Source organism: Virgibacillus halodenitrificans (assembly GCF_001878675.1).
GTDB lineage: Bacteria > Bacillota > Bacilli > Bacillales > Amphibacillaceae > Virgibacillus_Q > Virgibacillus_Q halodenitrificans.
The window spans coordinates 57,672-115,342 of sequence record NZ_CP017962.1 but is presented as its reverse complement, the minus strand read 5'-3'; the positions used below and the strand labels follow the sequence as shown (position 1 = coordinate 115,342).

General features: G+C 40.7%; 44 protein-coding genes, 10 tRNA genes and 6 rRNA genes (2 of these 60 cut by a window edge). 2 read left to right on the top strand and 58 right to left on the bottom strand.

What is annotated here, in order from left to right; translation table 11 throughout:
* From BME96_RS00590 to spoIIE, 34 genes are all read right to left on the bottom strand, one after another.
* A protein-coding gene (locus tag BME96_RS00590; protein WP_060681874.1) for a protein-arginine kinase McsB crosses the window boundary here: on the bottom strand, positions 1-430 show its beginning. The gene continues 635 nt to the left of window position 1, outside the view; only the first 430 of its 1,065 coding nucleotides appear in the window; it begins with the start codon at positions 428-430; the stop codon falls past the left edge of the window.
* Positions 427-975: a protein-arginine kinase activator protein McsA gene (locus tag BME96_RS00585; RefSeq protein WP_019378982.1), complete on the bottom strand. Its 549-nt coding sequence runs from the start codon at positions 973-975 to the stop codon at positions 427-429. The genes BME96_RS00590 and BME96_RS00585 overlap by 4 nt, the downstream gene beginning before the upstream one ends.
* A 13-nt stretch (positions 976-988) precedes the next feature.
* Positions 989-1,456 carry a CtsR family transcriptional regulator gene (locus tag BME96_RS00580; RefSeq protein ID WP_019378981.1) on the bottom strand — a complete coding sequence of 156 codons (468 nt, stop codon included), beginning with the start codon at positions 1,454-1,456 and terminating at the stop codon, positions 989-991.
* Positions 1,457-1,649: 193 nt separating this feature from the next.
* Complete coding sequence (locus BME96_RS00575; RefSeq protein ID WP_071648022.1) at positions 1,650-2,303, bottom strand: MgtC/SapB family protein; 654 nt, start codon at positions 2,301-2,303, stop codon at positions 1,650-1,652.
* 310 nt (positions 2,304-2,613) lie between these two features.
* A 5S ribosomal RNA gene (gene rrf / locus BME96_RS00570) occupies positions 2,614-2,729 on the bottom strand.
* A 122-nt stretch (positions 2,730-2,851) separates the two neighbouring features.
* Positions 2,852-5,767, bottom strand: a 23S ribosomal RNA gene (locus BME96_RS00565).
* A gap of 335 nt (positions 5,768-6,102) precedes the next feature.
* Positions 6,103-7,668 (bottom strand): 16S ribosomal RNA (locus tag BME96_RS00560).
* 151 nt (positions 7,669-7,819) lie between these two features.
* Positions 7,820-7,895 (bottom strand) — tRNA-Ala (locus BME96_RS00555).
* A gap of 9 nt (positions 7,896-7,904) precedes the next feature.
* Positions 7,905-7,981 (bottom strand) — tRNA-Pro (locus BME96_RS00550).
* A gap of 5 nt (positions 7,982-7,986) precedes the next feature.
* A tRNA-Arg gene (locus BME96_RS00545) sits at positions 7,987-8,063 on the bottom strand.
* Between the two features lie 4 nt (positions 8,064-8,067).
* A tRNA-Leu gene (locus tag BME96_RS00540) sits at positions 8,068-8,155 on the bottom strand.
* 7 nt (positions 8,156-8,162) lie between these two features.
* A tRNA-Gly gene (locus tag BME96_RS00535) sits at positions 8,163-8,237 on the bottom strand.
* Between the two features lie 13 nt (positions 8,238-8,250).
* Positions 8,251-8,335 (bottom strand) — tRNA-Leu (locus BME96_RS00530).
* Positions 8,336-8,338: 3 nt separating this feature from the next.
* A tRNA-Lys gene (locus tag BME96_RS00525) sits at positions 8,339-8,414 on the bottom strand.
* Positions 8,415-8,466: 52 nt separating this feature from the next.
* Positions 8,467-8,542: transfer RNA gene (locus BME96_RS00520), tRNA-Thr, on the bottom strand.
* A gap of 5 nt (positions 8,543-8,547) precedes the next feature.
* Positions 8,548-8,623 (bottom strand) — tRNA-Val (locus BME96_RS00515).
* Between the two features lie 35 nt (positions 8,624-8,658).
* Positions 8,659-8,774, bottom strand: a 5S ribosomal RNA gene (gene rrf / locus BME96_RS00510).
* Between the two features lie 122 nt (positions 8,775-8,896).
* Positions 8,897-11,812 (bottom strand): 23S ribosomal RNA (locus BME96_RS00505).
* Positions 11,813-12,147: 335 nt separating this feature from the next.
* A 16S ribosomal RNA gene (locus BME96_RS00500) occupies positions 12,148-13,713 on the bottom strand.
* Together the 16S, 23S and 5S rRNA genes with 9 tRNA genes alongside form the textbook arrangement of a ribosomal RNA operon.
* Before the next feature lie 501 nt (positions 13,714-14,214).
* Positions 14,215-15,699 carry a lysine--tRNA ligase gene (gene lysS / locus BME96_RS00495; protein ID WP_172675329.1) on the bottom strand — a complete coding sequence of 495 codons (1,485 nt, stop codon included), beginning with the start codon at positions 15,697-15,699 and terminating at the stop codon, positions 14,215-14,217.
* Positions 15,700-16,187: 488 nt separating this feature from the next.
* Positions 16,188-16,415, bottom strand: a complete 228-nt coding sequence (locus BME96_RS00490) for a helix-turn-helix domain-containing protein (protein WP_019379278.1) — start codon at positions 16,413-16,415, stop codon at positions 16,188-16,190.
* Positions 16,385-16,897, bottom strand: coding sequence for a 2-amino-4-hydroxy-6-hydroxymethyldihydropteridine diphosphokinase (gene folK / locus BME96_RS00485; RefSeq protein WP_071648021.1), 513 nt, complete (start codon positions 16,895-16,897; stop codon positions 16,385-16,387). Before folK ends, BME96_RS00490 begins: the two co-directional genes overlap by 31 nt.
* Positions 16,894-17,259 (bottom strand): dihydroneopterin aldolase, encoded by a 366-nt coding sequence (folB, locus tag BME96_RS00480; RefSeq protein ID WP_071648020.1) that lies wholly within the window; start codon positions 17,257-17,259, stop codon positions 16,894-16,896. Before folB ends, folK begins: the two co-directional genes overlap by 4 nt.
* A complete protein-coding gene (gene folP / locus BME96_RS00475; protein ID WP_071648019.1) occupies positions 17,252-18,088 on the bottom strand; it encodes a dihydropteroate synthase in 837 nt (278 codons plus the stop codon). The genes folB and folP overlap by 8 nt, the downstream gene beginning before the upstream one ends.
* A 229-nt stretch (positions 18,089-18,317) precedes the next feature.
* Positions 18,318-19,247, bottom strand: coding sequence for a cysteine synthase A (cysK, locus tag BME96_RS00470; RefSeq protein WP_019379282.1), 930 nt, complete (start codon positions 19,245-19,247; stop codon positions 18,318-18,320).
* A gap of 103 nt (positions 19,248-19,350) precedes the next feature.
* Positions 19,351-20,253 carry a peptidylprolyl isomerase gene (locus BME96_RS00465; protein WP_071648018.1) on the bottom strand — a complete coding sequence of 301 codons (903 nt, stop codon included), beginning with the start codon at positions 20,251-20,253 and terminating at the stop codon, positions 19,351-19,353.
* Between the two features lie 33 nt (positions 20,254-20,286).
* Positions 20,287-21,159: an Hsp33 family molecular chaperone HslO gene (hslO, locus tag BME96_RS00460; protein WP_071648017.1), complete on the bottom strand. Its 873-nt coding sequence runs from the start codon at positions 21,157-21,159 to the stop codon at positions 20,287-20,289.
* A gap of 16 nt (positions 21,160-21,175) precedes the next feature.
* Positions 21,176-21,946 (bottom strand): type III pantothenate kinase, encoded by a 771-nt coding sequence (locus tag BME96_RS00455; protein WP_060681962.1) that lies wholly within the window; start codon positions 21,944-21,946, stop codon positions 21,176-21,178.
* A gap of 746 nt (positions 21,947-22,692) precedes the next feature.
* Complete coding sequence (gene ftsH, locus BME96_RS00450) at positions 22,693-24,729, bottom strand: ATP-dependent zinc metalloprotease FtsH (RefSeq protein WP_019376350.1); 2,037 nt, start codon at positions 24,727-24,729, stop codon at positions 22,693-22,695.
* Positions 24,730-24,911: 182 nt separating this feature from the next.
* Positions 24,912-25,454, bottom strand: coding sequence for a hypoxanthine phosphoribosyltransferase (hpt, locus tag BME96_RS00445; RefSeq protein WP_019376351.1), 543 nt, complete (start codon positions 25,452-25,454; stop codon positions 24,912-24,914).
* A gap of 17 nt (positions 25,455-25,471) precedes the next feature.
* Positions 25,472-26,860 (bottom strand): tRNA lysidine(34) synthetase TilS, encoded by a 1,389-nt coding sequence (gene tilS, locus BME96_RS00440; protein ID WP_071648016.1) that lies wholly within the window; start codon positions 26,858-26,860, stop codon positions 25,472-25,474.
* Positions 26,861-26,915: 55 nt separating this feature from the next.
* The gene (locus tag BME96_RS00435; protein ID WP_071648015.1) at positions 26,916-27,857 is read right to left on the bottom strand and encodes a protein kinase domain-containing protein; all 942 of its coding nucleotides are present in this window, start codon (positions 27,855-27,857) and stop codon (positions 26,916-26,918) included.
* Positions 27,826-28,557 carry a VWA domain-containing protein gene (locus tag BME96_RS00430; RefSeq protein WP_019376354.1) on the bottom strand — a complete coding sequence of 244 codons (732 nt, stop codon included), beginning with the start codon at positions 28,555-28,557 and terminating at the stop codon, positions 27,826-27,828. The genes BME96_RS00435 and BME96_RS00430 overlap by 32 nt, the downstream gene beginning before the upstream one ends.
* A gap of 176 nt (positions 28,558-28,733) precedes the next feature.
* Positions 28,734-31,187 (bottom strand): stage II sporulation protein E, encoded by a 2,454-nt coding sequence (spoIIE, locus tag BME96_RS00425; RefSeq protein ID WP_019376355.1) that lies wholly within the window; start codon positions 31,185-31,187, stop codon positions 28,734-28,736.
* A gap of 339 nt (positions 31,188-31,526) precedes the next feature.
* Here spoIIE and BME96_RS00420 point away from each other — a divergent pair.
* Positions 31,527-31,600 (top strand) — tRNA-Met (locus tag BME96_RS00420).
* A 980-nt stretch (positions 31,601-32,580) separates the two neighbouring features.
* On the opposite strand, the gene BME96_RS00415 is transcribed toward BME96_RS00420, so the two are convergent.
* The 4 genes from BME96_RS00415 to yabP all read right to left on the bottom strand — a co-directional run bounded on the left by BME96_RS00415 (position 32,581) and on the right by yabP (position 34,381).
* The gene (locus tag BME96_RS00415; protein ID WP_019376356.1) at positions 32,581-32,967 is read right to left on the bottom strand and encodes a S1 domain-containing RNA-binding protein; all 387 of its coding nucleotides are present in this window, start codon (positions 32,965-32,967) and stop codon (positions 32,581-32,583) included.
* 127 nt (positions 32,968-33,094) lie between these two features.
* Positions 33,095-33,475, bottom strand: coding sequence for an FtsB family cell division protein (locus BME96_RS00410; RefSeq protein WP_019376357.1), 381 nt, complete (start codon positions 33,473-33,475; stop codon positions 33,095-33,097).
* 4 nt (positions 33,476-33,479) lie between these two features.
* Positions 33,480-34,079, bottom strand: a complete 600-nt coding sequence (yabQ, locus tag BME96_RS00405; protein ID WP_071648014.1) for a spore cortex biosynthesis protein YabQ — start codon at positions 34,077-34,079, stop codon at positions 33,480-33,482.
* The gene (gene yabP, locus BME96_RS00400; protein WP_019376359.1) at positions 34,076-34,381 is read right to left on the bottom strand and encodes a sporulation protein YabP; all 306 of its coding nucleotides are present in this window, start codon (positions 34,379-34,381) and stop codon (positions 34,076-34,078) included. The genes yabQ and yabP overlap by 4 nt, the downstream gene beginning before the upstream one ends.
* Before the next feature lie 184 nt (positions 34,382-34,565).
* On the opposite strand from yabP, the gene htpG reads away from it, so the two are divergent.
* On the top strand, positions 34,566-36,446 hold the full coding sequence (gene htpG, locus BME96_RS00395; protein WP_071648013.1) for a molecular chaperone HtpG: 1,881 nt from the start codon (positions 34,566-34,568) through the stop codon (positions 36,444-36,446).
* A 330-nt stretch (positions 36,447-36,776) separates the two neighbouring features.
* On the opposite strand, the gene BME96_RS00390 is transcribed toward htpG, so the two are convergent.
* From BME96_RS00390 to BME96_RS00290, 20 genes are all read right to left on the bottom strand, one after another.
* Positions 36,777-37,037: an RNA-binding S4 domain-containing protein gene (locus BME96_RS00390; protein ID WP_060681017.1), complete on the bottom strand. Its 261-nt coding sequence runs from the start codon at positions 37,035-37,037 to the stop codon at positions 36,777-36,779.
* Between the two features lie 6 nt (positions 37,038-37,043).
* Positions 37,044-38,489: a bifunctional methyltransferase/pyrophosphohydrolase YabN gene (yabN, locus tag BME96_RS00385; RefSeq protein WP_071648012.1), complete on the bottom strand. Its 1,446-nt coding sequence runs from the start codon at positions 38,487-38,489 to the stop codon at positions 37,044-37,046.
* A 7-nt stretch (positions 38,490-38,496) separates the two neighbouring features.
* Positions 38,497-40,074: a putative polysaccharide biosynthesis protein gene (locus BME96_RS00380; protein WP_071648011.1), complete on the bottom strand. Its 1,578-nt coding sequence runs from the start codon at positions 40,072-40,074 to the stop codon at positions 38,497-38,499.
* 283 nt (positions 40,075-40,357) lie between these two features.
* Positions 40,358-40,894, bottom strand: coding sequence for a stage V sporulation protein T (gene spoVT / locus BME96_RS00375; protein WP_019376364.1), 537 nt, complete (start codon positions 40,892-40,894; stop codon positions 40,358-40,360).
* A gap of 216 nt (positions 40,895-41,110) precedes the next feature.
* Positions 41,111-44,635 carry a transcription-repair coupling factor gene (mfd, locus tag BME96_RS00370; protein ID WP_071648010.1) on the bottom strand — a complete coding sequence of 1,175 codons (3,525 nt, stop codon included), beginning with the start codon at positions 44,633-44,635 and terminating at the stop codon, positions 41,111-41,113.
* A gap of 79 nt (positions 44,636-44,714) precedes the next feature.
* Positions 44,715-44,945 (bottom strand): anti-sigma-F factor Fin, encoded by a 231-nt coding sequence (locus BME96_RS00365; RefSeq protein ID WP_019376366.1) that lies wholly within the window; start codon positions 44,943-44,945, stop codon positions 44,715-44,717.
* Positions 44,946-45,056: 111 nt separating this feature from the next.
* On the bottom strand, positions 45,057-45,617 hold the full coding sequence (pth, locus tag BME96_RS00360; RefSeq protein WP_019376367.1) for an aminoacyl-tRNA hydrolase: 561 nt from the start codon (positions 45,615-45,617) through the stop codon (positions 45,057-45,059).
* Between the two features lie 75 nt (positions 45,618-45,692).
* Entirely contained in the window at positions 45,693-46,322 is a 630-nt protein-coding gene (locus tag BME96_RS00355; protein ID WP_019376368.1) for a 50S ribosomal protein L25/general stress protein Ctc, read from the bottom strand.
* Between the two features lie 129 nt (positions 46,323-46,451).
* The gene (locus BME96_RS00350) at positions 46,452-47,405 is read right to left on the bottom strand and encodes a ribose-phosphate diphosphokinase (protein ID WP_071648009.1); all 954 of its coding nucleotides are present in this window, start codon (positions 47,403-47,405) and stop codon (positions 46,452-46,454) included.
* 14 nt (positions 47,406-47,419) lie between these two features.
* Positions 47,420-48,799 carry a bifunctional UDP-N-acetylglucosamine diphosphorylase/glucosamine-1-phosphate N-acetyltransferase GlmU gene (glmU, locus tag BME96_RS00345; protein WP_071648008.1) on the bottom strand — a complete coding sequence of 460 codons (1,380 nt, stop codon included), beginning with the start codon at positions 48,797-48,799 and terminating at the stop codon, positions 47,420-47,422.
* Positions 48,800-48,993: 194 nt separating this feature from the next.
* On the bottom strand, positions 48,994-49,296 hold the full coding sequence (spoVG, locus tag BME96_RS00340) for a septation regulator SpoVG (protein WP_019376371.1): 303 nt from the start codon (positions 49,294-49,296) through the stop codon (positions 48,994-48,996).
* 532 nt (positions 49,297-49,828) lie between these two features.
* Positions 49,829-50,641, bottom strand: a complete 813-nt coding sequence (purR, locus tag BME96_RS00335) for a pur operon repressor (RefSeq protein ID WP_019376372.1) — start codon at positions 50,639-50,641, stop codon at positions 49,829-49,831.
* Positions 50,642-50,706: 65 nt separating this feature from the next.
* Entirely contained in the window at positions 50,707-51,558 is an 852-nt protein-coding gene (gene ispE / locus BME96_RS00330) for a 4-(cytidine 5'-diphospho)-2-C-methyl-D-erythritol kinase (protein ID WP_071648007.1), read from the bottom strand.
* Positions 51,559-51,729: 171 nt separating this feature from the next.
* Positions 51,730-51,915, bottom strand: a complete 186-nt coding sequence (locus BME96_RS00325) for a small, acid-soluble spore protein, alpha/beta type (RefSeq protein ID WP_019376374.1) — start codon at positions 51,913-51,915, stop codon at positions 51,730-51,732.
* A gap of 274 nt (positions 51,916-52,189) precedes the next feature.
* Positions 52,190-52,456, bottom strand: a complete 267-nt coding sequence (veg, locus tag BME96_RS00320) for a biofilm formation stimulator Veg (protein ID WP_019376375.1) — start codon at positions 52,454-52,456, stop codon at positions 52,190-52,192.
* A 217-nt stretch (positions 52,457-52,673) separates the two neighbouring features.
* Positions 52,674-53,546 (bottom strand): sporulation peptidase YabG, encoded by an 873-nt coding sequence (yabG, locus tag BME96_RS00315; protein ID WP_019376376.1) that lies wholly within the window; start codon positions 53,544-53,546, stop codon positions 52,674-52,676.
* A 218-nt stretch (positions 53,547-53,764) separates the two neighbouring features.
* Entirely contained in the window at positions 53,765-54,643 is an 879-nt protein-coding gene (rsmA, locus tag BME96_RS00310; protein WP_071648006.1) for a 16S rRNA (adenine(1518)-N(6)/adenine(1519)-N(6))-dimethyltransferase RsmA, read from the bottom strand.
* Complete coding sequence (rnmV, locus tag BME96_RS00305; protein ID WP_019376378.1) at positions 54,636-55,205, bottom strand: ribonuclease M5; 570 nt, start codon at positions 55,203-55,205, stop codon at positions 54,636-54,638. Before rnmV ends, rsmA begins: the two co-directional genes overlap by 8 nt.
* Before the next feature lie 828 nt (positions 55,206-56,033).
* Positions 56,034-57,287 carry a resuscitation-promoting factor gene (locus BME96_RS00295; protein WP_071648004.1) on the bottom strand — a complete coding sequence of 418 codons (1,254 nt, stop codon included), beginning with the start codon at positions 57,285-57,287 and terminating at the stop codon, positions 56,034-56,036.
* 279 nt (positions 57,288-57,566) lie between these two features.
* A protein-coding gene (locus BME96_RS00290; protein ID WP_019376380.1) for a TatD family hydrolase crosses the window boundary here: on the bottom strand, positions 57,567-57,671 show its end. Its footprint extends 666 nt past the window's final position; 105 of the gene's 771 nt are visible here — the last part of the coding sequence; its start codon lies beyond the right edge, outside the window; it ends in the stop codon at positions 57,567-57,569.

Genomic DNA, 57,671 nt, shown 5'->3' with positions numbered 1-57,671 from the left:
AGGATTTTTCTAATGCTTTATTTAACTGAAACCCAGGTAAATAAAACTGAATTCGAATATGATCCTCTTCGTTAATCATGACAGATACCTGCTCGTTTTCTGAAATCAGCGCAGCTGCAGTATCCGCATGCTTGACTAAATGAGGACTTATTAAATGTTTCTCAACTAAAACCTGACGCTCTACTGCTGATAAATTCTGGATTGGTAAAAACGAAAAATCTTTATATTCCTGGAAAGATTTTTTTTCATAATTATCCTTAAAGAAGTCCCGGATCTCTTCCAACTGGTTTGGGTCAGCTAAAATGGGGTAAGTTGTATTCGCAAAGTTACGAGCTAAACGAATACGACTACTTAGCACAATGTCATTGTCTGGTCCCTCTTCTCGCATCCATGGACTAATTGCTTCATTCATAAAATTTTGCAATGTCATGAGTTATCACCTGCTTCCGAGTTACCCGTGTCATTTTCAAGTGCTTTAATTTTATCTCTTATTTTTGCCGCATCTTCAAAGGCTTCACTTTCAATTAAATGCCTTAACTGAGTTTTGTAGTTACTAATTTGTTTCTTTTTATGAAGGTCTCCGCCCTGGCGTTTAGGAATCTTTCCATGATGTTGTGTGTTTCCTGCATGTACGCGTTTAAATATTGGGTCCAATCGATCAGCAAATGTTTCATAACAAACTGCACACCCAAATTTACCTACACGCTTAAATTGCGAATAACTCATTTCACACTTGGGGCATTGTAATTCTTTAACTTGGTTAAATATACCTTCACTGTTGGATTCTTGTTTCAAGGAATCAAAGTTAAATAACCCTGAAAGCAGATTGTGCAAGGAGTAACCATCCTCTGGATACGACATATAACCTTTTTCCTTGGCACACACTTCACACACATGCACTTCTGTTTTATTTCCATTGATTACCTGAGTAAAATGAAGTGTTGCAGGTCTTTCATGACATTCCTGACATTCCACCACAGATACCTCCTTACTCATTTAAATATTTTAAAGTTGATAGCATTGCTGTTAGTAATCGAGCACGTACTTCATCTCTTAACGGCAGCTGAAAGGCCAATGTATTTCGTCCAATTGCACTTAGAATGAGCTTTGCCTCCCGAGTAGTAATCAAATCTTCCTCTAAAAGACGTTCAAGCACATCTACAGCAGCCTGCTGTGTAACAGTTGGATTAATCATTTCAATAATTTCATCAATTAATTCTGATTTGTCTTGGTGCTTCACCCGCATAATACGGATATAGCCACCGCCTCCACGTTTACTCTCTACTATATAACCCTTTTCCACAGTAAACCTTGTGTTAATCACATAATTTATTTGCGAGGGGACACATTGAAACTGATCTGCAACCTCACTTCTTTTTATTTCAATTACATCTTGACCTTTAGCTTGCAAGATTTTCTTTAAATGCTGTTCAATAATATCGGAAATATTACTCATATGCCCACCCCCTTATCACATATGTTTTGACTTTGACTATCTTTGACATTACCTATATTATACGATAATCAAACAAAGATGCAAATAGTATGTTCACTATTAATCTTTGACAAAAACGGGGGAAACAAAACCTGTAGATCACAAAGCAAACGTTTTCTTTTTTACAAGAGGGAAAAAAGAAGTGAAAAGAGTGCTACTTTAATTCATTCACACTCTTCACCTCATCAATTGATGCAATACGATCAAACACCAGAACAGGATCTGTCTGCTTATTCGGTTCAATTCTAATAAAAATATTTATCATATTACTTTCCAATTTAATAATTTCCACTTTTTTAATTTGCAAATTGACGCTTTCAAAAATGGAAACTACCTGACCAATTTCTAACTGAGGGTGAGCTACAATTTCAATTAATGAAGTTTTACTTCCTTTTGTGAAAAGCTTCTCGAGATTATTTAAAAATATAAGACTCAGCAAGATTACAAAAGTAGTAAATATGGCTGGCGCATACATTCCAGCACCAACTACCAAACCAAGTCCGGCAACGGTCCATATAGAGGCCGCAGTCGTTAACCCTCGAATGGTACCTCCGTAAACAATGATGGTACCTGCTCCTAAAAATCCGATTCCACTAATTACATATGATGGGATCCTTGCAGGGTCGAACCTTATATTTTCATATTTATTAATCCATTCCTCAAAACCATAGAGGGATAGAAGCATCATTAGACATGCTCCAACTCCTACTAATATGTGTGTACGGAAACCAGCTGAGTGATTTTTCAACTCTCGCTCAAAGCCAATTAGACCAGATAACACAAGTGCTACTATAATTCTTGTCATCATTAGGAAAAAATCATCATCAGCTATATGCTCTAAGATGTCCTCCAGTGTCTGTCCCCCCTAACTAACTTAATTTTCTTATATTTTACCTTATGTAAAGCTGTATGCACAACAATAGCAATCGTCACCTCTTAATATATATGCTATGGTCGACATCAATATTATCCAGAGCTTTCAAGTAATGTTTCTATTATTTTTGAGAGAGTCTAAAAGTGAGTACCACATTTAGTATAGAGCCCTTTAGTTAACAATATTAATTGTAAATACAAAAAAAGCATTGAGATACGTTATGTATCACAATGCTTTTTGCTTTGCCTGGCGGCGTCCTACTCTTGCAGGGACAAAGTCCCAACTACCATCGGCGCTGGAGAGCTTAACTTCTGTGTTCGGCATGAGAACAGGTGTGACCTCTCCGCTATTGCTACCAGACCATCCTTAAAAACAAGGACAAGACATATTATATGCATTTTCGTGAAAAAATGCAAGGGTTTTTTTAAATTTATACCCTAAAAACTAAATAAGAGAAAAACAACGACGATCAAAGAAGAAAATTAGTTAAGTCCTCGATCTATTAGTATCCGTCAGCTCCACGTGTCACCACGCTTCCACCTCGGACCTATCAACCTCATCGTCTCTGAGGGATCTTACTCACTCGAAGTGATGGGAAGTCTCATCTTGAGGGGGGCTTCATGCTTAGATGCTTTCAGCACTTATCCTTGCCACACGTAGCTACCCAGCTATGCTCCTGGCGGAACAACTGGTACACCAGCGGTGTGTCCATCCCGGTCCTCTCGTACTAAGGACAGCTCCTCTCAAACTTCCAACGCCCACGACGGATAGGGACCGAACTGTCTCACGACGTTCTGAACCCAGCTCGCGTACCGCTTTAATGGGCGAACAGCCCAACCCTTGGGACCGACTACAGCCCCAGGATGCGATGAGCCGACATCGAGGTGCCAAACCTCCCCGTCGATGTGAACTCTTGGGGGAGATAAGCCTGTTATCCCCGGGGTAGCTTTTATCCGTTGAGCGATGGCCCTTCCATGCGGAACCACCGGATCACTAAGCCCGACTTTCGTCCCTGCTCGACTTGTAGGTCTCGCAGTCAAGCTCCCTTCTGCCTTTACACTCTACGAATGATTTCCAACCATTCTGAGGGAACCTTTGGGCGCCTCCGTTACCTTTTGGGAGGCGACCGCCCCAGTCAAACTGCCCGCCTGACACTGTCTCCGGACCGGATCACGGCCCTGGGTTAGAATGGTCGTACAGCCAGGGTGGTATCCCACGGATGCCTCCACCGAAGCTGGCGCTCCGGTTTCCAAGGCTCCCACCTATCCTGTACAAGCTGTACAAACATTCAATATCAGGCTACAGTAAAGCTCCACGGGGTCTTTCCGTCCTGTCGCGGGTAATGCGCATCTTCACGCATAGTATAATTTCACCGGGTCTCTCGTTGAGACAGTGCCCAAGTCGTTGCACCTTTCGTGCGGGTCGGAACTTACCCGACAAGGAATTTCGCTACCTTAGGACCGTTATAGTTACGGCCGCCGTTTACTGGGGCTTCGGTTCTGCGCTTCGCGTAAGCTAACGCTTCCCCTTAACCTTCCAGCACCGGGCAGGTGTCAGCCCCTATACTTCGCCTTTCGGCTTCGCAGAGACCTGTGTTTTTGCTAAACAGTCGCTTGGGCCTATTCACTGCGGCTCCTCCTTAAAGGAGCACCCCTTCTCCCGAAGTTACGGGGTCATTTTGCCGAGTTCCTTAACGAGAGTTCTCCCGCTCACCTTAGGATTCTCTCCTCGCCTACCTGTGTCGGTTTGCGGTACGGGCACCTATGAACTCACTAGAGGATTTTCTTGGCAGTGTGAAATCAGGAACTTCGGTACTCTATTTCCCTCCCCATCACAGCTTGAAATTGTTGGACGGATTTGCCTATCCAACTTTCTCACTGCTTGGGCGCACACATCCATCGGTGCGCATTCCTTATCCTACTGCGTCCCCCCATCGTTCAAACGCTCATGAGGTGGTACAGGAATATCTACCTGTTGTCCATCGCCTACGCCTTTCGGCCTCGGCTTAGGTCCCGACTAACCCTGAGAGGACGAGCCTTCCTCAGGAAACCTTAGGCTTTCGGTGAAAGAGATTCTCACTCTTTTTTCGCTACTCATACCGGCATTCTCACTTCCAAGCGCTCCACCAGTCCTCACGGTCTGACTTCACAGCACTTGGAACGCTCTCCTACCATTGTTCGTAAGAACAATCCGCAGCTTCGGTGATACGTTTAGCCCCGGTACATTTTCGGCGCAGAGTCACTCGACCAGTGAGCTATTACGCACTCTTTAAATGGTGGCTGCTTCTAAGCCAACATCCTGGTTGTCTGGGCAACTCCACATCCTTTTCCACTTAACGTATACTTTGGGACCTTAGCTGGCGGTCTGGGCTGTTTCCCTTTCGACTATGAACCTTATCACCCATAGTCTGACTCCCAAGTCTAAGTAGCTGGCATTCGGAGTTTGACTGAATTCGGTAACCCGATGAGGGCCCCTAGTCCAATCAGTGCTCTACCTCCAGTACTCATTCCTTGAGGCTAGCCCTAAAGCTATTTCGGAGAGAACCAGCTATCTCCGTGTTCGATTGGCATTTCACCCCTACCCACACCTCATCCCCGCATTTTTCAACATACGTGGGTTCGGGCCTCCAGTCAGTGTTACCTGACCTTCACCCTGGACATGGGTAGATCACACGGTTTCGGGTCTACGACCACATACTCAAATCGCCCTATTCAGACTCGCTTTCGCTGCGGCTCCGTGTCTTCCACTTAACCTTGCATGGGATCGTAACTCGCCGGTCCATTCTACAAAAGGTACGCCGTCACCCATAAACGGGCTTCGACTACTTGTAGGCACACGGTTTCAGGTTCTCTTTCACTCCCCTCCCGGGGTGCTTTTCACCTTTCCCTCACGGTACTGGTTCACTATCGGTCACTAGGGAGTATTTAGCCTTGGGAGATGGTCCTCCCGGATTCCGACGGAATTTCTCGTGTTCCGCCGTACTCAGGATACACTCCGGAGAGAATTCCTTTTCGATTACAGGGCTCTTACCTGCTGTGGCTGATCGTTCCAGATCGATTCATCTAAAGAATTCCTTTGTAACTCCAAAGGAGTGTCCTACAACCCCAGAAAGCAAGCTTTCTGGTTTGGGCTAATTCCGTTTCGCTCGCCGCTACTTGGGAAATCGCATTTGCTTTCTCTTCCTCCGGGTACTGAGATGTTTCAGTTCCCCGGGTCTGCCTCACATAGCCTATGTATTCAGCTATGCGTACTGTTCCATTACGAACAGTGGGTTCCCCCATTCGGAAATTCTCGGATCGATGTCTACTTACGACTCCCCGAGACATATCGGTGTTAGTCCCGTCCTTCTTCGGCTCCTAGTACCAAGGCATCCACCGTGCGCCCTTATTCACTTAACTATTTTTACAATGAATAAGCGTGCTAATTTCTTAGCCTTGCTTTTATTTAAATCTAGCTTTGGCTCCTAGCGACTAGCGCGACTTCCTTCCCCTTCGTACAATAAGTCAACATCGATTCATTTACATTCATCGTGTTTCCTTTATCTCCTACGGGTCAGTCCAGTCCGTACGTCGCTGAGCAGTCGCCTCAGCTTTTTATTTGATGTCGTTGTTACTCTTATTTAGTTTTCAAGGTACAAAAAGAGAGATTCGCTCTCTCAAAACTGAACCAAACAACCATGTATGTCCTTACCGGAAGACCCGAAGGTCCTCGGCGTTCCGTTCTAAATCCTTAGAAAGGAGGTGATCCAGCCGCACCTTCCGATACGGCTACCTTGTTACGACTTCACCCCAATCATTGGTCCCACCTTCGGCGGCTGGCTCCAAAAGGTTACCTCACCGACTTCGGGTGTTACCAACTCTCGTGGTGTGACGGGCGGTGTGTACAAGGCCCGGGAACGTATTCACCGCGGCATGCTGATCCGCGATTACTAGCGATTCCGGCTTCATGCAGGCGAGTTGCAGCCTGCAATCCGAACTGAGAATGGTTTTATGGGATTTGCTTGACCTCGCGGTTTTGCTTCCCTTTGTTCCATCCATTGTAGCACGTGTGTAGCCCAGGTCATAAGGGGCATGATGATTTGACGTCATCCCCACCTTCCTCCGGTTTGTCACCGGCAGTCACCTTAGAGTGCCCAACTAAATGCTGGCAACTAAGATCAAGGGTTGCGCTCGTTGCGGGACTTAACCCAACATCTCACGACACGAGCTGACGACAACCATGCACCACCTGTCACTCTGTCCCCGAAGGGAACTCGGTATCTCTACCGATTGCAGAGGATGTCAAGACCTGGTAAGGTTCTTCGCGTTGCGTCGAATTAAACCACATGCTCCACCGCTTGTGCGGGCCCCCGTCAATTCTTTTGAGTTTCAGCCTTGCGGCCGTACTCCCCAGGCGGAGTGCTTAATGCGTTAACTTCAGCACTAAGGGGCGGAAACCCCCTAACACCTAGCACTCATCGTTTACGGCGTGGACTACCAGGGTATCTAATCCTGTTCGCTCCCCACGCTTTCGCGCCTCAGCGTCAGTTACAGACCAGAGAGTCGCCTTCGCCACTGGTGTTCCTCCACATCTCTACGCATTTCACCGCTACACGTGGAATTCCACTCTCCTCTTCTGTACTCAAGTCCTCCAGTTTCCAATGACCCTCCACGGTTGAGCCGTGGGCTTTCACATCAGACTTAAAGGACCGCCTGCGCGCGCTTTACGCCCAATAATTCCGGACAACGCTTGCCCCCTACGTATTACCGCGGCTGCTGGCACGTAGTTAGCCGGGGCTTTCTGGTTAGGTACCGTCAAGGTGCCGCCCTATTCGAACGGCACTTGTTCTTCCCTAACAACAGAGCTTTACGATCCGAAAACCTTCATCACTCACGCGGCGTTGCTCCGTCAGACTTTCGTCCATTGCGGAAGATTCCCTACTGCTGCCTCCCGTAGGAGTCTGGGCCGTGTCTCAGTCCCAGTGTGGCCGATCACCCTCTCAGGTCGGCTACGCATCGTTGCCTTGGTGAGCCGTTACCTCACCAACTAGCTAATGCGCCGCGGGCCCATCTGTAAGTGGTAGCTAAAAGCCACCTTTCAACTTTCCATCAGGTGATGAAAAGTATTATCCGGTATTAGCCCCGGTTTCCCGGGGTTATCCCAGTCTTACAGGCAGGTTGCCCACGTGTTACTCACCCGTCCGCCGCTCGTTCCACAAGCGTCACCTCCGAAGAGGATCAGCTTGCTTCCCGCGCTCGACTTGCATGTATTAGGCACGCCGCCAGCGTTCGTCCTGAGCCAAGATCAAACTCTCCATAAAAGTTTGAATAAGATCGACACCAATCAATCTTATCTCATGTCTTAGCTGCAGAAGCGTTAACTTCTGGCTTTTTAAAAATTAACGAAAAACGTCATGTTTTTCTTGACATACTGGTTGTTTTGTTCAGTTTTCAAAGAACGAATGTAATAATTGGTGGAGCCTAGCGGGATCGAACCGCTGACCTCCTGCGTGCAAGGCAGGCGCTCTCCCAGCTGAGCTAAGGCCCCTTATTTAAATGGTCGGGAAGACAGGATTTGAACCTGCGACCCCATGGTCCCAAACCATGTGCTCTACCAAGCTGAGCTACTTCCCGTATAATGGCGCGCCCGAGAGGAGTCGAACCCCTAACCTCTTGATCCGTAGTCAAACGCTCTATCCAATTGAGCTACGGGCGCTAAATGGTGCCGAGGGCCGGACTCGAACCGGCACGGTAGAACCTACCGCAGGATTTTAAGTCCTGTGCGTCTGCCAATTCCGCCACCCCGGCTATGGCTTGGAGCGGAAGACGGGATTCGAACCCGCGACCCCCACCTTGGCAAGGTGGTGTTCTACCACTGAACTACTTCCGCATATACAATTAAATGGTGCGGGTGGAGGGAGTTGAACCCCCACGTCCGAAGACACTAGATCCTAAGTCTAGCGCGTCTGCCAATTCCGCCACACCCGCAAATGGTGAGCCATGAAGGATTCGAACCTTCGACCCTCTGATTAAAAGTCAGATGCTCTACCAACTGAGCTAATGGCTCGTACTAGATGTAATTATAACATCATATTAATTGTATATAGTATATAAGATAATGGTGCCGGCCAGAGGACTTGAACCCCCAACCTACTGATTACAAGTCAGTTGCTCTACCAATTGAGCTAGGCCGGCATAAATGGTGGAGGATGCAGGGCTCGAACCTGCGACCCCCTGCTTGTAAGGCAGGTGCTCTCCCAGCTGAGCTAATCCTCCAATACATTTTTCACTTCTTAAATAATAACATGTCCGCCTGGCGGCGTCCTACTCTTGCAGGGACAAAGTCCCAACTACCATCGGCGCTGGAGAGCTTAACTTCTGTGTTCGGCATGAGAACAGGTGTGACCTCTCCGCTATTGCTACCAGACCATCCTTAAAAACAAGGACAAGACATATTATATGCATTTTCGTGAAAAAATGCAAGGGTTTTTTTAAATTTATACCCTAAAAACTAAATAAGAGAAAAACAACGACGATCAAAGAAGAAAATTAGTTAAGTCCTCGATCTATTAGTATCCGTCAGCTCCACGTGTCACCACGCTTCCACCTCGGACCTATCAACCTCATCGTCTCTGAGGGATCTTACTCACTCGAAGTGATGGGAAGTCTCATCTTGAGGGGGGCTTCATGCTTAGATGCTTTCAGCACTTATCCTTGCCACACGTAGCTACCCAGCTATGCTCCTGGCGGAACAACTGGTACACCAGCGGTGTGTCCATCCCGGTCCTCTCGTACTAAGGACAGCTCCTCTCAAACTTCCAACGCCCACGACGGATAGGGACCGAACTGTCTCACGACGTTCTGAACCCAGCTCGCGTACCGCTTTAATGGGCGAACAGCCCAACCCTTGGGACCGACTACAGCCCCAGGATGCGATGAGCCGACATCGAGGTGCCAAACCTCCCCGTCGATGTGAACTCTTGGGGGAGATAAGCCTGTTATCCCCGGGGTAGCTTTTATCCGTTGAGCGATGGCCCTTCCATGCGGAACCACCGGATCACTAAGCCCGACTTTCGTCCCTGCTCGACTTGTAGGTCTCGCAGTCAAGCTCCCTTCTGCCTTTACACTCTACGAATGATTTCCAACCATTCTGAGGGAACCTTTGGGCGCCTCCGTTACCTTTTGGGAGGCGACCGCCCCAGTCAAACTGCCCGCCTGACACTGTCTCCGGACCGGATCACGGCCCTGGGTTAGAATGGTCGTACAGCCAGGGTGGTATCCCACGGATGCCTCCACCGAAGCTGGCGCTCCGGTTTCCAAGGCTCCCACCTATCCTGTACAAGCTGTACAAACATTCAATATCAGGCTACAGTAAAGCTCCACGGGGTCTTTCCGTCCTGTCGCGGGTAATGCGCATCTTCACGCATAGTATAATTTCACCGGGTCTCTCGTTGAGACAGTGCCCAAGTCGTTGCACCTTTCGTGCGGGTCGGAACTTACCCGACAAGGAATTTCGCTACCTTAGGACCGTTATAGTTACGGCCGCCGTTTACTGGGGCTTCGGTTCTGCGCTTCGCGTAAGCTAACGCTTCCCCTTAACCTTCCAGCACCGGGCAGGTGTCAGCCCCTATACTTCGCCTTTCGGCTTCGCAGAGACCTGTGTTTTTGCTAAACAGTCGCTTGGGCCTATTCACTGCGGCTCCTCCTTAAAGGAGCACCCCTTCTCCCGAAGTTACGGGGTCATTTTGCCGAGTTCCTTAACGAGAGTTCTCCCGCTCACCTTAGGATTCTCTCCTCGCCTACCTGTGTCGGTTTGCGGTACGGGCACCTATGAACTCACTAGAGGATTTTCTTGGCAGTGTGAAATCAGGAACTTCGGTACTCTATTTCCCTCCCCATCACAGCTTGAAATTGTTGGACGGATTTGCCTATCCAACTTTCTCACTGCTTGGGCGCACACATCCATCGGTGCGCATTCCTTATCCTACTGCGTCCCCCCATCGTTCAAACGCTCATGAGGTGGTACAGGAATATCTACCTGTTGTCCATCGCCTACGCCTTTCGGCCTCGGCTTAGGTCCCGACTAACCCTGAGAGGACGAGCCTTCCTCAGGAAACCTTAGGCTTTCGGTGAAAGAGATTCTCACTCTTTTTTCGCTACTCATACCGGCATTCTCACTTCCAAGCGCTCCACCAGTCCTCACGGTCTGACTTCACAGCACTTGGAACGCTCTCCTACCATTGTTCGTAAGAACAATCCGCAGCTTCGGTGATACGTTTAGCCCCGGTACATTTTCGGCGCAGAGTCACTCGACCAGTGAGCTATTACGCACTCTTTAAATGGTGGCTGCTTCTAAGCCAACATCCTGGTTGTCTGGGCAACTCCACATCCTTTTCCACTTAACGTATACTTTGGGACCTTAGCTGGCGGTCTGGGCTGTTTCCCTTTCGACTATGAACCTTATCACCCATAGTCTGACTCCCAAGTCTAAGTAGCTGGCATTCGGAGTTTGACTGAATTCGGTAACCCGATGAGGGCCCCTAGTCCAATCAGTGCTCTACCTCCAGTACTCATTCCTTGAGGCTAGCCCTAAAGCTATTTCGGAGAGAACCAGCTATCTCCGTGTTCGATTGGCATTTCACCCCTACCCACACCTCATCCCCGCATTTTTCAACATACGTGGGTTCGGGCCTCCAGTCAGTGTTACCTGACCTTCACCCTGGACATGGGTAGATCACACGGTTTCGGGTCTACGACCACATACTCAAATCGCCCTATTCAGACTCGCTTTCGCTGCGGCTCCGTGTCTTCCACTTAACCTTGCATGGGATCGTAACTCGCCGGTCCATTCTACAAAAGGTACGCCGTCACCCATAAACGGGCTTCGACTACTTGTAGGCACACGGTTTCAGGTTCTCTTTCACTCCCCTCCCGGGGTGCTTTTCACCTTTCCCTCACGGTACTGGTTCACTATCGGTCACTAGGGAGTATTTAGCCTTGGGAGATGGTCCTCCCGGATTCCGACGGAATTTCTCGTGTTCCGCCGTACTCAGGATACACTCCGGAGAGAATTCCTTTTCGATTACAGGGCTCTTACCTGCTGTGGCTGATCGTTCCAGATCGATTCATCTAAAGAATTCCTTTGTAACTCCAAAGGAGTGTCCTACAACCCCAGAAAGCAAGCTTTCTGGTTTGGGCTAATTCCGTTTCGCTCGCCGCTACTTGGGAAATCGCATTTGCTTTCTCTTCCTCCGGGTACTGAGATGTTTCAGTTCCCCGGGTCTGCCTCACATAGCCTATGTATTCAGCTATGCGTACTGTTCCATTACGAACAGTGGGTTCCCCCATTCGGAAATTCTCGGATCGATGTCTACTTACGACTCCCCGAGACATATCGGTGTTAGTCCCGTCCTTCTTCGGCTCCTAGTACCAAGGCATCCACCGTGCGCCCTTATTCACTTAACTATTTTTACAATGAATAAGCGTGCTAATTTCTTAGCCTTGCTTTTATTTAAATCTAGCTTTGGCTCCTAGCGACTAGCGCGACTTCCTTCCCCTTCGTACAATAAGTCAACATCGATTCATTTACATTCATCGTGTTTCCTTTATCTCCTACGGGTCAGTCCAGTCCGTACGTCGCTGAGCAGTCGCCTCAGCTTTTTATTTGATGTCGTTGTTACTCTTATTTAGTTTTCAAGGTACAAAAAGAGAGATTCGCTCTCTCAAAACTGAACCAAACAACCATGTATGTCCTTACCGGAAGACCCGAAGGTCCTCGGCGTTCCGTTCTAAATCCTTAGAAAGGAGGTGATCCAGCCGCACCTTCCGATACGGCTACCTTGTTACGACTTCACCCCAATCATTGGTCCCACCTTCGGCGGCTGGCTCCAAAAGGTTACCTCACCGACTTCGGGTGTTACCAACTCTCGTGGTGTGACGGGCGGTGTGTACAAGGCCCGGGAACGTATTCACCGCGGCATGCTGATCCGCGATTACTAGCGATTCCGGCTTCATGCAGGCGAGTTGCAGCCTGCAATCCGAACTGAGAATGGTTTTATGGGATTTGCTTGACCTCGCGGTTTTGCTTCCCTTTGTTCCATCCATTGTAGCACGTGTGTAGCCCAGGTCATAAGGGGCATGATGATTTGACGTCATCCCCACCTTCCTCCGGTTTGTCACCGGCAGTCACCTTAGAGTGCCCAACTAAATGCTGGCAACTAAGATCAAGGGTTGCGCTCGTTGCGGGACTTAACCCAACATCTCACGACACGAGCTGACGACAACCATGCACCACCTGTCACTCTGTCCCCGAAGGGAACTCGGTATCTCTACCGATTGCAGAGGATGTCAAGACCTGGTAAGGTTCTTCGCGTTGCGTCGAATTAAACCACATGCTCCACCGCTTGTGCGGGCCCCCGTCAATTCTTTTGAGTTTCAGCCTTGCGGCCGTACTCCCCAGGCGGAGTGCTTAATGCGTTAACTTCAGCACTAAGGGGCGGAAACCCCCTAACACCTAGCACTCATCGTTTACGGCGTGGACTACCAGGGTATCTAATCCTGTTCGCTCCCCACGCTTTCGCGCCTCAGCGTCAGTTACAGACCAGAGAGTCGCCTTCGCCACTGGTGTTCCTCCACATCTCTACGCATTTCACCGCTACACGTGGAATTCCACTCTCCTCTTCTGTACTCAAGTCCTCCAGTTTCCAATGACCCTCCACGGTTGAGCCGTGGGCTTTCACATCAGACTTAAAGGACCGCCTGCGCGCGCTTTACGCCCAATAATTCCGGACAACGCTTGCCCCCTACGTATTACCGCGGCTGCTGGCACGTAGTTAGCCGGGGCTTTCTGGTTAGGTACCGTCAAGGTGCCGCCCTATTCGAACGGCACTTGTTCTTCCCTAACAACAGAGCTTTACGATCCGAAAACCTTCATCACTCACGCGGCGTTGCTCCGTCAGACTTTCGTCCATTGCGGAAGATTCCCTACTGCTGCCTCCCGTAGGAGTCTGGGCCGTGTCTCAGTCCCAGTGTGGCCGATCACCCTCTCAGGTCGGCTACGCATCGTTGCCTTGGTGAGCCGTTACCTCACCAACTAGCTAATGCGCCGCGGGCCCATCTGTAAGTGGTAGCTAAAAGCCACCTTTCAACTTTCCATCAGGTGATGAAAAGTATTATCCGGTATTAGCCCCGGTTTCCCGGGGTTATCCCAGTCTTACAGGCAGGTTGCCCACGTGTTACTCACCCGTCCGCCGCTCGTTCCACAAGCGTCACCTCCGAAGAGGATCAGCTTGCTTCCCGCGCTCGACTTGCATGTATTAGGCACGCCGCCAGCGTTCGTCCTGAGCCAAGATCAAACTCTCCATAAAAGTTTGAATAAGATCGACACCAATCAATCTTATCTCATGTCTTAGCTGCAGAAGCGTTAACTTCTGGCTTTTTAAAAATTAACGAAAAACGTCATGTTTTTCTTGACATACTGGTTGTTTTGTTCAGTTTTCAAAGAACGAATGTTTTGTTCGCTTCTTATCGAAGCAACTTTTATATTATATCAGGTCACTTAAACTTTGTCAACAACTTTTTAAAATAACTTTTATCTTTAGAAGTTGTTTCGCAATTTAGCGACTTTATTAATATAACATAATTTCAAGTTACAATCAATAGATTTTTGAAATTTTATTTCAGCAATTCGTTAAAGTACTTGTTATAGTTGCTTGAGCAACGATATTAAATTTACCATGTTTGTTTTTCAAAAGCAAGTGTTTTTATTAAGAAATATAATTCAAATTATTTGATATATTAATCTTCCCATGCACTTGTAAAATCCTATAAAAAGAACACTCCTATTTAAGAAGTGTTCTTTTACTGTCTTACTTATTTCTCATTTGCGGGAATAGCAATACATCTCTAATTGACGGTGAGTTTGTTAATAGCATAACCAGACGGTCTATCCCAATTCCTAAGCCGCCAGTTGGAGGCATACCATACTCCAATGCTTCAAGGAAGTCATCATCCATTAGATGCGCTTCGTCATTCCCTTCCGCTCTTTCTTTCACTTGTGCTTCGAACCGTTCACGTTGATCAATCGGATCGTTTAGCTCACTAAAGGCATTGGCATGCTCCCGCCCAACGATGAATAGTTCAAATCTGTCTGTAAAGCGTTGATCCTCTTTATTCTTCTTGGCCAATGGGGAAATTTCCACAGGGTGGCCGTAAATGAAAGTAGGTTGAATTAGAGTTTCTTCTACTTTTTGCTCAAAAAACTCATTAACAACATGTCCAAATGTCATTGTTTCTTGTACATCTACTCCATGCTCTTTAGCTAAATCACGTGCTTGTTCGTCGCTCATCTGCTGCCAGAAATCAACACCTGTTTGTTCTTTTACTGCATCTACCATGTGAAGTCTGGTCCATTCTGGTTCCAGGTTTACTTCTTTATCGTCATATATAATAGTAGTAGATCCAAGTACTTCTTTAGCAATATGGGCTACCATATTTTCTGTTAATGACATTATATCGTGATAATCATCATATGCAGCATATAGTTCCATCATAGTGAATTCCGGGTTATGTCTGGTGGATACACCTTCATTTCGGAACACCCGTCCAATTTCATAAACTTTTTCAAGTCCTCCGACGATTAGTCGTTTTAAGTGCAATTCAATAGCAATACGCATATATAATGGAATATCTAAAGCATTATGGTGTGTTTCAAACGGACGAGCAGACGCCCCTCCTGGAATTCCGTGCATCATCGGTGTTTCAACTTCAAGGTACCCTTGTCCATCTAAATAACGTCTCATGGATTGGATAATCTTACTCCGTAAAACAAACGTCTCTCTGCTATCCATGTTTGTTATTAAGTCAAGATAGCGCTGACGGTAACGTTGCTCGATATCTTTTAAACCATGATACTTTTCTGGTAAAGGGCGTAATGATTTGGTCAATAGATGGAATTCTGTTGCTTTAACGGATAGCTCCCCGACCTTTGTTTTAAACATAATCCCTGTTACGCCAATAATATCTCCCATATCAGTAGATTTAAATATCTCATAGGCCTGTTCACCAATATCATCTTTTCGTACGTAGATTTGAATCTGACCACTCAAATCTTGGAGATGAGCGAAACCAGCTTTCCCTTTTCCACGCTTGGTCATCATTCTTCCAGCGATTGTAACAATCTCTTGCTTTTCCTCCAATTCTTCCTTTGAAAAAGAATCATAGGTTGCTTGCAATTCATTTGCAAGATGTGACCTGGAGAATTTACCACCGAAAGGATCCAATCCCTGCTCCTTATAAGCACCTAATTTTTCTCTTCTAACTCGCATATGTTCATTTAATTCTTCTGACACCATTCATCACTCCAGTCCATATTATAAAATAGTATACCTAAAAAAACTAAATCTTTCACGATATTTGGAATTGTACAAAGCATGAGTTAAGATTTTCTATAAAAATCACTGAAATTACAGTTTGCTTCTCTTCTATTCTCAAAGCAATTTCGCTCATAAAAAGGTGTTATTTATGCAAAAACATAAAAAACCGCCAGTCTATAACTGACAGGTAGCTTTATCGACATGATGAAGGTCTCTGATCATCTTCTAACAAAGAGGTATATGTATATAAATATACAAAAGATCCTTCCCGTAGCCCTGCCTCTACTATTCATTACTTTCCTTTTCTGTGTACATATAACCATTTTAAGTGTGAAATCGGCTGTTAAAGCAATTCCATAATTACTATCTTTACTCTATCCTTTGAATCAACCAATCCATGTGACATACAAACAACCATTTGTCCCATCTCTACATAAAAGTATATTTTATATTGTAGAAAACCATTTTTAACTTTCCCTATAACTATTATCTTCCTTTAAAACGATTTCGTTCTCTTCAATAGATAAAACAGCAGCAATTTCCTGAATTAATTTCTCTGAAGCTTGTTTCGTCCCTCGTTCAACCGCTCCTATAGTGGAAATAGGTATATCTAACTTTTCCGCTAAATCTATTTGAGTATACCCTTTTAGTTTACGAAAGGCTTTTATTCTTCTCCCCAGTCTTTTCCTGTCCATTTCACTACATCCTTCATGTCTTTTCTTGGAAGTTGATTTATCAAATCAGCAACACATTTATCCTGTGTTGGAACTATTACCTTTGGAGCAATTTCTTCTAATGGTATAAGCACAAACGCACGTTCATGCAATCTTGGGTGTGGAATAATTAATCGTTCCATCTTCCTATTTTCTTGATTATATAGCAATATGTCAAGGTCTATCGTTCGCGGTCCAAAACGTATTTCCCTTTTTCTTCCCAGTTCTTGTTCAATCCCCTGACAAACATCAAGTAATTCAATTGGAGAGAGGGAGGTGTGTGCTTCTAATACCATATTTAAAAAATCATTCTGATCTGTATAACCTACAGGCGCTGTTTCGTAAATAGATGACTTCTTATAAACCGTAATGGATGAATGCTTAGACAGCAGTTCAATAGCCTTATTTAGATGCACTTCCCTTGGTTCGATATTTGTACCTAAAGCAATAAATACTTCATTCATATTGATCTCTCCCTATAAATTTCCACAGCAACAGAGTGATAATGCCCAGGAATAGGAGGATCTGGCTTAATCACTTTAATCGTACACGCGGATAAAAGAGTAAAAGAACGTAACAGCTCATTAGCAATTTTCTCAGCAACTGCTTCAATTAAATTGTATGGCTCTCCCTCCACAATTTGCTGAATTAACTCGTACGCATGCCCGTAATGAATAGAATCACTCATCGCATCCGTTTCACCTGGCTTTTTTAAATCCGCATACAGGTCTACATCCACTTGGAATCTTTGGCCAAGCTTGTTCTCTTCAGGCAATAAACCATGATATCCATAAAACTGCAAATTCTTAAGTACAATCTTATCCATTCCTACTACCTCCTGCGTTCGCATGCTGCATGGCATCCATCATTTTTGCCAGCTCTACATTCACTTTTACATTATGAACACGTACCATTTGTACACCTTTTGTTATTCCCAGACAGGTAGTTGCACCAGTACCAATATCTCTTTCCTCAGCAGGGAGATCTAATACTCCTCCTATAAACCTTTTTCTCGACGTGGCGAGAAGAACGGGATAACCCATCCTAACAAATTGCTCCAATTGATTCATTACGATAAGGTTGTCTTCCGCTGTTTTAGCAAATCCAACACCGGGATCCAATACAATCTTATCCTCTTGCACTCCTGCATCTAATGCTATATCAATACTTTCCTTTAGATCTATTTTCATATCATGTATTAAATCAGTATAATTCTTATTGTTGCGATTATGCATAAGGATAATGGGTACATTGTATTGTGCTGCAACTCTGGCTATTTCCGGTTCTCTTTTTGCACCCCAAATATCATTAATTATATCCGCACCTGCTTCAATTGCCTGTTTGGCAGTTTCTGCTTTATAGGTGTCGATGGAAATTGGTAAATTTGTATATTCCCGTATCGCTTTTATAATAGGGATAACTCGGTCAATTTCATCTTCTAAGGAGACTGGCTGGTGATTTGGCCGGGTGGATTCCCCTCCAATATCAATGATATCTGCGCCATCCTCTTCCATTTTTATTGCTTGTTGTATTGCTTTTTCTTTTGAATCATAGCTGCCTCCATCTGAAAACGAATCTGGAGTCACGTTTAGTATCCCCATAATATGTGTCCGTGCAGATAGATCCAATTCTTTTCGTTTCATCTTTAAGATCATTAGGCAACATACCTTCTTTCACTACTATTTCCTGTTCTATCCTATCATAGAACAAACGTGCAAGCGACATAAATTCTCACAGTCGGTATTCATGATAAACCGGCTACGTTTAGATTCACCTTTATACCTATATTTCAGTAAGAGGTCAGACAGCACAATAATTTAACATCTTTGAAGCATAAAAAAGACTGACATCAGTTGCTGTGTGTCAGTCTTTTTACGGAAATGGTTATTGCTCTTCATCAAATTGATATAGAGGTGTAGATAAATATCTTTCTCCATTATCAGGGAATATAGCTAGAACCTTTTTACCTTTGCCCAATTGCTTAGCAACTTTTTTAGCCGCTGCAACTGCAGCTCCTGCAGATATACCTCCAAGAATGCCATTTGTTCTGGCAACCTGACGCGACGTTTCGAAGGCCTCTTCATTTTCTATTCGAATTACTTCATCATAGATGTCCGTATTAAGAATGCCAGGAACGAATCCTGCTCCTAATCCCTGGATTTTATGAGGACCAGGAGATCCACCTGATAACACATCTGAATCTGCCGGTTCAACGGCATAAACTTTAATATCTTTAAAGCTTTCTTTTAATACTCGACCTGCACCAGTAATTGTTCCACCTGTTCCAATACCTGAAACAAAAGCATCCAGACCATCACTCATCTGTTCCACGATCTCTTTACCTGTTGTTTCTGCGTGAACTTTAGGGTTTGCCTCATTGTTAAATTGCTGTGGCATGAAATACCCATGCTTTTCATTAAGTTCTTCAGCTTTCTTTATAGCACCCTTCATTCCCTCTGCACCAGGGGTTAAAATTAACTCAGCTCCATATGCACGAAGAAGATTGCGCCGTTCCTTACTCATTGTATCAGGCATAACCAATACAGCCTTATAGCCCTTTGCAACAGCAACCATTGCTAGACCAATACCAGTGTTTCCACTAGTAGGTTCAATAATAGTATCACCATCTTTTAAAGAACCGTCCTGTTCTGCCGCCTCAATCATTGCTAAAGCAATACGATCTTTTACCGAGCTTCCAGGGTTCATAAATTCTAATTTCAAATATATATCTGCACTATCTTCATCTGTCATCCGATTTAATTTAACTACAGGGGTTTCACCAATTAATTTGGTAATATTGTCAGCCACTCTCATGTTCATCTGCCTCCCAATTCCTAGTTAATTTGTATGATTTAATTATAATGTACGTTTTACCTATACAAAAGTCAACTAAAAACACAAAAAATGGGCACTCTTATTACTCATACAACCAATGAATCTCTGCTTCTTTCCACAGTGGATCAGCAGACAACGTTTGATTTGTTTCTTGCATAGCAATTTCACTTTTCATATACTTTTTTATTTCTTCATACGTGAATGTTATTTCTGGTAAGTAACGGTGCAGATAAATAATTGCTACACCTTCCTCTGTTGCAAACGGCTCACTATAGGAATGATCATCCATTTGCAAAGCAATTTCTTTATATCCTTCAGGGAAAAATTGACTGTTTGTATAAATGTAACCGAGGTATCCCTTTTTATCCCTTGTTTCTTTGTCAAGAGAATACTCCCGTGCAAGCAAACCAAAGTCAGCATCTGCCTCTAAATCTCTAATCACTTTCTTCGCAGTTGAAAGATCCTCTACAATAATATGGGACAGTTGCATAGATGCAGAGAAATTATATTGATCCCCATACTCTTCATAGTAACGTTGTAATTGATCCTCCGGAATCTTGACACCTTCAGTTAAAAGTAATTGCAATTGATACCGATAGACTAATTTTTCCCTCCATAGCTTCTCCGCTCTTTGCAATTCTTCCTTTTTCATTATACCTTCTGCAGCTGTCAGCATGGATATTTCCTTTTGAATAACTTTTTCTGAAATATCCAGATCTTTTTCTTCAGCCAGTTGGCGGATAAGTTCCTGATCCACCATTGACTTTAGTTGACTTTCCCCATTATTCAAGCGTAATTGCCGCATCCAATCCTCATAAAATATATCCTGACCATTAACAGAAGCAACTGGCTTTTTTTTATTTATAACAGGTCCATTCTCTTTGTTATCTATAATTGTACTTTCACTCTTATTCCAGTAAATTAACGTAGCAATATTAGTAATAACAAGGACAATAACTATTCCTAGTAAAAGGCGTTTGGACATATACTCAACTTCCCCCTGTAGACAAACTCAGACCTACGAATCCAACAATTTTTCCAAATCTGTTTCGGTAAATTCATATGTTTCATTACAGAAATGACAATTTGCTTCAGCACCATGATCTTCCTCAATCATTTGCTTTATTTCTTCTTTTCCTAAGCCGATTATTGCTTGCTCTACACGCTCTTTAGAGCATTTACAACGAAATTCTATTGGCATGGTTTCATGAACTTTTACGTTCTCCTTACCGAATAGCCTTTCTAAAATTTGCTCAGGTGTATTGCCGTGTTGGATTAAGGCTGAAATAGCAGGAAGGGATTGTATTTCTTCTTCCAACTGGGAAATCACTTCTTCCTCTGCACCTGGCATGACCTGAATTATAAATCCACCTGCAGCAAGTACGGAATGATCAGGATTAATTAATACTCCTGCACCTACTGCGGATGGTACCTGCTCTGAATTAGCAAAGTAATAAGTAAAATCCTCACTAATTTCCCCGGAAATAATCGGAACCTCTCCTGTAAAGTAATCTTTTAAGCCCAAATCCTTAATTACACTTATATTTCCATCAGTCCCTACAGCACGTGCGACATCTAATTTCCCTTTATCATTTAACTCAAAATCTACGTGTGGATTACTTACATAGCCACGCACTTCTCCATTAGCATTTGCGTCTGCAAGGATAGCACCTATAGGCCCTCTGCCTTCCACTTTTACTGTTAGCGAATCTTCCCCTTTTAACATCGCGCCCATCATGGCTGAAATTGTAATCGTCCTTCCCAAGGCAGCAGAGGCAGTAGCCCATGTATCATGACGTCTACGAGCTTCTTCTATTGTCTCTGTCGTGGTCGAAGCATATGCTCTTACCATTCCATTATGTGCAGTTGCTTTAATTAGATAATCCTTCATTGTATAAACCCTCTCTTTATAAACTGTTTCTTTTATATATTAGATAAAGACCTTTTAATGTTAAATATGGATCGACATGATTAATTGTAGCTGATGCATCAGCAATTAACGGTGCTAACCCGCCAGTAGCAATAACTGTAGGTTGCTTTCCTGTCTCTTCTTTAATACGCGTAACAATTCCATCTACCTGAGCCACATAGCCGTAAAAAGCCCCAGCTTGCATTGCTTCAACAGTCGAGGACCCTATTACACTAGATGGTGGTTGGATTTCAATTTTTGGTAGCTTAGATGCTTTACTGTACAATGCTTCCATCGAGATGTTAACACCAGGGGAAATAACACCTCCAACATATTCTTCCTTTTCATTAATAAAGCAATACGTTGTGGCTGTTCCAAAATCTATAATAATTAGAGGAGCTCCATATTCTTTTATGGCCCCCACTGCATTTACAATACGATCAGCGCCTAGCTCATGTGGGGATGGATATGTCATTTTAAGGCTGGATTGAATCGTTTCTTTTCCAATAACCAATGGTTCTATATTCAAATAATCTCGACACATTTTTTCCATTGCAAACATAATTGGAGGTACGACTGAAGAGATAATTACACCTGTAATATCCGTTAAGGTCAATCCTTTATGTTCGAATAAGGATTTTACTAGGATTCCGAATTCATCTTCTGTTTTATACCGATCTGTTTTTATGCGCCATTCATATTTTAATTGTTCTCCTTCAAAGACACCCAGCACCGTATTGGTGTTACCCACATCAAGTACAAATAACATCTATTGACCAGACCCTTCTTACATGAATAACATGTGATTTTCATTAGTAATTTCTTTTTTTAATATACCATAAAAATGGTAATAACGTTAAAAGCCCTGTTTCCTGAAAGTTTTCAGACTGCCAACTCGACTTGGGGGGCCGAAGTCAAATGATAGTTGTTACTGTGTGTTGTACAGTTGGAGGAAACTGCGACGTAGTGGATATGATTTTCTAATCTCGCTACGGGAAAATATTACGCTTTCCGCGGGCGGCCTGCGAGCCTCCTCGAACTCCACTAACGTTCCGTTCTGTGGGGTCTCGCTAGTCTCGCTTTTCCCGCAGGAGTCTTCATATTTTCCCTTCGCTAGAGTGTATTTCTCAAAGATTAAAGATAAGAGCTACTTATTCAATTCTTAAATACCTCAAATTAATCAATAGCACATACCAATTGATTGGAATGGAAGATGACGACTCCTGCCGGAATAGCGTGAGCTGAAGACCCTGCACGGAGCGTAGCGAAGGAAGCGGCTGAAGCCATGCCGGCGGAAAGCGTTTATCTGTAATGGAAATCAATGGCGGTAGATGATCATCAAAACTTATTAAAATATATTTTAGTAGTGTATCTTTTAGAAACAGTAATTTACAATACTTACAGTTACGTCGCAGTTTATCTATTTTGCGCTTTAGATACACAAGCCTTAACACCACTTAATAACTGTACATATAAAAAAGCAGCCACTTAGTAGTGTGGCTGCTTTTTGGATAGTTACTCTTTTTTATCTTCATTTGTGTCTTCACCGGAAGAAGGTTTATTATCAGTCATAATTGAATCCTCAATGGATTTCTTTTCCTCTTCCCGCTTCGTGCTTGCCTCTTCTTTTGCTTCTTCAAAAGATTCTGGTTCGTTATCCTGATCCTTAGATTGAATGTTTACCTTCACAGAATCATTCTCTTCTATGCCATAATCCTCTGCTTCTGGCAATACACCATCCTCAAATAAGGATTTAATTTGCTTAGCATCAAGTGTTTCTACATCTAGTAGGGTCTTGGCTACAAGTTCAAGCTTATCTCTATTTTCCGTTAGAATCGTTTTAGCGCGATCATAACAATAGTTAATAAAGTTTTGCATTTCTTGGTCGATATCGTGTGCAATTGCATCACTATAGTTTTGCTCATTTCCTAAGTCGCGACCAAGGAAGACGTCACCGCCGCCTCCACTTGTGAACTGTAGAGGACCGATCTTATCACTCATACCGTACTCAGTAATCATCTTACGGGCAATACCTGTAGCACGCTGGAAGTCATTATGAGCTCCTGTACTTACTTCCCCAAAGATAATTTCTTCAGCAACACGGCCTCCTAAAAGACCAGTTATCTTATCAAACAGCTCTGGTTTTGTCATAAAGTAGCGATCTTCCCTAGGCAACATGACAGCATATCCACCAGCTTGCCCTCGTGGTACAATCGTAACTTTATGTACCATATCAGCGTCATCAAGAACCATACCAATAATTGTATGTCCACTTTCATGATATGCTACAATATTTCTTTCCTTTTGAGAAATAACCCTGCTCTTCTTAGCTGGACCAGCGATTACCCGATCAATCGCCTCATCCACATCAAGCATATTTATTTCTTTGCGGTCAGACCTTGCTGCCACAAGTGCTGCCTCGTTTAATAAGTTTTCCAAGTCAGCTCCGGAAAATCCAGGGGTACGCATAGCAATAATCTTAAGATCTACTGTGCTATCCAACGGTTTGTTTCTTGCATGAACTTGCAATACTTCCTGACGTCCTTTAACATCCGGGCGATCAACGGTAATCTGTCTGTCAAAACGACCTGGACGTAATAATGCAGGGTCAAGAATATCTGCACGGTTAGTTGCTGCGATAATAATGATACCTTCATTAACACCGAAACCATCCATTTCTACAAGCAACTGGTTCAACGTTTGTTCACGCTCATCATGACCGCCGCCAAGACCTGCGCCACGCTGTCTTCCCACTGCGTCAATCTCATCTATAAATATAATACAAGGAGCATTTTTCTTCGCATTTTCAAATAAATCACGTACACGAGATGCACCAACACCGACGAACATCTCCACAAAGTCAGAACCACTTATGGAGAAAAATGGTGTACCGGCTTCTCCAGCTACCGCACGAGCAAGTAATGTTTTACCTGTTCCAGGCGGTCCTACAAGAAGAACACCTTTAGGAATCCTAGCTCCAACAGCAGAGAATTTACGAGGGTCTTTTAAGAACTCTACAACTTCAACAAGTTCTTGCTTTTCCTCATCAGCACCTGCCACATCCTTAAAGCGTACTTTCTTTTTATCCTCACTGTACATCTTAGCTTTACTCTTACCAAAGTTCATGACACGGCCACCGCCGCCTCCACCTTGGGCTTGACTAAGTATAAACAAGAAGAATAAACCTATAATTAAGAACGGAATCATTGTAGTTAAAAATGTTACCCATGCACTTGGTTGTTCCTCTTCTTCGACATGGAGCACACTTTGTTTATTTGCTTGCTCTGTAATAGACGCTATAATTTCTGTATTATCTGGTACTTGGGCAATAAAATTCTTATCATCATCTGTTAACGTACCAGTATACCGCACAATTCCGTTTGCGGGTTGCATCGTCATTTCTTCAATTTCGCCATTATTCAAAGCATCCATAAATTGTTGCACATTAAATTGTTTTGCTTCTTCGTTCTGTCCATTGAATACTCCTATTACACCGACTACGACGAAGAATATGAGTACCCAAAAGAAAACGTTCCGAAATATCCGATTCATTACTTACCTCCTCCCAAGCGGGGAAAAACTATATAACATCGTACCATATGAAAAAGCTGGAATACAACTAATTTCACTTCATTTGGAGTGCTTTATGCACCCTAAGTTAATATCCACTTGTTCCTATTTTTTAAACAAACGATGACAGCATTGCTTCACTATTTTTATCTATTCCAAATTAATTATTCTCCACCGTAAATCTCTGGTTTTAATACACCAATGTATGGCAGGTTACGGTATTTTTCCTGGTAATCGAGCCCGTATCCAACTACAAATTCGTTAGGAACCTCAAAGCCGACTAAGTCTGCTTTAATAACAGCTGTCCTTCCGGAAGGCTTATCGAGCAATGTAACAATTTTTATTGATTTGGCTTTACGGTATTTAAATAAATCAACCAAGTAACTTAATGTTAGGCCACTGTCTATAATATCTTCAATAATTAAAAGATCCCGGCCTTCTACTTTCGTATCCAGATCCTTCACGATCTTTACCTCACCTGAAGAACGCATTTCATTTCCATAACTGGACACATCCATGAAATCCATTTCCAAGTGAATATCCATCTGTCTTAAAACATCAGACATAAAGGGCATAGCTCCTTTTAGAACACCAATTGCCAAAGGAAACTTCCCTTCATATTCCTTGCTGAGCTGCTGTCCAAGCGCTTTGCACTTCTCCTTTATGTCTTCTTCAGAGATAAGGACCTCTTTTATATCGTTATGCATGTATGCTCCTCCTACTTTTAGCCTCTTTCGTAATATATATGGATATACGGGGCATTATTAGCTTGATGTTTAGGTTGTCCTTTTTTCAATCCGATAAGCCATAAAATTTCACCTTGATCATCTACCAGAATTGGCCAGGAAGCCCGTTCTAATTTTGGAATTTTAGCATCTATAAAAATGTCTTTCACTTTTTTACTACCTGCTAAACCCTTCCAACGCATTCTATCTCCCGGTTTGCGAGTACGAATATGTAGAGGGAGCTGAATTTCTTCCAGTTTGCAAACATAGCTATCCCTTTCCCCTAATGGAAGCTGCTCAATCATTTCAGCATGGATCACGGTTCCATCAGGTAACATTGTAGTTCCTGGGATATTTAAAGTTTTGCAATAAGAGGAATCGTGGGGTCCTTGATCAGAGAAATAAAAAGATAAATTATTATATGACTTTTCCAGAGTTAAATCGAACGGAAAATCAATCTGTACATTCCCTTTTCCACCTTCTAATAAAGAAAAAAAATACGCTTCATGGGTGTATGATAAATCTTTGGGTAAACGCTTATACAGATAGTTTAATATTAGATGATAGGCCCGTCTTTGTAAAGCAATTGGATGTTTTTTGAAAAGAGTAATTTCAAATGATGCTCTCTCATAATTCGTAGTGAAATCTACCAGTCTGTTTACCAGCTTTTCAGCTTCATTTCTTAAATAGGCTTCATCTTCAGCAAGTGTTTCACTCAAATGCTGGATTGTATTATGTATATTACTGTTTTTCTCTTTTATTAATGGCAACACAGTATTTCTAAAATAATTCCGTGTATATGTTAATTCCTTATTAGAAGGGTCATATCTTGGTGTAATCCCATTTATCTTGCAATAAGTCTCTATGTCTGACCTTGTAGCAGCTAACAAAGGCCTTATCACCCAACCTGTAGCAAACTCCCTTTTTGCGGGTATTCCACTTAGCGCACTTGAATTGGCTGTTCTTACTAAGCTCATTAACATCGTTTCCAGCTGATCATCGCTATGGTGGCCTAATGCTAGGTAACTTGCCTGATGAGCATGCATTTGTTCCTCAAAAAAGCGATAACGCATTTCCCTCGCAGCAACCTGCGTACCAACATGAAGTTCGTTCTTGTAGGATTTCACATCTACTGAGGTGCTTTTAAAAGGGATCTCCCACTGTCTGCATACCTCTTCCACATATTTAACATCAGCTATGGATTCTTCCCCCCGTAATTGGTGATCCACTGATATCGCAATTAAATTTAGGTCCCACTCCTCTCGAATAGAGCGAAGAAAATGAAGAAGTGCCATCGAATCGGGGCCACCTGAGACTCCAACCAAAACCGTGGCGTTCTTTTCCAGTAATCGTTGTTTATTTATAAAAGCTATTACGGCCTTATTCATCTGTGTCCCATCTCCAACCTCTTAAGCTGTTTCAAGAATACCATACTTTCCCACCCTATAAAAGCAAGGATAACAAGTAATACATGGTTGCCAACAGTGTAATCCCACCGGCTTCTGCCAGCATCGGTAAAGATGTTGATTTCTGTACATTCTTATTGGTATTTAACCGTGACCTCTTCTGCATGTGGTACATACAGTTAATAACCTCTACACGCATTTCTGCACTCGTTTGATACTTACCTTCCACAGCCTTCCTCAGGACAGTACGATATGGGGTTAATTCCTTTACTGCATTGATCTTATTAATTAAAAAAACCTGTGAGGAGGATTGCTTTTTTTCAAACCGCTTTGGATAAAACACATGTAAAAACACCATAACTAATGCGAATAAATCATAGCTTGGTTCAGCTCTTCTTGTACCCAGCCCCCAGTAGCCCCGATCATAAAACTCTGTATACTCCTTAATTGCTCTTCCTATTTTCGTAGTACCACCAACATCGATCCACCGGACTCTGGGCGGGGAATGAAGTACTAAAATGTTATCTGTTTTTAAGTCACCGAAAATCCACCCCGATTGATGAAGCCGCTCCAAATCTTCAAGTAACTGTAGCATAAAAACACCTATCCATTCCTTGCCTTGTTGCCTGATAAACGATGCTAAGGATTGCCCTTGCAAATATTCCATTACATAAAATGTATATTGGTTACCAAGTGGAGAAGTCCAATCATCTATATCTACTAAAGAAGGTCCAAGCGGATTACCTTGGACCTTTTCTAATGACTTTAAGACATTTACTTCCACGGTCATGGATGTACTTGTATCGCTTACTTTCAATGCAGCAGTTCGTCCATTCCATTCACATAAATAGACGGTACCAATTGCCCCTGACCCAAGCTCCTTTTTAATAAGGTAGCTATTCTTATGCCACTTACCTGTAATATGAATGCCTGGTCTAATTTCTTTGTTATGCTTCTTCCACGCCTGGTTCGTTCCCATTTCTAAAGCTCCTTCGTAAGCTCTTTCTGCCAAACTGGTACATTGCTTCACGAATAGCCGGCCCTGTTGGCGTAATCCCTCCACTAGTCAGCTTAGGAAACACGGTAGAAATAGCATCTAACTGAGGCGACCAATCAAACACTTTTTGAATATCCTTCTTTTTACCTGGAAAGCTATAAATACAAAAACGGTTCCTTCCAATACGGGAATTTAAACTAATGGATAAATCTATTAAGGCTTCTTTCACAGTAGGAAGCTTGTCATGCATACTTGCGCTTGTATCAATAAGGACTAAAACTTCCAAATCACATGTTTCTCCCATATCTTCTACAACTTCCATAATTTCGCCTCGCTTTTCAGGCGCGAGATCCTCCATAGATTGGCCAGAACCTAGAATCTGTTGTAACTCCTTATTAACAAACCCTTGCAGTGTTTGTGTCATGGCCTGTTTTGTGACTGCTTGCACGGTCTGCGACAATACCTGTTTATAGACAAGTTGACTGACTCCACCTCCGGATAAGGCAATTTCTTCTACTTCCTGTAAGCCCTCTGGTTGCTCAGTTTGATCATCCAAAATCCCAATTACATTAACAGTGATGCCCTGCTGGTTTGCTAGCGCGGCCGTAGCAGCAGGATCCTCTCCTTTATTGGAACAACCATCCGTGATTAACAATATTTGCTTTAATGTCCCTTTTTTCACTCTATATACCTCCCATCATTTTCCACTACCATCATCACCAAAAAACACGGGAAATATACTAGTAATTGAGTGATTGGATTCGTATGAGGTAACGCAGCATATGTATCAGTAATTTAAAAACTGAACCGCCTTGAAAAGCTAAGGCGATTCAGCTAACTGGACTACATGTGTTTTAATTATTGTGCTTTTTCACCATAGACAGGGACATTTGCCCATTTCGGACTGTTTTTCACCACCTTTGTTACCAGAACAGTCATATCATCTACAATTTCACCAGATCTTGTTCGAATAACCTCCTCTAGAAGCAGGTCCGCCATTTCTTGTGGATCTTCTGTCTTCATCTCCCTTATTTTCCTTTTCAACCATACATCCGTGTTTTCCACATCTTTTGGTCCGTCAAATATTCCGTCACTCATCATGATTAATAAATCACCAGACATCAGTTGATCACTGACAATATCTACATCAAACTCCTGGACAATACCCATTGGAAGATTACTTGCTTCTACTTTTATAAGTTGGTCGCCTCGTTTAATAAAGCTAGGGGTTGAGCCTATTTTTAAAAAGCGCACAAATGCATTATGCAAATCAATCACAGCTAAGTCCAAGGTAGCAAAGATCTCATCCGTACTGCGAAGGGACAAGATAGAGTTTATGGACTTTATTGCTACTTTTTCCGGAATCCCTGTTTGTAAGATTTGTTGCAATAAGCGGAGAGTTTCCATACTTTCTTCTCTAGCGCGTTTTCCGTTCCCCATCCCATCACTAATCGCCATTGCAAATTTACCAGCACCGAGCTCAATCGTTGTATAACTATCGCCTGATATCAATCCTCCACCTTTCGCGGCATTTGCAGCACCTGTTTCCACAACAAATTCTTTTGCCGAGCCAAACGCTAAATAACTATATCCATTCGGAAATGGAGAAATCTCCTCCTGCTTTACGATTACCATTTCATTTAAAATTTCGGATAACACAGGTGCAATTAACTTGGAGCCCTCCCCGTGATAATCATAAAACGTCATTGTCATTTCTATATCTACATTTCCTTTTTCCAAACCATATACATCCAGCTTTTCTAATTGAATTCCTAATTGCTTAAGCGCATGTACAATTTGCAGTTCCTGTTGTTCATGCATTTGCCTTTCTTTAAGAATCTCTTTCGCAAAATCCTCCATCACCTCTGAGACCCCTTGCAATTGATCAGCAACTAATCTCTTACTTTCCATTACTTGTTGTTTTAATTTTTGATTAGCATTAAAGTAAGAAATCTCTTCCTTCATGGCATCGACTACTTTTTTTGATTTAACACAGTAATTTTCAAACTCACGGGAAACCCTTCGATTTGGTTCATTCCCATCCGCTATATCATCTTTCATTTCTTCCATAAGTGAATAGGTAGTATCAAACTGTTTCTGCCAGCAACGTTCCTTCATAAAACAAGTTTGGCACGTCTTTTCTGTTACTTGGCTAAGGAAAAAGTCTGTCTCTCTTTTTAGCTCATCATTGTCTGGGGAAGCTATTTCTGTTGTAGCAAAGCTTTTGGAGAGCGCTTCAAAAACATCAGAAAATTGCTCCACTCTTTTTGCAGTTACATTTCGTACCTTTTGCAAATATTGTTCCTGTTCATTGGTATATTCTTCGGTGCCCGGTATATATCTGGATATCCTTTTGAACCAGCTCCCCGGGGTAATTAAAAAGAAACCGATTGCAAAACTTGATTCTATTATAGAAGGAATTAAGGTGGCCGAATCACCATATATTCCAATTAAAAATGTACCCACAAAAAGTCCCACAGCGACACCCGGTTTTTTACCTTCTTTAAGCAAACCGCCAAGTAAACCGGAGAAAGCTAATAAACTCATTTGGTATAAATTTGCAACGTTTGCCAATGATAAAATTAATCCGGCAACAACGCCTACTGTTGATCCAATCGCAGCCCCACCAACATATGCAAGAATTAACACAAAATAACGAGAAAAAATCTGTTCCATTGAGGCATCATAGATCGTCCATCCGATTGTACCAGTAAGTATAGAAGCAATGAGAATAATCATACAGACAACTTCTTCATTTTTTAGGGCTGGTCTGTACCGTTTTGGTGATAATAAAGGAATACTCTGCATAAATATTAGTACTAGAACCGTTCCTAGAACACCTTCAACTACTACCAGCATCCATTCATAGGAGGATAGCTGGTTAGTAAATGAATAGATACATATCCTGGCAGCAGCAGTTGATGAAAACACAATAATCGGTAAAACCAACTGCTGATTTTTAACCTTTTTAAATAAACCAGCTAATAATATAAATACAATCATTGCAAGAGTTATAAACAAACTATGGACAACCGAGTAACTTAATGCTCCAGCAATTACAGCGAACATGGATTTGACCGTTTTCTCCCTATGTATAAACCACATAGTCGCCAAAAATGCTACAGCAAAAGGAGATACAACAGAGAGAATAACAGCCCGTCCCAATAAAAAGCCTACAAAAAAGTAAAGCCATCCCTTGTTTAGTAACATGCTTTTTATTGCTGCAGATCCTTTATGCCGAAGTTTTTGTAATTGGCTTATATTCTCCGTCCCCAATACCTTTGGTTCCACCCTCGGAATTGAATTCATCATACATAACCACTCCCTCTTTGTGATATTAAACCACAATATGCCTTCTTTTTTTGTCAAAAGAGCAGGGGGCTTTGCAAGAATCGTTCGACTTGTTTCTAAAAAACAGGCATGATTCAACACGAACATATGGACGTGACTATTGATATATAAGGAAAGGGATTAACGACATACTCTTTTATTTTGTTGAAAATTCTAAGGTCATGGCGAATAAAGCAAAGCAGAGTGTTTTATCACAACTTGGTTTTGTCTCCGGAATATCTATTACTCTTCTAGTTACTTTTCACTTTTCTATTGACATCAGAGAGAGGCTGTTGTATTATATTTTTTGTTGACTTATTTGGCGGCGTAGCTCAGCTGGCGAGAGCGTACGGTTCATACCCGTGAGGTCGTGGGTTCGATCCCCTCCGCCGCTATCAAATAAAAAACCTGCTGGAACAATAGTTCCTGCAGGTTTTTTTATTGCTTGATGTACATTTATTTGATTAACTAATCAGCTGTAGAAGAGATTTAGTGCAATGTTAGATACAACCGCTAGCTCATACATTCATAGTAGGAGTTAAAATGCGAACTAGTGATGGAGCACCAAATCTCGCTGCGGAAAAATATTACGCTTTCCGCGGGCGGCCTGCGAGCCTCCTCGAACTACACTAACATTCCGTTCTGTGGGGTCTCGCTAGTCTCGCTTTTCCCGCAGGACAAGAAAAGCTACGTCAGCAAGGCATCGCACGAAGAAAATGTGTATTTCCATTTTCGAGGAGTCTTCATATTTTTCCTTCGCTCATGACTGCATTCTAAGTATCCAAAATACAAGTTCAATACAAATTGATTGGAGTGGAGGGCGGCGACTCCTGCCGGAATAGCATGAAGTCACTGAAAAAGTCCGGTAAATTCTTGAGAAGGCTACTTCCAAAAAATTACATCCCCACTTTTTAGTCTATGAGTGGAATAAACTGGTTCTGGCTCTCCATTTATGCATATTAACAAAACAAAATCTTGGAATAGCGTCTTTTAAAAAACTTCTATTTTAGTAGAAAATGACTTTTTCAGTGGCCTCGAATAGCATGAGGCGAAGACCCTGGACGGAGCGTAGCGGAGGAAGCGGCTGAGGCCATGCCGGGCGGCAAAGAAGACACTGCGAGATAACGAGCAGATGTCGCACTTGTACCCGGAGGTGTGAAAGCGTCCGCCTGAAACGCAAATCAATGGAGGCTTCCTCTGTAAAATGAATTACTCCATTCTCCACACGTTACTTCGCAGTATATCTATTTTCCGAATCATTAGACCACCCAGCATATTTTAGAATCTGAAAATTATTATGTAGAATCAAAAAAACCAGCTTCCAATAGGAATCTGGTTTTTATATATATAGAGCATTGTCTATAGACAGCAACTGCTATCCTCTTTTAGCACCTCGACCCCCGCGTTTGGATTCCGTGTGCTTCTTTAAAGAGGCCAAACGGTCTTCTGAATCTTTGAGGAAACGGTTCATTTTGGATTCAAATGATTCCGTACGCTCACGTGGATCACGCTGTGGACGTTTTGGTTTGTCTTTTGCTTTTTTAATAGACAGACCAATCTTACCGTCCTTTTCAACATTAATAACTTTAACCTTTACTTCTTCACCAACACTAAGGTGTTCATTAATGTCTTTAACATAGTTATCGGCAACCTCACTAATGTGAACCAAGCCTGTTTTCCCTTCCTCAAGCTCCACAAAAGCTCCAAAATTAGTGATACCAGTTACCTTTCCCTGCAGCTTGCTGCCTACTTCGATTGACATAAAAAAAATGCTCCTCCTTAAAATTTTTAGAAAAAATGAAAAATCCATCTTTTCTGGATCCTGATACACTTAGGATCAGAATATCATGTCTTCTCTATTATATTATAGCTAAGCTTATAAATGTGTGTCAATATGACGGCTTTTCTTGAGGTATATTAAAGATTAATTCCCCTTCTTTGGAGAAGAAATAGTTTGTTCTTGCAATTTCCAAGACATACTCTTCATCATTAAGTAAGGTAATTTCCTCTTTCATATTCTTTTCATCTTTCTTTAATGTGGCTAATTCATCCTGCAGCTGTTCATACTCTTCCATTTTTTCCGCCCGGAGATCCCGTTGTTTAAAATGATAGGTTGTTAAGCTTCCGATAGCCAAGAGAGCTATTAAAGAAAATAACACAAGACGCCGAATCAAACGTTGTTTTTTTCTCTTTTGTCTCTCTATGTACACATCATATTGGTGCATGTAATTCGAATCCAGTCTTGTAACTGTTTTTTCTCTCGCTGACAAACCCTTACCTCCTCTTTGACCATATAAAATGTATCCATTTAGTAGTTATATTCTTCATTGTACTACAAAATCCTGCTATGTTGAGTAAAAAACTTTGAATCTTTTTCGGTAACAAGGAGTAGATCGTTTTTAACAAACCTCTAATTGGAAAAAACACTACTTTTAAACTAAAAAGAAGAATGATGCCTATTAAATGAATAAGCCAAAGCACTAAAGCGATTAACATACTTATGATCCATTTTATTGGATTAATGAGAAGCAACTGGATAAGCCGCTCAAAAAAGTGATATATAGCAGCAATCACTCGTATAATGTATTCTAATAATTTTTTATATAGTTTAGCGGCCACAACCTGATAAATAGCAAAACCAAGCAGACATGCAGCAATAATGTAAAATCGCAGCTCCCCACCATTAACCCTGAACAGCACATAAAATAGGATGACAGTTTGAGAAGTCCAAAAAAGGACCTCCATGAAATAGGAGAGGAATACATTCTTTTTCCAAAATGGCTTGAACCGATAGAAAGTTTCTAGAGCTATACCCAGATAAAAACCACTTAAAACCATAACAAACATGGTCATAAATTGTGTATCTAACGTCATCTGAAGAGCTTGCTAAAGAATCCTTTAGCTTTCTCCTGCTGCTCATCCACATAAGATAGCTCGTACACTTTTCCTTTAATAGTTACATTTCCTTCTCCTACATCAAGGTTTTTTAATTGGAGATTTTGCCCACGTATAATTAAGTAACCCATAACTGTTTCTAGTAGAAATTCTTCGTTATCAAAACTGTCGACTTCCTTTACGCCCGTTATTTCCAGATTTCTTCGATTATTCATTTTTACATAATGGTCTGTTTGCCCACGTGTATCCGTTGTCGTTGGTTTATTTTCATAATAGTTCATTGTAAGAGACCCTCCTTATCCCTATTACTATATGAGCGGATGGACAAGTATAGAACCTATTACCAACTTAATACGAGAGTGTTTCTTGACACCTGCTGATGGATATGATATTTATTTTATGGGATTATCACTCACAAGTAATGAGTGCTAATATGATATCATCAATTTGAAGGGAGTTTTTACGATGGTTAAAAAGCAATTTCAGGCTGAATCCAAGAGATTATTAGAAATGATGATTAACTCGATTTACTCACAAAAAGAAGTATTTCTAAGAGAATTAATATCCAACTCCAGTGATGCCATTGACAAAATATACTACAAAGCACTTACAGACGAGTCCTTGGATTTTGATATGGGTAATTACTACATAAAAATAAGTGCGGATAAAGAAAATCGCTTATTGAAAATCAAGGATACAGGAATCGGAATGACCAAAGAGGAATTGGAAAACAATCTTGGTGTCATCGCTCAAAGTGGTTCATTAGCATTTAAAAAAGAAAATGAAGCCAAAGATGGTCATGATATTATTGGGCAATTCGGTGTAGGCTTCTATGCTGCATTCATGGTGGCAGAAGAAGTAAAAGTAATTAGTCGCGCGCTTGGCAATAAGGAAGCCTATGTATGGGAATCCAAAGGTGCTGATGGATATACGATAGAAACAGCTAATAAAGAAGATGTAGGAACAGAGATTATCCTTAAGATCATGGAAAATACCGAAGAAGAAAACTATGATGAATATCTTGAAGAATACCGCTTAAAGCAAATTATTAAAAAATACTCTGACTTCACTCGCTACCCAATTAAGATGGACATTACAAAAAAAGAACCAAAAGAAGAGGGTAGCGAAGATTATACAGAGTATACAGAAGAAGAAACTATAAACAGCATGGTGCCGATCTGGAAAAAGAACAAGAGTGAATTAACAGATGAAGACTATGAAAACTTTTACCAAGAAAAAAGGTATGGCTTTGATAAACCTTTAAAACATATCCATATCCATGTTGATGGAACGATTCGTTATAACTCTATTTTGTATATCCCTGAATCTACACCATATAACTATTACACAGCCGAATATGAAAAAGGATTGGAATTATATTCTAATGGTGTGTTGATTATGGAAAAATGCGCAGAGCTCTTGCCAGATTACTTTAGCTTTGTGAAGGGATTGGTCGACTCTGAAGACTTATCCTTAAATATCTCTCGGGAGATGCTCCAGCATGACCGTCAATTGAAGTTAATATCGAAAAATATCACAAAGAAAATTAAGCAACAGCTTCTACAGCTGTTAAGAGAAGACCGGGAAGGATATGAGAAATTCTTCGAGTCATTTGGGCGCCAATTAAAATACGGTGTGTACAGCGACTTCGGTGCAAACAAGGATACACTGCAAGATTTGCTCCTTTTCTATTCTTCAAAGGAAAAGAAATTAGTATCACTGGATGAGTATGTTTCCAGAATGCCAGAGGATCAAAAATATATCTATTATGCAACTGGAGAATCTATTGATCGGATTGATAAACTACCGCAAACAGAGCTAGTTGCAGATAAGGGATACGAAATTCTCTACTTTACCGATGAAGTAGATGAGTTCGCTATAAAGATGCTCATGCAATACAAGGACAAGGAATTCCGCTCTGTATCCAGTGGGGATCTTGGATTAGATATGACAGAGGAAAATAATAAAGCAGAGGAAGAAGCAGCTTCCAACAAAGATTTGTTCACAGAAATGAAAAAGCAGCTGGAAGGCAAGGTAAAGGATGTAAAGGTCTCTAACCGACTTAAGTCACACCCTGTTTGCTTATCAACAGACGGAGAGATCTCTGTAGAAATGGAAAAAGTGCTTAGCGCAATGCCTAACAATCAACAAATAAAGGCAGAGAAGGTCCTTGAAATTAACCCGGACCACGAAGTATATCAATCACTAAAGACAGCTTACGAAAGTGATAAAGAAAAATTCGCGTTATATACGAATTTACTTTACAACCAGGCATTACTTATCGAAGGTCTCCCAGTTGGAGATCCAGTAGAATTTACAAATGACATCTGTAAAGTGATGGTCTAAAGCTCAAAAGCACAAGCGAGGCTAGGACATAACTAAATAACGCTGTTATAAAGACGAACATTCTAAAAGTGTGGGAGCCCCGCTCCGGAAAAACGCTTCGCTTTCCGTGGGCGCTGCTAAGCCTCCTCGTGCTAAGCACTCCGAGGTCTTACCTAGGCTTTTTCTCCCACAATGGTTTTCGGTGGGACGAGTAACCGCAGTCCCAGGAGTCTGCGCGTTTTTCCTCCGCTAATTTATTGAAAAAGAAATCCGAACCACGATTCATTAGTAGTACGAATCGGTTCGGATTTTCAATGTATAAAATTCTTTTGTCCCAAGCCTCGCTCTTTTTTATTCGTCCTTTTTTTCCTCTTTTATTACCTTATACAAAGTCTCAGCTTCATCCTTTTTTACAGTTTCTCGAAGAGCTGTAACTTCAATGGTAACCAACTTCTGACCGAATTTTATCATTAGCTCATCCCCTACAGCAACAGTGGAAGAAGCTTTTGCTTGATTCCCATTAATGGTAATTCTACCTTGATCTGCAACTTCCTTTGCCAATGTACGACGTTTAATCAGTCTGGAAATCTTTAAAAATTTATCTAATCTCATATTTTCCTACTCCCTCTCTTTAGCCAAATTCCAAAAATAATCCATCTTTTCTAATGACACCTGATTAATATCAAGGTTCTTCTCTTGAATCTGTCTTTCAATAAATTGAAAACGAGAATAAAACTTTTGGTTAGACCGATTCAAAGCAATTTCCGGGTTAAGCTTATAATACCGTGTTAAATTTGCCAGAACAAACAGGACATCTCCAAACTCTTTTTCCATTTCTTCCTCGTTTCCGGATTGAATGGCCTCTTTTACTTCGTCTATTTCTTCATTTAACTTGTCCCAAATATCGTCTGCATTGTCCCAGTTAAACCCTACTTTGGCAGCCTTCTTTTGTAATTTATATGCTTTTGCCAAGGATGGAAGATGATTAGGTACTCCATCTAACAAGGAGGTTCGCGCCTCCCCTTTTTCCTCTCGTTTTAATTCATCCCAATTTTTATAAACTTGATCAACTGAATCTACAGAGACGTCTGCAAAGACATGTGGATGCCGATGGATCATTTTTGTTGTAATCGAACGAATTACATCATCTACAGTAAAGAATCCTTCATCCTCACCAATTTGACTATGAAGCATCACTTGCAGCAACATATCACCAAGCTCTTCAACGATATTCTCATCATCTTGTTTATCAATTGCTTCTATTAGTTCATAAACCTCTTCCACGGCGTATTCCCGCAAGGATTCATGTGTTTGTTCTCTATCCCATGGACAACCTTCAGGCCCCCTCAATATGGCTATAACCTCTTTTAGTCGGGAAAATGTATGTTGAAGCAGAGTTTCTGGAGCTGGTGGTATATATATGCTTGTTAAATTGCTTATTTCCATGGAATGATCCAATTCCTCTAATAGCATTGTACGGATAGATTCCTGTTCACTTCCAGCAGCATCTACTACTTTTATTTCAAATTCTGGTGGTAAATCTTCTAATAAAGCAAGCTTTACCTCAGAAGCAATAAATCGATCATACACCTGGCAAAATATAATATGATTGTGATAATTCAGCTGATTGCGTTTAAAGGATGTCCCATCTACAAATTGGAAGCCTTCGATGGGATCAATTTGTAATGTAGTAAATAAATCATCAAGATAACTTTGTCCCCCAAGGATGTCTACTTCAACCTCTTTTTGATCTAACAATAGCTGAACTGTCTTTTCGGCAAGCATTGGATGCCCTGGGACGGCGTATATAATTGATTCCTTTCTTGCCTTCTCAATTAAGCTTTCGACAATACGCTCATATACATCACCAAAATTAGCTTCTTCTTCATACATCGAGTCAAAAGAGGTAAACAGAACTCCTTCCTCTTCAAGAGATCGAATCACAGGGTGGTCTTTTGTACGGGTATATACCATGTTTTTTTGATTAACTAATTTCTTATAGAGCCCGAGAGGTAACTGATCGATATCTCCAGCTCCTAATCCAATAATTTCAATCTTACTCATATTTATTTCACTCCTTATAAATCCTCGTAAATATGCCTGATGCTGGTAGCATGCGTAATTCTTTTAAAGTAAATGCCTTCCATCTTATCATGCAAAAAATATATAGGGCTCCGCCTGTAAAAGAGATGAACAATACGTAAACCAGCAGCTGCCACCGCGATATATCATCAATGAAAGATATAACAAAATTCCCTATCACTAAATAAATAATCATTATACCGGCTGCACCAATAAGCGTCTTCCATTTAATATGTTGATAAAAATGTAATCCAGGGACCTTCCTTCGTAATTCCATTGATACAATAATACTCAGGGTTATCAAGCTGATAATAGTAGCTACTGCTGCACCCGATATTCCTACCAACGGCACGAGAATTTGATTAGCGATCCACTTTATGAAGAAAGCAATTAAAATAAATCCAGCTGTGCGCTTTACATAACCGAGGCCTTGAAGTATAGAAGATGCGGTAATAGCAATAGATGCAAAAACAATAGCAGAAACAAGGATTTGCAGATAACCTGTACCTTGCGTGTTCTGAAATAGCAGTTCATTCACTTCTTTAAAAATAATAATTAATCCAAGAGAAGCTCCTACAGCTAAATAAAAACTGAATTTTAAAGCCCCTCGTATATAAAAATAAAAAGTTTGCGGGTCTTCCTCCAGCCGCTTTCGGGAGATAGATGGGAGTAAAGCCAAAGCAAAGGAGGAACCTAGTACGATACCGAGCTGAATTAGTGGCTGTCCTCGATCAAATACACCCTTTGCTTCCATTGCGGTTTGCTTGTCGAGGCCATATCCAATTAAGCTGGGAAGTAATGTAAACGTGTCAGCAAATTGAATAACTAGTAATACCATGTGATTTAATGTTGCAGCCAACCCCAAAATCAGTAATGTGCTTACATAATAATTCCATGGAATAGCAAATGTATCTTCTTGTCTTTTTATTTGTTTATCAGAATACAAAATTAAAATAAACAGTGCAGTAATGGAACCCAATATAGCTGCCCAAACAGCTGCCTGTCCGATGTTATACAAATCGTTCTGCTGAGTTGATATGATGACAGCTGCTCCTACAATAATACATACCCTAACCAGCTGTTCTCCTATTTGAGAGAAGGCAACCGGTTTCATGGAATGATTACTCTGAAACATGCCACGAAGCAAAGCAGTAAAAGGAATAACTAAAAAGGTAAAGGCACCAAAACGATAGATGCCTGCAAGCCGTTCATCACCCACCCAAGCCGCCAGCAAATCAGCGTTAAGTAATAAAAATAAAAACATTGAGCCATTTATACATAATAGGATGAATAGGATGGGCAAATGAAAGGTTTTAAAAGTTAACTTCTTTCCTGTTTGCTTCCATTCCACTGCCATTTTGGAAATTGCTGAAGGGAAGCCATATAAAGAAAGCATAAGAGCAATTCCTAAAATAGGATAAATTTGTTGATAGATATAAAAACCGATATCGCCAGTCAGATTTTGTAATGGAATGCGATAGCCAGCACTTAGCACCTTACTAATAAGTCCTCCCGCCGTTAGTAACAAAGCACTTTTGACGAGTTTATTTGTTTCATTCACGCCCATAAATAACGTCCTTTTTAAAATTACAATGTGGAATTATTATAGCATAGTTGTCCAGCCCACGTGATGCCGAGTACGAACATTACTCTGTTTCTTTTCTATTGTAAATGATGGGAGGATAAACAACTCACCTTCTACATAGCCTTTGTTCTATACAACAAGTTACTACAGAGCTTACTCATTTTGCGATTCATTGAATAACCCCAACATATATATTAGAACTTTTTTTTAGCAAAAAAAAGAAGCAAAAAACAGCTCGTACTGTTTTTTGCTTCTTATATAAGTATTATTCCATTTGTCTTGCCAAGAATCCCGCAGCAGTTTCAATTGATTTTTGCTCTACATTTGTTATTTTATCGCCATCTTTTGAAACAATCATTACACATCCAATTGGGTCTCCATTAGCAATGATAGGACTAATACAATAAGAGTTCACTTCTTCCTCATTACCTTCGACAAGTTCAAGAGTGCTAGCATCTGTAACAAAAGTCTGATTCCTATCTTCAATAATCTTGGTAAGTTGTTTACTAATATTCTTGTTCAAATAGTCCTTTTTTGATTCACCTGCTACTGCAATTATTTCATCACGATCACAGATAAACACAGGAGATTGCAAAGAATCAAATAAAGCCTCTGCATATTCTTTTGCAAAATTACCTAGCTCATTAATCGGAGAATACTTCTTTAAAATAACTTCTCCTTCTCTGTCTACAAATATTTCCAAAGGATCTCCTTCACGGATACGTAAAGTTCTTCTAATCTCTTTTGGGACCACTACTCTCCCTAAATCATCAATACGTCGAACAATTCCTGTTGCTTTCATTCGTTAGCTGCCTCGCTTTCTTTGATGCATTTCTTAGTGATTTTTTGCTTATTTAGATCTTCCATAAATTATCTTGATATTTAAAAATCACCAGCTGTTTTTTTAGTATGGATTAACTTAAGATAACTATACATTTCATTCCATTTTTTTGAATTAAATGATTCTGCAAGTTACCGATATTTCAATTTGTAAGCACGCCGCTATAATCACAGAAGCTTATTCATCTCTATTCACCGTACTTAGTTTTTGTATAAAATCGCCAATTAATTCATATCGATTATGTTTCGTGTCCTTCGTCCATTGATAAACAAATTTCAGCTTTTTATCCTCTGTCCCAAGCTGTATACCACGTCCAAATGTATTAGCAAGTTCAAATAATTTAGACCCATCAATCTCCTGGCTGCGATTTTCATCCATAATAATTTCTAATTTGTTTTTCTTTTCGCTGATCGATTCTGCCTTTTCTTTTTTGGCATACATCTTTAGAGAAGAAACGGTAAATAGATTTCCCACCTCTTCAGGATAATCACCAAAACGATCAATTAATTCATCTTTTAATTCATCCGTATCTTGTGAAGATGAAATGGTTTGAAATTGCTTGTAAATCTCAATTTTTTGTTTTTCATCCCGTATATACGTATCTGGAATATATGCATCAATACTTAGTAATAACTCAGGTTCAAATGGTTTAATATCTTCCACATCTTTACCTGCCTTGCGAGCATCAATGGCATCCTTAAGCATTTGAGAATACATATCAAAACCAACAGAGTCAATAAATCCGTGTTGCTGGGAGCCTAAAAGATTCCCTGTACCACGTATAGAAAGATCACGCATGGCAATTTTGAATCCGGAACCAAGCTCTGTAAATTCTTTAATCGCTTGTAGACGTTTTTCGGCTACTTCAGTAAGAACCTTATCTTTTTGATACGTAAAATAGGCGTAAGCTACTCGATTAGATCTACCTACTCTTCCTCTTAATTGATACAATTGGCTTAATCCCATGCGATCAGCATCATTTACTATTAGCGTGTTTACATTTGGAATATCTACTCCGGTTTCAATTATTGTTGTACTTACTAATACATCATATTCACCAGCTAAGAAGGCAAATATAATACTTTCCAGCTCTGTTTCATTCATTTGGCCATGTGCCACAGCAATTCTCGCATCCTCAACCAAAACACCAAGGTCTCGAGCAACCTTATCAATATTCTCTACACGATTATAAAGGAAGAAAACTTGCCCTCCTCTTGCCATTTCTCTTTCAATGGATTCCCGAATTAAAATAGGATTGTACTCCATTACATATGTTTGGATAGGAAAGCGATTTTCTGGGGGTGTTTCAATAACTGATAAATCTCTTACCCCTAGCATGGACATATGTAAGGTTCTCGGAATTGGTGTAGCTGTAAGGGTCAATACATCTACATTTGTCTTTAACTGTTTTATTTTTTCTTTATGCTTTACTCCAAAACGCTGCTCTTCGTCCACGATAAGTAAACCAAGATCACGATATTCTACATCTTTAGAAAGGATCCGATGGGTACCAACAATTACATCCACAGTCCCCTTGCCCAATCCCTTTATCGTCTCTGTTTGTTGCTTTCTTGTTCTAAATCTGCTTAGGAGACCAACATTAATTGCATGGTCCTGAAACCGTTCGAGCATTGTTTCGTAATGCTGTTGAGCCAAAATGGTAGTAGGAACTAAAATGGCAACCTGCTTCCCATCTGCTATTGCTTTAAAGGCTGCACGAATAGCAACTTCGGTTTTACCATAGCCAACATCTCCACATAACAAACGGTCCATCGGCCGCTCTCTTTCCATATCCTGCTTAATTTCTTCAATACACCGAAGCTGATCCTCTGTCTCCTGATATGGAAAGGAAGCCTCAAACTCCCGTTGCATTTCCGTGTCCTCAGAAAAGGCGTATCCTTTCTTCGCTTCTCTTTCTGCATATAGCTTAATTAAATCATCAGCAATGTCCTCTACGGAAGACTGGACTTTACGCTTTACTTTTGTCCATTCACTACCGCCAAGTTTATAAAGCTTTGGTTCTTTGCCTTCTGAACCAACAAATTTTTGTACCTGATCTATTTGATCAATAGGAACAAATAGCTTGTCATCCCCGGAATACTTGATCAACATATAATCCTTATGCAAATCGCTTACTTCCAATGTTTCGATGCCAAGGTATTTACCTATCCCATGGTTGGCATGAACAACATAATCACCAACTTTTAATTCCTGATAACTCTTAATACGCTCTGCATTAGAGATTTTTTGTTGTTTTCGCTTTCGTTTTGTCCTTTTTTTGAACAATTCATTTTCTGTAATTACCGCCAATTTATGCATAGGGAATTCAATACCATTAGAAATATTCCCAACAGCAATCGTTGGTTTATCAACAGGTAGCTCAAGCTCTTTCGTAACCACTGCTTCCATATCATAATCCGCAAAAATAGATTGGATTTTTTCAGCACGCTTTTCATTTGGCGCCAATACTACTACTGAAAAATCACCTTTCTCCCAACGGTGTAATTCATTTTTCAATAAAGGCATCTGCCCATGAAACTCCTGCATCACGCGCGTGGATAGATTAATTATATTTTGTGGCTGTGTATTTGGAATATGCCTTAAAAAGATAGACATATACAGACGTTGATGATAAATTTGTCCCCAAACATGTTGCCAATCAAATGAAAAATAACTGTTTTTCACCATTTGGTTGGATTCCAGCAGACTGCTATACCATTCTGCTTCCTCTGTATCAAGGTTTGTAGCAGTCTCTTGAATTCTGCTCATCTCATCAAAAATGATCAGCCCGTTCTTTGGTAAATAATCTAGTAAGCTAGCAGGCTTTTCATAGAAATAGCCAATATATTTATACATTTCTTGAAAATGTTCCAAATTTTTCAGTCGCTCTGTATCATGCTCGATCACTTCCACTAATGTTTCTTTTGCATGAGGGGAAGTCATCTTTTTTAATGTCTCTGCTAAAGCTTCCTCCACTCTTTCGCCACCGGCTAACATGTCACTTTGTGTTAGCAAAAGCTCAGTAGCAGGACCGACCATTACCTGGTTTAATTTATCAAGTGAACGCTGTGTCTCGGCATCAAAATAGCGTATAGAATCTATTTCTTCATCAAATAATTCTATACGTATTGGATGTTCCTCTGTTATTGGATATATATCAATAATGCCACCCCGCCGACTGAATTCTCCTGGGCTGGTTACCATGGAAGCACGTTCATAGCCCATGTCAACTAGAGAAAATAGGTATTGTTCTATATCAATTTCTTCGCCAAACATAAAGTTCAATTGATACTTTTCCCAATACTCAGGTGGCGGCAAGATTCTTTTTAGTGCTGCTACAGGTGCTATTAAAATACCCGATTTCTTTGCTGCCCAAGCTGTCAGTGACTCAATCCGCTGACTTCTTAGCTCTGGACTAGCGATGGCAATTTCTGATGCAATTAATTCATTTACAGGGTAAAGATGTACGTGATCCTCACTGACAAATTCAGCTAAGTCATCATAGAGCTGCTGAGCTTGTACCAATTGATGTGTAACAAGAAGAATTGGTTTATCAAGCGAATCGTTAATTGATGAAACCAGTAAGCTTCTTGCAGAACCGGACAACCCGGCAATAAGCTGTTCTTCCATTCCACTAGTTATTCCATCGAGAATGGACTTTATATCTTCTTTTGATTCTAAATATGAATTTATACCCTTCATTCCTAAACCCCCACCTACACTGTTGCAAATAAGCGCAAAAACGCCTTGGTGCAATACCAAAGCTGTTCCTGCCTATGCTTTATTGAATAAAAAAATCCAATTCATGATAACTCGGGTGACGTCCCAATGTCTCCTCACAATCTTCGCAAATTGCTTGGATTAATATATCCCCATTATCCTGATAATGTATCATTTCTTCTTTTTCCTTCACTGTTAGTTGATCAAATCCTAACATGGATGTATCGACAACATGCTGATGTAATTCACCAATTTTATGACCACAGTGCCTGCACTTATAGACAACCGCCATATAAAAACCTCCTATGGATATGTCTTGATGTCATCATCAGTTTAACCGAAAGAGATTTTATTTATACTTTGGTTGTTCCATGCATTCAATTAAAATTAGTCTATGTAACCATCAATTATTGTATTCATTCATTACTTCTAAAAACGGACTTTTCAGCCAAGCTTCGCATGCGTCTGCTGATTTTGTGATACTAGCTGCAACATCGTCCTGTTCCTCTTTTGGAAACTTACCCAAGACATAGTCTACTACGGGTATTGGCTTAACAGGCCTTCCCACTCCGATTCGGATCCGCTTAAACTCTTTCGTACCTAAATGATCAATAAGCGATCTAATCCCATTGTGGCCACCATGTCCGCCCTTTTGTCTTAAACGGATTTTCCCTGTTGGTAAGTCCAAGTCGTCATAAATAACCAATATATCTTCCACATCAATCTGGTAAAAATCCATTAATGGCCGAAGTGACTCTCCTGAAAGATTCATAAACGTTTGTGGCTGGAGCAAGATGATTTTCTCTCCGTCCACTCTTTCCATCGCGTATTTCCCATTAAACTTTGATTTATCAAGTTCCCAATTATTGCGTTTTACTAATTCATCAATTACCATGAACCCGATGTTATGACGTGTTTCCTTATACTTTCTTCCGGGATTACCCAGACCTACAATACATTTCATTGTTCTTCTTCCTTTATATGAAAGTCAATACAACAATCCCTCCTGATGAAAGGAGGGATTGTTGTAGATATCCTTTTATTCTTTATCTTCTGCGTCAGCATCTACCAATTCAGGCTCATTATTTTCATCTGGAGCCTCTTCAACATCATCTAATGTATCTGGTGGCAGCACCGTTGCAATTGTTGTATCTTCATCTTCAAGGAACTCGTAGTTGGATGCTTTCGGCAAGTCAGCTATAGCAATCGTATCACCAATAGCTAATTCGGAAATATCCACCACAATTTCTTCCGGAATATCACCTGGTTTAGCGCGAACTTGTAATTCATACAATGGTTGCTGTAATACTCCTCCATCTTTAGAGCCTTGTGCTTCTCCTTCTAAACGAAGAGGCACTTCCACATCCATTTCTTCAGACATATTAACAATGTAAAAATCTGCATGTACAAGCTCATCACGAAGTGGATCGATTTGATACTCATGTAACATCACATCTACTGGCTTATCATTCTCAATATTTAATGAAATGATCGCGTTTCTTCCTTCGTCTCTCACTGTCTTAACCAGTTCGACACTATCAACGGAAATGGATTGTGCATCCTTAGCTTTGCCATAAATTACTGCAGGTACTCTTCCTTCATTTCTAATTTGCTTAGTTGTTGATTTTGTAAGATCTTCTCGTTTTGTAGCCTTTAACTTAACTGCCATCTGTATCACCCTCCAAAATTTTAAAAAAACTAATATAAGTTTTCTCTCTTTATTGATTATGTGCGATCATGCAGTAATTCAAAAAACAATCCATTTAGAGATTACCCATAAAATCTACTTTCTAAACATCTAGTCAAAAAGAATGCTTACTGACTGAAGTTCATGTACACGGATAATTGCCTCACCAATCAATGGCGCAACAGAAAGCTCCGTAATTTTATCACTCTGTCTATCTTCTGTTTGAGGAATAGAGTTTGTAATCACAAGCTCCTTAATCTCAGATTGATCAATTCTCTCTAAAGCAGGTCCGGATAAAACAGGGTGTGTACAACAAGCATACACTTCTTTAGCTCCATTCTCCACTAAAGCGTTCGCAGCAAGTGTAATTGTTCCAGCTGTATCAATAATATCATCAATAAGGATTGCTGTTTTCCCTTCAATATTTCCAATAATATTCATAATTTCGGCTACATTTGGACGTGGACGGCGTTTATCGATAATTCCAATTGGAGCCTTTAGACGATCAGCCATTTTCCGGGCACGCGTAACTCCTCCATGATCTGGTGAAACAACGATAATATCATCTAGTTTTTTTGCTTCAAAGTAATCCGACAAAATAGGCACACCCTGTAAATGGTCAATTGGCACATTAAAGAACCCTTGAATTTGCGGGGCATGCAAGTCCAACGTGATAACACGGCTCGCTCCAGCTGTTTCTAATAAATCCGCCACAAGTTTAGCAGTAATAGGCTCCCTTGAACGGGCCTTTCTATCCTGACGGGCATATCCATAATAAGGCATAACAATATTTATGGATCTTGCAGAAGCACGCTTCAACGCATCAATCATGATGAGTAGTTCCATAATATGCTCATTTACTGGAGCACATGTTGATTGAACAACATAAACATCACAACCACGAATGCTTTCTTCAATATTAATTTGTACTTCTCCATCGCTGAATCGTTTAACGGAACATTTACCTAAGCGAGTTCCTATATGATCTGCAATCTGTTCTGCTAATTTAACGTTTGAATTTAAAGAGAACACCTTTAATGATGCGTCTTTATATGTTGATGCCATTGTATTACCCTCCGTTAGTCTTTTTGTCGGTTCTTTATTCTTGAAGCATATCCTTCTTTATTCGTCTGTCTGGCTCTTGCTATTGATAAGGAATCTCCTGGTACATCTTTTGTAATGGTGGAGCCTGCAGCAACATAAGAACCTTTGCCAATGGTTACTGGTGCTATTAAATTGGAATTACAACCAATAAATGCATCATCTTCAATAGTGGTCAAATATTTATTTTTTCCATCATAGTTCACTGTAATTGTACCACAACCGATGTTCACATTGCTTCCTACCTCTGCATCTCCAATGTAGCTTAAATGGGATACTTTACTTTGGTTATCCAGCTTTGTTTTCTTGATTTCTACAAAGTTACCAATTTTCGCTTCATCACCAATTTCAGAAGCTGGTCTAATGTGAGCAAATGGCCCTATATTTACACGTGACCCAATCTTACTATCTGTAGCGACACTTTGCTTTATAACTGTACTTTCTCCAATTTCACAGTTATTTATTTCACTATGTGGGCCTATCTCTGCATCAGTTTTAATTATCGTATTTCCCTTAATTACACAACCGGGGTGAATAATTGCATCCTGTTCAATAACAACATCTGGTTGAATATAGGTGTTGTCTGGATCAATAATGGAGACCCCATTACGCATGTGTTTTTCATTCACACGTTTTTTCATAACCTTCTCTGCCTGTGCAAGTGCAACACGATCGTTTACACCTAATGTTTCTTCAAACACCGGCGTTAGGAAGGCAGTAACCTTTTCAGATTGATTGCGCAGAATTTCAATTACATCCGGCAGATAATATTCTCCTTGGGAATTATCATTTGATACGTGTTGAAGCGCTTGAAATAATGCTTTATTATCAAAACAATATGTACCTGTGTTTATTTCAGTTACGCTTAGCTCTTTTTCTGACGCATCTTTATGTTCTACGATTCGCTCGACTTCATTTCTATCATTACGTATAACTCTTCCATACCCAGTTGGGTCTGAAGCATCCGCCGTTAAAATGGTTGCTTTGGCACCCGTCTGTTCATGGTGATTAAATAGCGCCTGGTAAGTTTCGCTTGTAATTAATGGTGTATCACCACATACAACGATGGTCGTTCCTTCTTTATCTCTTAGAAGATCTTCTGCCTGCAACACAGCATGACCCGTTCCCAATTGTTCTTCCTGGATAACGAGTTCACTGTCCTTACCGATATATTCTGCTACCTTCTCTGCACCAAATCCAACAATTGTAACCAATTTATCTAATTCTACTGTTTTTATTTGATCAATTACATGCTGTACCATGGGGCGTCCCATTACAGGATGTAACACTTTATAAAGCTTGGATTTCATTCTAGTTCCTTGTCCGGCTGCGAGAATCACAGCATAGCGGTTAGTCATTAGGAAACCTCCATCCTTCCTTTTTATCCATTATGAATATATCTTAAAAAACGTCGAATTTCAATAGATAATAGCAGATAAGGGGGAAGTTTTGACAATAAGTAATTTTTACCAATTATTAGCCTCTTGTTAGAACAAAAAAAAGAAGGCTAACCTTATGTAGATTAGACCTCTTGTTGAATTACAGGTAAAATTTAGGAAGCACCAGCTTCTTCATATTGTGCCTCAGCTTCAGCTTCTTCTTCTCCTGCACGGCGGTATTCTTCTAATACAGCATCCTGAATCTTGGAACGAGTCCCTGAATTAATAGGATGAGCAATATCCCTAAATTCTCCATCTGGGGTACGCTTTGATGGCATGGCCACAAATAAACCATTATTCCCATCAATTACACGAATGTCATGTACCACAAATTCCTGATCCAATGTAATAGATGCAATTGCTCGCATTCTTCCCTCTGTATTAACGCGGCGTAATCTTACGTCAGTTACTTCCATGATGTTTCACCACCTTTTCCCTTTTGAACTTATTTAAATAGTTCAACAAAAGAAAAGAAATTCCTGCTTAATTATTAAAAAAAATAAAATATTTATAAAATAATTTTAAAGCGAAAGAAAAAAGAGCTTATAAATACTTTTTCCTAAGGTGAAAGTACTATGAAAATCGCAAGCGCAACCTTTAAATAAAACTATAAAAAATACCACGCAACTATTTCTAACATATCGGAATCACTCAATGAATCGAAAAATAAATAAACTGCGACGTAACTTGGTAGTACTGTAAACAGCCGTTTCGGAAAATAACGTATAATGAACAAAATATGGCTAGTTTGCGAATGTCATCGGCGGATTATCTTGCTCTCCTGCCGATTTATTTGCTCTCCGGAGGATTATCTTGCTCTCCTGCCGATTTACTTGCTCTTCGGCGGATTATCACCGCTCCGTTGTTCATTGTTGCCGCACTACGTCGCAGTTCCCTCCTACTACGAATGTACGCGATAACGTTTTATCCCAACATTTGCAGTAGGGCCTATTTAATCAGATTACCTGCATGGACTTCTATACTTTTCTCTTTAATATTTACATTGGATATCTTAACAAGAGATGTATAATCTTCAACGACACGCTCTTCTTCCTCATCATCAGCTTCTGCTAACACACCAATAGAGGTAACATTAGCATTAAATTCATCTAAAAGATTTACAATCCCATTAATTGTGCCTCCGGCTTTCATAAAATCATCAATGATACATACATTAGCACCTTCCCAAAGGCTTCTTTTCGGCAAGACCATTGTTTGAATCTTTCTTGATGATCCAGATACATAATTAATACTTACAGAAGAGCCTTCTGTAACCTTAGGATCGCGTCGTACAATAACTACAGGTACATCAAGGAAGGAAGCAACGGCGTATGCAAGAGGAATTCCCTTTGTAGCTACGGTAACAACGACATCAATATTTAAATGTGAAAAAGCAGATGCAAAAATCCTGCCTATTTCTCTCACCATTTTAGGGTCACCAAGCAGATCACTCATATAAAGATACCCACCTGGCAGAATACGTATTGGGTCCTCCAATTCCTTACACAATGTATCAATAAATTGCATGTTCTTTTGCTTAGAGGATTCAGGGATAAACATTACTCCTCCAGCAGCGCCTGTTGTTCGCTTAAGAAACCCGAGCCCTTCACTTTGGAACACACTGTCAATGATATCCATATCCTCACTGATTGAAGCTTTTGTTGTATTTAAAAGGTCCACAAAATAAGGAAATTGTGTATGTTTTCTTGGATTTTCAACGAAAAAATTCGTCAATGCAACCAACCGATTACTTCTTTTCATTTCTACACCTCAAAACCGAATATTTACCAATTAATATATCATTATTATATGTTTTTTAGCAATAGCTAGCCTAGCAGTCGTACAAGGTATACCTCGTCACAAAAACCACACATACTATTATAAATCCTTCTGGCTTTACTGTGATGCTCCACTAAGCCGTACACGGTGGGGCCACTGCCACTCATTAGAACACCAGACGCTCCCGCCTGTACCATTGCTTTTTTTATGCGTAGAACCTCTGGATGTAAATTCATTGTTATGGCTTCCAATGAATTGCCAATATAGTCACACATCAATTGAAAATCTCCACTGTTTAAAGCTCTAAGTATTTGACTTGTATTCGGATGGGAGATTTCCTTCATGTCAATACGCTGAAAAATTGTTCGCGAAGATACTCCAATGTCCGGCTTTGCTAAAACAACCCAGCCAGGTGGGGGCGAAGGAAGTCTTTCTATCTTTTCTCCCCTACCTGTAGCAATCGCTGTTTTACCTTGAACACAAAAGGGCACATCCGTACCAATCATGTCACCCATTTCCTGCAATTTCTCTGTCGGGATATTTAATGACCAAAGCCGATTTAGCCCTCTTAATACAGCTGCCGCATCTGTACTTCCTCCACCAAGACCAGCTGATACAGGAATCGATTTTTCAATATTAATCCGAACTCCCTTACGAATACGATATGTATCCTTGAAGACTTTTGCAGCCTTATATGCTAAATTTCGTTCATCACTCGGTACATATCTGCTCTCCAATGCAACCTCAATCCGGTCTTCAGCGATTTCAGACAACATCACCCTATCTGACAAGTCGATCGTTGTCATAATCATTTCCACATTATGATAACCATCTTCTCTTTTACTTAATACATCAAGGGATAAGTTTATTTTTGCAGGGGCATTTTCAAAAAGTGCCATCACCGTCACCTTCTTGTATATAGATATTCAAATTGTAACATATTAATAAACATGAAAGCGACTGCTTAATGATAGGCGAAACAGATGTATTTCTATCTTCACTCCTAGCACACTTCATCACTTAACTTAATTAAAAGTACATATATTTCTCTTCTTTAAAAAGAGCAAACCCTATTCGGATTTGCCCTTCTGCTGCATATTTTGCTCAGCCATTTCAATAGCCCTCTTTACCATGTTACCGGCATCCCTTGCCCTAATGCCTCCCCAACCTTCCTGCTGTACCGTGTCGTAAAATCCTAACTCTTTAGCAATTTCTTCTTTCAAGTGGTCTGACATAATCCCTCTTCGTCTAGCCATGAAAGAACAACCCCCTTTAATTAATGAGTTACCTTACGACACTTATAGTTTATGTGTTTATGGAGAATTAACTCAGGCAGATACTTGTAAAAAAGGAAATAAATAAAAAAGACTCAGCGCCTTGCAAGGAAGGGGACAGGCTAAACTCGCTCCGTCCTTCGACACTGGAACGCCCTGTGCGTCGGATCTGGCCGTTCCTCGATAAGAACAAAAACCAGAATTTCTCACATTTTATACGTTAAAAAGTCATACAAAAAGCAGTAAACAAAATTGTTCACTGCTCAAGGATTGTTGCTATTGTTCTTTCATCTAAAAAACTTAACTCTACGGTTTCCGTTAGAACATCTGCGTAGCTGTATGAAACACGCTCGAATGCATTTTCTTCTTGGTCCAGTTCAACAATAAATACTGAAGGGTAGGTTTCAGCAAGTACACCCGATCGCTCGATCGTTTTTCTGCGACCACCGTTCGCTTTAAGTGTTAAACGCTTTCCAACGTGACCTTCAAGACCTTGCTTAATTTCGATTAATGTTTTAGCCAATACAATCCACCTCACTGATTTAATTATAGCACAGGCATGTATTATAGTCAAATAAAACTTTATATTATAACAAGATACCTTTTTTCTTGTCAACAATAATATTTGTCTATTTCTAATATTATTTGTAAATGTTAACAAATTATGTATCCTTTTTTGTCAAAATTATAAAATGCAGACAAAGAGGTCGTTCTTTCCTCCCTTTTTGTCTGCATAAAAGTTAGTAATTTTCCAGATTGTCGTCTATATATGGAAGCCCAGTTCGAAGGATACCTCTTGTTTCCACCCCGCCCATTCCTTTTGTGCCAGTTAATGTATTACGCAAGGTTTCCCATACATTGACCTTCTCCATAAATGGTGTATACGCTATTCTGGCTGCTACATATACTGGGTCCAAGGCATGAATATTCACCCTTAATGGTGAACTGGCAAAATTGGCACCCGCACGAATAAGCGATTCGAAGTGTGATTGGCAAGCCCCTGCAAAAATTATTAATTGGTCCATGTGTGGATTAATATTCCTCGCTTCCCTTACAGCTTCTGTAAAGTACTTGGAGTGCCTATATGCATGGAGGTCTCTTTTTGCTCCTTTATTCTCCGAATACGAATCATGTCCTGTTATAACAATTATATCTGGTTGTATTTTTTTAACTAAATCCCCAATTTGATGAGGCATATCCTTTTCATGAACATGGACACCATGAATATGCAGTCCCATACGTTGGTATAGCTCAATACACTTTTTCAGATAGGTTTGGTCCCCATCCAAGTGAAGTACCTTTGCAGGCAGTTGAAAATAGCTTTCCTCGTATTTATAACCGTCTGTTGACTGGTAATCGCGTTTTTCCTTCATTAGCTTGTAATCCTGGCGAAATAACCGATAGGAGAACTCTTCTTTTTCTATTTCTTTTTTTCGTCTTTTTTCAAGTTCTCTTCCCTCAACCTTTACCAAATCTTTTGCTGGAGCATCTGCTTCCAGGCGAAAATCCTCTCCGTGTAATTTCACCTTCTCCTGGTGTATAGAAGCAACACGAAATAAAAGATCATGCTTATAAGATATTCGTGTTACTAATTCTCCTTTTGAAAAGCTCATACATTCACCCCACAGCCCTTCAAGACAAAATATTACTTCTATAGGCTATGAAAGCAATTAGCTATCTGTGCCATTAGGGAACCTGGATATTGTGCTAAAAAAGAATATTTTTACGAAGCTGCAGAAAGGCAAAAAAGCTAAAACGCCTATATGGATGTGGATTTATGATTGTTTACTATATTAAAAAAGCTATTGTGGCAGGCACAATAGCTCTCTTACTATTTTCTATTCCGATAAAACGCATTTGCCATTCGAGCAAATTCCTCCATGCTGAGGGATTCCCCTCTTCTCGTGCCGTCAATCGCTATTTCTTCAAGAAGGAGTGAGATTTCCTCTTTATTATAATCATGTTTAAAATGACTTAGTAAATTATTTCTTAATGTCTTTCTTCTTTGTGCAAAACAAGCTTGAACAAGGGTAAAAAAGAAATCTTCATCATCTACCTCTACTGGTGGTTCTTCCCTTGTAACTAAACGCAGAATTGCGGAATCAACGTTTGGCTGAGGCATAAATACTTGTTTTGGGACATTCATTACCACTTTTGCATTTGTATAATATTGAATAGCAATCGTTAAGGATCCATAACTTTTACTATTCGGCTGTGCAGCCATCCGTTCTGCTACTTCTTTTTGGATCATAACTGTAAAGCTTGCTACAGGAAGTTTTTCCATTAGTAGCTTCATAAGTATCGGTGTTGTTATATAGTATGGTAAATTTGCTACGAGATGCACAGGCTGATCGGGATGAAAGTACTCTTCTATTGAAGTTCTTACATCTGCTTTAAGAATATCTTGATGTATAATTGTTACATTATTATAATCACTTAGGGTGCTATTTAGAATGGGTAATAAACGCTGATCAATTTCAAATGCGAGCACTTTATCAGCATGTATGGCTAACTGCTCTGTTAATGCACCAATACCTGGGCCGATCTCTATTGCTCCTGCTCCCTTATCAATTCCTGCTTGCTTCAAGATATTTTCCAGAATATTAGCATCCACAAGAAAGTTCTGTCCCAAGCTTTTTTTAAAGTGAAAAGAGTAGGTGGATAAAATTTCCTTTGTACGAGAAGGGGTCGCGATAAACTTTTTAGACATCCTTATTTTCCTCCTGCTGTATCTGATTTATAGCTTGTTCGAACTGTTGCTTTGTTATCTCAAACATGGTAAGCCGCTTAAGTAGTTGTTTTCCATTTGTGTGACCGATATGAAGCAGTTCTCCAATTTTTTCTCTACGCTTGCTCGCTTTATTGCCGCCAAGTAGGCCATAATAAACGAGATCTTCTTTTGTTATCTCACTCGTTTTCTCTTCCGCCAATTCATAAACGCCAAGCAAAGCATTTTGAATTGCTTCATTGGTTGCGTGCTCGATACCAAGGCTTTTATTTTGTGGATGTTTTGCTCGTGCATTATCTTGTGTCAGAAAAGCATGCTTGCATCCTGGAACTGCTTGATCAATAATATGGCGAATACGTTCACCAGGATAATCCGGATCTGTAAAGATAATAATACCTCTTTTATCTTTTGCATGCTTAATCCTTTTTATAATTTCTTTGTTAATAGCTGATCCATTGGTTTCAATTGTATCAGCATGAACAGCTTGTTGGATTCTTGTTGTATCATCTCTTCCTTCTACAACAATTACTTCTTTTATCTTCAATCTTTTTCCTCTTTCTCTATTAAATTAAATTTATGATTGCTTTACCTTTACACAGCTGGAGTAAAATGCGAACTGGAGAAATCTTTTATAAGTATTAAGCCATGGTAGAAGCGGATAACCCCATTGATTTCCACTTCAGGGGGGACGCTTTCCACCGGCATGGCTTCAGCCGCTTCCTCCGCTACGCTCCGTCCAGGGTCTTCAGCTCATGCTATTCCGGTAGGAGTCGCCCCCCTTCCGCTCCAATCAATTTGTACAAAGCACATTCCGGGTGTAGGTGAACGCAATTTTTATTCCTAGATATAATAGTAAATAGTAGCGAAGGGGAAATATGGAGACTCCTCGAAAATGAAAATACACATTTTCTTCGTGCGATGCCCTGCTGACGAAGCTTTCCTTGTCCTGTGGGAGGAGAGGCCTCGATGAGACCCCGCAACGCGTATAGGGGCTGGAAGGCTAAAGACGCGACGTCCTGGGACTTCGTAAACTCGTCCCACCGAAAACATTTGGGGCTGCGCATACTCGCCCCACCAAACCCCATTGTCGCAACGCTTTCATGACCAACATCATGTTGGCCCGAGGTTCATCAGCCGCCCCCGAAAAGCGCAGTGTTTTTCCGTAGCGGTGTTATTAAGTTAATTTTAGTGATTTATTTTTCGAAACGGCCGTTTAAAGAACTACCAAGTTAGTTCGCAGCTTATCTATATTATGAATTTCTTTAACATTTAAATTACCGTTTAATCATAGTAGAATAAAGAATACTCTTATCATGATATCATGATAAGAGTATTTTTTCCTTTATTTTATGAACTTATAATTAATGCATTGTTAATCAAGAACCTTTACCTGAACTGTTCTTCGTCCCCAGCTGTAGGCGGCGCTTTTCGTTGGTACATGGATATCAATACGATTTCCTACAATATGTCCACCTGTATCACCTGCAATTGCTTCTCCATATCCCTCTACCCATACTCGGGAGCCTAACGGGATAACACTTGGGTCTACAGCAATTACTTTTTTGTTTGGATTGGCATTTAAATTAATCCCTGTAGTTGTATAACCAGAACAACCAGAGCAGCTTGCTGTATAAGCACTTGCACTCATTGTGTAAACTTTTCCACCAGATTTTTTTTCTGATGGCTCAGACTTCTTACTAGACTTAGGCTTTTCACTGGATAGAGTAACTACATTTGCCTTCTCCTTCGCCTGTGCTTTAGGCTGAGGGGCTTTTGTACCAACCGCAACAATATGCTTTTGACTCTCTTTTGTTACTTTTTCATCAATTAATTCACGTTTTACTTCTTTTCCGTTTTCCTTGATCACTTTGTATTTCTTAACTACCGCTCCATTCTCCCCTTGAGAAATAACTTTTTCCTTGCCCTTAGCCAATGAACTGTCATTTTTTTTCTCTGTTTCAAAAGCAATTGACTCTGTTACCTCATCGGTTACTTTCTCTACATCAATAACTTTAATAGTCATATCTTTATCTACTTGTTTATCAAGACCTGGTTCAATTTTATCATCATCATCATAATCTATATTTGCTTCTGCTAGCAGATCCTTTACCGATCCGCCTGTAGTCCAGCTCTTTTTGTCTTTTTTTCCATCTTTGATTGTAATTTGGTAGGCTTTTTTCACATCAATATGTAGTCCATCTTGAATTGCTTCACTGCTTTTATGTGAGATTGCATCATGATCTGTAAATTCAAGATTATTCTCTGCGAGGAATTCTTTGATAGTAGATTTTGTAGTGTAATATTCCTTTTCTTCTCCATCAATGCTTATAATAACCTTGTTTGCTGTCTTATAATCGATTTCCATACCAGCTTCGATAGGTGTATCCTGTTCATGTGATAATTCATCATGTTCTCCTACACTTATTCCAGCCTCTGCCAGTAACCCTTTTACTGTATCCGCATGTGTTTTTACTGTTTGCTTTTCTCCGTTATCTATTACTATTACTTCTGCCTTCGATGCTTCAAATAGTACGAAACCTGAAAAAACGACAAGTGCCAAAACACCAATACTTGAAATTACCAGCTTCATTTTAGACGCCGGCATCAGCTTTGAAAAGATTCGCATGCTCCTGCCTCCCTTTAACGCATTTTGATTATATTAACAGTTATATGCAAAGTCAAAGCTTTTCCGTTTACGGTTGGTTTACATTTAAATTACATCAGGTTGTCTATATTACATTTATGTAACAAAAGTGTGGGAAAACATTGGCAGGACAATATCCCATGATTTTCCTCCTTTGTAACAAAAAAGACCAGATTATTCATCTGATCTCTAAAAAAAATAGTCCTTTTTTCATAATTTGTTAAAAAGGGAAGGATTTTCTCCTTGTGAATTTTGCAATCCTTATGAATTGATCTTAAAAAGATTCCTTGCATTTTCTGTCGTTATTTTACCAACTTCCTCGAAAGATATCCCCCTAATTTCAGCAATTTTTTCTGCCACAAGTTT

What these genes read in the sequence shown, in the direction of transcription:
- BME96_RS00580 (WP_019378981.1), bottom strand. Translation starts at nt 1,456, where the DNA reads ATGAGTAATATTTCCGATATTATTGAACAGCATTTAAAGAAAATCTTG.
- BME96_RS00575 (WP_071648022.1), bottom strand. Translation starts at nt 2,303, where the DNA reads ATGATGACAAGAATTATAGTAGCACTTGTGTTATCTGGTCTAATTGGC.
- lysS (WP_172675329.1), bottom strand. Translation starts at nt 15,699, where the DNA reads ATGGTGTCAGAAGAATTAAATGAACATATGCGAGTTAGAAGAGAAAAA.
- BME96_RS00490 (WP_019379278.1), bottom strand. Translation starts at nt 16,415, where the DNA reads ATGGACAGGAAAAGACTGGGGAGAAGAATAAAAGCCTTTCGTAAACTA.
- folK (WP_071648021.1), bottom strand. Translation starts at nt 16,897, where the DNA reads ATGAATGAAGTATTTATTGCTTTAGGTACAAATATCGAACCAAGGGAA.
- folB (WP_071648020.1), bottom strand. Translation starts at nt 17,259, where the DNA reads ATGGATAAGATTGTACTTAAGAATTTGCAGTTTTATGGATATCATGGT.
- folP (WP_071648019.1), bottom strand. Translation starts at nt 18,088, where the DNA reads ATGATCTTAAAGATGAAACGAAAAGAATTGGATCTATCTGCACGGACA.
- cysK (WP_019379282.1), bottom strand. Translation starts at nt 19,247, where the DNA reads ATGAGAGTGGCTGACAATATTACCAAATTAATTGGTGAAACCCCTGTA.
- BME96_RS00465 (WP_071648018.1), bottom strand. Translation starts at nt 20,253, where the DNA reads ATGTCCAAACGCCTTTTACTAGGAATAGTTATTGTCCTTGTTATTACT.
- hslO (WP_071648017.1), bottom strand. Translation starts at nt 21,159, where the DNA reads ATGAAGGATTATCTAATTAAAGCAACTGCACATAATGGAATGGTAAGA.
- BME96_RS00455 (WP_060681962.1), bottom strand. Translation starts at nt 21,946, where the DNA reads ATGTTATTTGTACTTGATGTGGGTAACACCAATACGGTGCTGGGTGTC.
- ftsH (WP_019376350.1), bottom strand. Translation starts at nt 24,729, where the DNA reads ATGAATCGGATATTTCGGAACGTTTTCTTTTGGGTACTCATATTCTTC.
- hpt (WP_019376351.1), bottom strand. Translation starts at nt 25,454, where the DNA reads ATGCATAACGATATAAAAGAGGTCCTTATCTCTGAAGAAGACATAAAG.
- tilS (WP_071648016.1), bottom strand. Translation starts at nt 26,860, where the DNA reads ATGAATAAGGCCGTAATAGCTTTTATAAATAAACAACGATTACTGGAA.
- BME96_RS00435 (WP_071648015.1), bottom strand. Translation starts at nt 27,857, where the DNA reads ATGGGAACGAACCAGGCGTGGAAGAAGCATAACAAAGAAATTAGACCA.
- spoIIE (WP_019376355.1), bottom strand. Translation starts at nt 31,187, where the DNA reads ATGATGAATTCAATTCCGAGGGTGGAACCAAAGGTATTGGGGACGGAG.
- BME96_RS00415 (WP_019376356.1), bottom strand. Translation starts at nt 32,967, where the DNA reads ATGTCAATCGAAGTAGGCAGCAAGCTGCAGGGAAAGGTAACTGGTATC.
- yabQ (WP_071648014.1), bottom strand. Translation starts at nt 34,079, where the DNA reads ATGACGTTAGATACACAATTTATGACCATGTTTGTTATGGTTTTAAGT.
- yabP (WP_019376359.1), bottom strand. Translation starts at nt 34,381, where the DNA reads ATGAACTATTATGAAAATAAACCAACGACAACGGATACACGTGGGCAA.
- htpG (WP_071648013.1), top strand. Translation starts at nt 34,566, where the DNA reads ATGGTTAAAAAGCAATTTCAGGCTGAATCCAAGAGATTATTAGAAATG.
- BME96_RS00390 (WP_060681017.1), bottom strand. Translation starts at nt 37,037, where the DNA reads ATGAGATTAGATAAATTTTTAAAGATTTCCAGACTGATTAAACGTCGT.
- yabN (WP_071648012.1), bottom strand. Translation starts at nt 38,489, where the DNA reads ATGAGTAAGATTGAAATTATTGGATTAGGAGCTGGAGATATCGATCAG.
- BME96_RS00380 (WP_071648011.1), bottom strand. Translation starts at nt 40,074, where the DNA reads ATGGGCGTGAATGAAACAAATAAACTCGTCAAAAGTGCTTTGTTACTA.
- spoVT (WP_019376364.1), bottom strand. Translation starts at nt 40,894, where the DNA reads ATGAAAGCAACAGGAATTGTTCGACGTATTGATGATTTAGGGAGAGTA.
- mfd (WP_071648010.1), bottom strand. Translation starts at nt 44,635, where the DNA reads ATGAAGGGTATAAATTCATATTTAGAATCAAAAGAAGATATAAAGTCC.
- BME96_RS00365 (WP_019376366.1), bottom strand. Translation starts at nt 44,945, where the DNA reads ATGGCGGTTGTCTATAAGTGCAGGCACTGTGGTCATAAAATTGGTGAA.
- pth (WP_019376367.1), bottom strand. Translation starts at nt 45,617, where the DNA reads ATGAAATGTATTGTAGGTCTGGGTAATCCCGGAAGAAAGTATAAGGAA.
- BME96_RS00355 (WP_019376368.1), bottom strand. Translation starts at nt 46,322, where the DNA reads ATGGCAGTTAAGTTAAAGGCTACAAAACGAGAAGATCTTACAAAATCA.
- BME96_RS00350 (WP_071648009.1), bottom strand. Translation starts at nt 47,405, where the DNA reads ATGGCATCAACATATAAAGACGCATCATTAAAGGTGTTCTCTTTAAAT.
- glmU (WP_071648008.1), bottom strand. Translation starts at nt 48,799, where the DNA reads ATGACTAACCGCTATGCTGTGATTCTCGCAGCCGGACAAGGAACTAGA.
- spoVG (WP_019376371.1), bottom strand. Translation starts at nt 49,296, where the DNA reads ATGGAAGTAACTGACGTAAGATTACGCCGCGTTAATACAGAGGGAAGA.
- purR (WP_019376372.1), bottom strand. Translation starts at nt 50,641, where the DNA reads ATGAAAAGAAGTAATCGGTTGGTTGCATTGACGAATTTTTTCGTTGAA.
- ispE (WP_071648007.1), bottom strand. Translation starts at nt 51,558, where the DNA reads ATGGCACTTTTTGAAAATGCCCCTGCAAAAATAAACTTATCCCTTGAT.
- BME96_RS00325 (WP_019376374.1), bottom strand. Translation starts at nt 51,915, where the DNA reads ATGGCTAGACGAAGAGGGATTATGTCAGACCACTTGAAAGAAGAAATT.
- yabG (WP_019376376.1), bottom strand. Translation starts at nt 53,546, where the DNA reads ATGAGCTTTTCAAAAGGAGAATTAGTAACACGAATATCTTATAAGCAT.
- rsmA (WP_071648006.1), bottom strand. Translation starts at nt 54,643, where the DNA reads ATGTCTAAAAAGTTTATCGCGACCCCTTCTCGTACAAAGGAAATTTTA.
- BME96_RS00295 (WP_071648004.1), bottom strand. Translation starts at nt 57,287, where the DNA reads ATGCGAATCTTTTCAAAGCTGATGCCGGCGTCTAAAATGAAGCTGGTA.